Annotated in this window: 49 protein-coding genes, 4 tRNA genes and 1 pseudogene (1 of these 54 running past the window's edge); 34 read left to right on the forward strand and 20 right to left on the reverse strand. The window is 44.2% G+C overall.

Annotation, left to right across the window (positions count from 1 at the left end; translation table 11 throughout):
- Nucleotides 1–270 precede the first annotated feature (270 nt).
- From JZY04_RS16950 to JZY04_RS16965, 4 genes are read right to left on the reverse strand one after another with little or no spacing between them, the layout of a single operon-like run.
- Nucleotides 271–3,318, reverse strand: a complete 3,048-nt coding sequence (locus JZY04_RS16950; protein ID WP_122141475.1) for a glycoside hydrolase family 3 N-terminal domain-containing protein — start codon at nucleotides 3,316–3,318, stop codon at nucleotides 271–273.
- Nucleotides 3,319–3,341: 23 nt separating this feature from the next.
- Nucleotides 3,342–6,329 (reverse strand): glycoside hydrolase family 3 N-terminal domain-containing protein, encoded by a 2,988-nt coding sequence (locus JZY04_RS16955; protein WP_122141474.1) that lies wholly within the window; start codon nucleotides 6,327–6,329, stop codon nucleotides 3,342–3,344.
- A 37-nt stretch (nucleotides 6,330–6,366) separates the two neighbouring features.
- Complete coding sequence (locus JZY04_RS16960; RefSeq protein WP_005810696.1) at nucleotides 6,367–7,239, reverse strand: bifunctional UDP-sugar hydrolase/5'-nucleotidase; 873 nt, start codon at nucleotides 7,237–7,239, stop codon at nucleotides 6,367–6,369.
- Nucleotides 7,240–7,278: 39 nt separating this feature from the next.
- Nucleotides 7,279–8,067, reverse strand: coding sequence for a 5'-nucleotidase C-terminal domain-containing protein (locus tag JZY04_RS16965; protein WP_122141473.1), 789 nt, complete (start codon nucleotides 8,065–8,067; stop codon nucleotides 7,279–7,281).
- A 156-nt stretch (nucleotides 8,068–8,223) separates the two neighbouring features.
- Between JZY04_RS16965 and rplS the strand changes: the two genes are divergently transcribed.
- Nucleotides 8,224–8,577 (forward strand): 50S ribosomal protein L19, encoded by a 354-nt coding sequence (gene rplS / locus JZY04_RS16970; protein ID WP_005778830.1) that lies wholly within the window; start codon nucleotides 8,224–8,226, stop codon nucleotides 8,575–8,577.
- Nucleotides 8,578–9,448: 871 nt separating this feature from the next.
- On the opposite strand, the gene JZY04_RS16975 is transcribed toward rplS, so the two are convergent.
- Nucleotides 9,449–10,429, reverse strand: coding sequence for an ROK family protein (locus JZY04_RS16975; protein WP_005810700.1), 981 nt, complete (start codon nucleotides 10,427–10,429; stop codon nucleotides 9,449–9,451).
- Between the two features lie 178 nt (nucleotides 10,430–10,607).
- Between JZY04_RS16975 and JZY04_RS16980 the strand changes: the two genes are divergently transcribed.
- The 7 genes and pseudogenes from JZY04_RS16980 (at nucleotide 10,608) to JZY04_RS17010 (ending at nucleotide 19,484) form a co-directional block, all read left to right on the forward strand.
- Nucleotides 10,608–11,324 carry an ABC transporter ATP-binding protein gene (locus tag JZY04_RS16980; protein WP_005778836.1) on the forward strand — a complete coding sequence of 239 codons (717 nt, stop codon included), beginning with the start codon at nucleotides 10,608–10,610 and terminating at the stop codon, nucleotides 11,322–11,324.
- A 14-nt stretch (nucleotides 11,325–11,338) separates the two neighbouring features.
- On the forward strand, nucleotides 11,339–12,598 hold the full coding sequence (locus tag JZY04_RS16985) for an ABC transporter permease (protein ID WP_005778838.1): 1,260 nt from the start codon (nucleotides 11,339–11,341) through the stop codon (nucleotides 12,596–12,598).
- Between the two features lie 2 nt (nucleotides 12,599–12,600).
- Entirely contained in the window at nucleotides 12,601–13,845 is a 1,245-nt protein-coding gene (locus JZY04_RS16990; protein ID WP_122141472.1) for an ABC transporter permease, read from the forward strand.
- Between the two features lie 79 nt (nucleotides 13,846–13,924).
- Nucleotides 13,925–15,025, forward strand: coding sequence for an efflux RND transporter periplasmic adaptor subunit (locus JZY04_RS16995; RefSeq protein ID WP_005810704.1), 1,101 nt, complete (start codon nucleotides 13,925–13,927; stop codon nucleotides 15,023–15,025).
- Between the two features lie 55 nt (nucleotides 15,026–15,080).
- Entirely contained in the window at nucleotides 15,081–16,403 is a 1,323-nt protein-coding gene (locus JZY04_RS17000) for a TolC family protein (protein ID WP_122141471.1), read from the forward strand.
- Nucleotides 16,404–16,746: 343 nt separating this feature from the next.
- Nucleotides 16,747–17,132: pseudogene (locus JZY04_RS21565) on the forward strand (sigma factor); the annotation flags it as partial.
- A 114-nt stretch (nucleotides 17,133–17,246) separates the two neighbouring features.
- Nucleotides 17,247–19,484 carry a glycoside hydrolase family 31 protein gene (locus tag JZY04_RS17010; protein WP_122141469.1) on the forward strand — a complete coding sequence of 746 codons (2,238 nt, stop codon included), beginning with the start codon at nucleotides 17,247–17,249 and terminating at the stop codon, nucleotides 19,482–19,484.
- A 66-nt stretch (nucleotides 19,485–19,550) separates the two neighbouring features.
- Here the strand turns inward: JZY04_RS17010 and JZY04_RS17015 are convergent, their stop codons facing one another.
- Complete coding sequence (locus JZY04_RS17015; RefSeq protein WP_220395633.1) at nucleotides 19,551–20,798, reverse strand: MutS family DNA mismatch repair protein; 1,248 nt, start codon at nucleotides 20,796–20,798, stop codon at nucleotides 19,551–19,553.
- Nucleotides 20,799–20,961: 163 nt separating this feature from the next.
- On the opposite strand from JZY04_RS17015, the gene JZY04_RS17020 reads away from it, so the two are divergent.
- The gene (locus JZY04_RS17020; protein WP_122141467.1) at nucleotides 20,962–22,884 is read left to right on the forward strand and encodes a biosynthetic peptidoglycan transglycosylase; all 1,923 of its coding nucleotides are present in this window, start codon (nucleotides 20,962–20,964) and stop codon (nucleotides 22,882–22,884) included.
- A 551-nt stretch (nucleotides 22,885–23,435) separates the two neighbouring features.
- Nucleotides 23,436–23,828: a hypothetical protein gene (locus tag JZY04_RS17025; protein ID WP_220577439.1), complete on the forward strand. Its 393-nt coding sequence runs from the start codon at nucleotides 23,436–23,438 to the stop codon at nucleotides 23,826–23,828.
- Nucleotides 23,829–24,419: 591 nt separating this feature from the next.
- On the opposite strand, the gene JZY04_RS17030 is transcribed toward JZY04_RS17025, so the two are convergent.
- The 4 genes from JZY04_RS17030 to JZY04_RS17045 form a co-directional block, all read right to left on the reverse strand.
- Nucleotides 24,420–25,316, reverse strand: coding sequence for a hypothetical protein (locus JZY04_RS17030; protein WP_122141465.1), 897 nt, complete (start codon nucleotides 25,314–25,316; stop codon nucleotides 24,420–24,422).
- A gap of 9 nt (nucleotides 25,317–25,325) precedes the next feature.
- Nucleotides 25,326–25,994 (reverse strand): DUF4476 domain-containing protein, encoded by a 669-nt coding sequence (locus JZY04_RS17035; protein ID WP_005810718.1) that lies wholly within the window; start codon nucleotides 25,992–25,994, stop codon nucleotides 25,326–25,328.
- Nucleotides 25,995–26,008: 14 nt separating this feature from the next.
- On the reverse strand, nucleotides 26,009–26,686 hold the full coding sequence (locus tag JZY04_RS17040; protein WP_122141464.1) for a DUF4476 domain-containing protein: 678 nt from the start codon (nucleotides 26,684–26,686) through the stop codon (nucleotides 26,009–26,011).
- A gap of 102 nt (nucleotides 26,687–26,788) precedes the next feature.
- Complete coding sequence (locus JZY04_RS17045; protein WP_005810722.1) at nucleotides 26,789–27,628, reverse strand: S1 RNA-binding domain-containing protein; 840 nt, start codon at nucleotides 27,626–27,628, stop codon at nucleotides 26,789–26,791.
- Nucleotides 27,629–27,848: 220 nt separating this feature from the next.
- Between JZY04_RS17045 and JZY04_RS17050 the strand changes: the two genes are divergently transcribed.
- Entirely contained in the window at nucleotides 27,849–28,850 is a 1,002-nt protein-coding gene (locus tag JZY04_RS17050; RefSeq protein ID WP_005778865.1) for a malate dehydrogenase, read from the forward strand.
- Nucleotides 28,851–28,866: 16 nt separating this feature from the next.
- Here the strand turns inward: JZY04_RS17050 and JZY04_RS17055 are convergent, their stop codons facing one another.
- Together JZY04_RS17055 and JZY04_RS17060 are read right to left on the reverse strand one after the other, a co-directional pair.
- Nucleotides 28,867–29,061 carry a hypothetical protein gene (locus JZY04_RS17055; RefSeq protein WP_122141463.1) on the reverse strand — a complete coding sequence of 65 codons (195 nt, stop codon included), beginning with the start codon at nucleotides 29,059–29,061 and terminating at the stop codon, nucleotides 28,867–28,869.
- 169 nt (nucleotides 29,062–29,230) lie between these two features.
- Nucleotides 29,231–29,968 (reverse strand): potassium channel family protein, encoded by a 738-nt coding sequence (locus JZY04_RS17060; RefSeq protein ID WP_122141462.1) that lies wholly within the window; start codon nucleotides 29,966–29,968, stop codon nucleotides 29,231–29,233.
- Between the two features lie 218 nt (nucleotides 29,969–30,186).
- On the opposite strand from JZY04_RS17060, the gene gadC reads away from it, so the two are divergent.
- Nucleotides 30,187–31,773 (forward strand): putative glutamine/gamma-aminobutyrate antiporter GadC, encoded by a 1,587-nt coding sequence (gene gadC, locus JZY04_RS17065; protein WP_122141461.1) that lies wholly within the window; start codon nucleotides 30,187–30,189, stop codon nucleotides 31,771–31,773.
- Nucleotides 31,774–31,875: 102 nt separating this feature from the next.
- Here the strand turns inward: gadC and JZY04_RS17070 are convergent, their stop codons facing one another.
- Nucleotides 31,876–33,105 carry a HAMP domain-containing sensor histidine kinase gene (locus tag JZY04_RS17070; RefSeq protein WP_122141460.1) on the reverse strand — a complete coding sequence of 410 codons (1,230 nt, stop codon included), beginning with the start codon at nucleotides 33,103–33,105 and terminating at the stop codon, nucleotides 31,876–31,878.
- 404 nt (nucleotides 33,106–33,509) lie between these two features.
- Here JZY04_RS17070 and JZY04_RS17075 point away from each other — a divergent pair.
- From JZY04_RS17075 to JZY04_RS17130, 12 genes are all read left to right on the forward strand, one after another.
- A tRNA-Phe gene (locus JZY04_RS17075) sits at nucleotides 33,510–33,582 on the forward strand.
- Between the two features lie 12 nt (nucleotides 33,583–33,594).
- Nucleotides 33,595–33,667: transfer RNA gene (locus JZY04_RS17080), tRNA-Pro, on the forward strand.
- A 363-nt stretch (nucleotides 33,668–34,030) separates the two neighbouring features.
- Nucleotides 34,031–34,504 carry an arginine repressor gene (locus tag JZY04_RS17085; protein ID WP_005778877.1) on the forward strand — a complete coding sequence of 158 codons (474 nt, stop codon included), beginning with the start codon at nucleotides 34,031–34,033 and terminating at the stop codon, nucleotides 34,502–34,504.
- Nucleotides 34,505–34,537: 33 nt separating this feature from the next.
- On the forward strand, nucleotides 34,538–35,116 hold the full coding sequence (locus JZY04_RS17090) for a GNAT family N-acetyltransferase (RefSeq protein ID WP_005778879.1): 579 nt from the start codon (nucleotides 34,538–34,540) through the stop codon (nucleotides 35,114–35,116).
- Nucleotides 35,117–35,129: 13 nt separating this feature from the next.
- A complete protein-coding gene (locus JZY04_RS17095; protein ID WP_005778881.1) occupies nucleotides 35,130–36,335 on the forward strand; it encodes an argininosuccinate synthase in 1,206 nt (401 codons plus the stop codon).
- A complete protein-coding gene (gene argC / locus JZY04_RS17100) occupies nucleotides 36,332–37,300 on the forward strand; it encodes an N-acetyl-gamma-glutamyl-phosphate reductase (RefSeq protein ID WP_005778883.1) in 969 nt (322 codons plus the stop codon). Before JZY04_RS17095 ends, argC begins: the two co-directional genes overlap by 4 nt.
- A gap of 6 nt (nucleotides 37,301–37,306) precedes the next feature.
- Entirely contained in the window at nucleotides 37,307–38,431 is a 1,125-nt protein-coding gene (locus tag JZY04_RS17105; protein ID WP_122142898.1) for an aspartate aminotransferase family protein, read from the forward strand.
- Nucleotides 38,432–38,543: 112 nt separating this feature from the next.
- Complete coding sequence (proC, locus tag JZY04_RS17110) at nucleotides 38,544–39,317, forward strand: pyrroline-5-carboxylate reductase (protein ID WP_005810731.1); 774 nt, start codon at nucleotides 38,544–38,546, stop codon at nucleotides 39,315–39,317.
- 59 nt (nucleotides 39,318–39,376) lie between these two features.
- Nucleotides 39,377–39,931 (forward strand): helix-turn-helix domain-containing protein, encoded by a 555-nt coding sequence (locus JZY04_RS17115; protein WP_005778890.1) that lies wholly within the window; start codon nucleotides 39,377–39,379, stop codon nucleotides 39,929–39,931.
- 17 nt (nucleotides 39,932–39,948) lie between these two features.
- Nucleotides 39,949–41,604 (forward strand): AMP-binding protein, encoded by a 1,656-nt coding sequence (locus JZY04_RS17120; protein ID WP_122142899.1) that lies wholly within the window; start codon nucleotides 39,949–39,951, stop codon nucleotides 41,602–41,604.
- A 155-nt stretch (nucleotides 41,605–41,759) separates the two neighbouring features.
- Nucleotides 41,760–41,960 carry a DUF2007-related protein gene (locus JZY04_RS17125; RefSeq protein WP_005778894.1) on the forward strand — a complete coding sequence of 67 codons (201 nt, stop codon included), beginning with the start codon at nucleotides 41,760–41,762 and terminating at the stop codon, nucleotides 41,958–41,960.
- A gap of 126 nt (nucleotides 41,961–42,086) precedes the next feature.
- Complete coding sequence (locus JZY04_RS17130; RefSeq protein ID WP_122142900.1) at nucleotides 42,087–43,232, forward strand: glycerate kinase; 1,146 nt, start codon at nucleotides 42,087–42,089, stop codon at nucleotides 43,230–43,232.
- Nucleotides 43,233–43,315: 83 nt separating this feature from the next.
- Here the strand turns inward: JZY04_RS17130 and JZY04_RS17135 are convergent.
- The 7 genes from JZY04_RS17135 to prmC form a co-directional block, all read right to left on the reverse strand.
- Nucleotides 43,316–43,399, reverse strand: a tRNA-Leu gene (locus JZY04_RS17135).
- Nucleotides 43,400–43,413: 14 nt separating this feature from the next.
- Nucleotides 43,414–43,486, reverse strand: a tRNA-Gly gene (locus JZY04_RS17140).
- Between the two features lie 144 nt (nucleotides 43,487–43,630).
- On the reverse strand, nucleotides 43,631–44,974 hold the full coding sequence (gene argH, locus JZY04_RS17145) for an argininosuccinate lyase (protein ID WP_005810765.1): 1,344 nt from the start codon (nucleotides 44,972–44,974) through the stop codon (nucleotides 43,631–43,633).
- 5 nt (nucleotides 44,975–44,979) lie between these two features.
- Complete coding sequence (locus tag JZY04_RS17150) at nucleotides 44,980–45,390, reverse strand: SRPBCC family protein (protein WP_005778931.1); 411 nt, start codon at nucleotides 45,388–45,390, stop codon at nucleotides 44,980–44,982.
- A gap of 100 nt (nucleotides 45,391–45,490) precedes the next feature.
- Complete coding sequence (gene pyrE / locus JZY04_RS17155) at nucleotides 45,491–46,129, reverse strand: orotate phosphoribosyltransferase (protein ID WP_005810767.1); 639 nt, start codon at nucleotides 46,127–46,129, stop codon at nucleotides 45,491–45,493.
- Between the two features lie 95 nt (nucleotides 46,130–46,224).
- Complete coding sequence (locus JZY04_RS17160; RefSeq protein ID WP_005778936.1) at nucleotides 46,225–46,689, reverse strand: regulatory protein RecX; 465 nt, start codon at nucleotides 46,687–46,689, stop codon at nucleotides 46,225–46,227.
- Nucleotides 46,686–47,522, reverse strand: a complete 837-nt coding sequence (gene prmC / locus JZY04_RS17165; protein ID WP_122142901.1) for a peptide chain release factor N(5)-glutamine methyltransferase — start codon at nucleotides 47,520–47,522, stop codon at nucleotides 46,686–46,688. Before prmC ends, JZY04_RS17160 begins: the two co-directional genes overlap by 4 nt.
- A 53-nt stretch (nucleotides 47,523–47,575) precedes the next feature.
- Between prmC and ribD the strand changes: the two genes are divergently transcribed.
- The 10 genes from ribD to JZY04_RS17215 form a co-directional block, all read left to right on the forward strand.
- The gene (gene ribD / locus JZY04_RS17170) at nucleotides 47,576–48,616 is read left to right on the forward strand and encodes a bifunctional diaminohydroxyphosphoribosylaminopyrimidine deaminase/5-amino-6-(5-phosphoribosylamino)uracil reductase RibD (RefSeq protein WP_181996442.1); all 1,041 of its coding nucleotides are present in this window, start codon (nucleotides 47,576–47,578) and stop codon (nucleotides 48,614–48,616) included.
- Nucleotides 48,617–48,754: 138 nt separating this feature from the next.
- Nucleotides 48,755–50,107, forward strand: coding sequence for a DUF6242 domain-containing protein (locus JZY04_RS17175; protein ID WP_122142902.1), 1,353 nt, complete (start codon nucleotides 48,755–48,757; stop codon nucleotides 50,105–50,107).
- 8 nt (nucleotides 50,108–50,115) lie between these two features.
- Complete coding sequence (locus JZY04_RS17180) at nucleotides 50,116–50,850, forward strand: isoprenyl transferase (RefSeq protein ID WP_005778944.1); 735 nt, start codon at nucleotides 50,116–50,118, stop codon at nucleotides 50,848–50,850.
- A gap of 23 nt (nucleotides 50,851–50,873) precedes the next feature.
- Complete coding sequence (gene bamA, locus JZY04_RS17185; protein ID WP_032531764.1) at nucleotides 50,874–53,510, forward strand: outer membrane protein assembly factor BamA; 2,637 nt, start codon at nucleotides 50,874–50,876, stop codon at nucleotides 53,508–53,510.
- 24 nt (nucleotides 53,511–53,534) lie between these two features.
- Nucleotides 53,535–54,050: an OmpH family outer membrane protein gene (locus JZY04_RS17190; RefSeq protein ID WP_122142903.1), complete on the forward strand. Its 516-nt coding sequence runs from the start codon at nucleotides 53,535–53,537 to the stop codon at nucleotides 54,048–54,050.
- A gap of 57 nt (nucleotides 54,051–54,107) precedes the next feature.
- On the forward strand, nucleotides 54,108–54,617 hold the full coding sequence (locus JZY04_RS17195; RefSeq protein WP_005810775.1) for an OmpH family outer membrane protein: 510 nt from the start codon (nucleotides 54,108–54,110) through the stop codon (nucleotides 54,615–54,617).
- 104 nt (nucleotides 54,618–54,721) lie between these two features.
- The gene (gene murI / locus JZY04_RS17200) at nucleotides 54,722–55,564 is read left to right on the forward strand and encodes a glutamate racemase (protein ID WP_122142904.1); all 843 of its coding nucleotides are present in this window, start codon (nucleotides 54,722–54,724) and stop codon (nucleotides 55,562–55,564) included.
- Between the two features lie 76 nt (nucleotides 55,565–55,640).
- The gene (locus JZY04_RS17205) at nucleotides 55,641–55,877 is read left to right on the forward strand and encodes a DUF2007-related protein (protein WP_005778954.1); all 237 of its coding nucleotides are present in this window, start codon (nucleotides 55,641–55,643) and stop codon (nucleotides 55,875–55,877) included.
- A gap of 189 nt (nucleotides 55,878–56,066) precedes the next feature.
- Nucleotides 56,067–57,149 (forward strand): glutamate 5-kinase, encoded by a 1,083-nt coding sequence (gene proB, locus JZY04_RS17210; RefSeq protein ID WP_005778957.1) that lies wholly within the window; start codon nucleotides 56,067–56,069, stop codon nucleotides 57,147–57,149.
- Nucleotides 57,150–57,160: 11 nt separating this feature from the next.
- Nucleotides 57,161–57,671, forward strand: the 5' portion of a protein-coding gene (locus JZY04_RS17215) for a glutamate-5-semialdehyde dehydrogenase (RefSeq protein ID WP_032541604.1). The gene runs 737 nt beyond the window's last position; 511 of the gene's 1,248 nt are visible here — the first part of the coding sequence; the start codon lies at nucleotides 57,161–57,163; its stop codon lies off the right edge, out of view.

Below are 57,671 nucleotides of genomic sequence, written 5' to 3' on the forward strand. Positions count from 1 at the left end.
AAGTTCTGATAGAACTTAGAAGAGAATGCTCTTTTTACTATTGATTTTAATACTTTTCTTTATCCCACGCTCATATTAGGCTAAATTATTTACATTAAAAGAATGCCATTCACATTTGTCACGAAGCTATCACAGTGGAGTTATAGTACTAAATAAAAATATCAAAACACAAAACATCATGAATCATAAAGCATTATAAATCAATTCTCAGCGAGGTATCTCCTCCCCAAGAGTTGACTTATAGCACACTGGCATATGTAATGATTAATTCTACTTCATCGCCTCATAAATGGTTTCCTGAATTTTTTCCCGTATTGCCATTTTAGACAATTTGTTAACCCAAGCATCGGGATAGGTACGATTGCTCAGAAACACATAAACTAAACCATTATCCGGATCTACCCAGGCACAGGTTCCTGTAAATCCGGTATGCCCATATACAGAAGCAGGAGCAGAAACAGCACACGGACTTTTACCTTCATTCACCACATCCGGCTTATCAAAGCCCAGACCACGGCGGCTGATTTTAGATTTATCGGTAGTAAACAAAGCACAAGTCTCTTTACTTAAATAACGTCGTCCATCCAGCTCACCACCATTAAGTAACATCTGATAGACCTTGCCAACCTCACGAGCTGTAGAAAAAAGTCCGGCGTTTCCTGAAATACCTCCCTGAAATGCGGCCGACTCATCGTGTACAAAACCTTGCAAAGTGGTCTTACGGAGGAAACGGTCTACAGCAGAAGGTACTATCTCTTTCTTTTCGAAATAACGCAACGGTAGATATGCAGTACGCTCCAGCCCCATCGGTTTGTAGAATTCCTGCCACAGATATTCATCCAATGGTTTACCACTTAACTCTTCTGCAAGCATCTGCAACAAGATAAATCCGATATCACTGTAACGGTAATTCTTATCCTTTAACGGTACTTCTGCAATTTTTCTCTGCATCTCTTCCCTGAACGACTGATTCAACCATAGACTATCGCAAACCTGAAGGATACAGTCTCCGCTTTTCGTCTCGGCTGCCATCCCTTTATTGAACCGGAACCTCGGATTTCCCCAAGTACGAGCACCTAACCGTACCGTATGCAAAGCATCCTTTGACTGCTTGAACAACGAACCTTTATAACTTTTCTTATCAATAGCTTCCTGATAGAAGACTAATCCGGAAGGTAACCCCGATTGGTGCAAGAGTAGTTCACGAATGGTCAGATTCTCCTTATTCGTCTTACGCAAGAAAGGCAGATAATCAGACACTTTATCAGTCAGATTAAAGCACCCTTTATCATAGAGCTTCATTACAGCCAACAATGTACCTGTTGTTTTTGACAGTGAAGCCAGATCATAAAGATCTGTCGGTTTCACTTTTTCACTATGCTTATCTGTATGGTGCCCGAAACATCGGTCATATAAAGCCTTACCATCCTTCATTACCAGTATCTGGCAACCGGGATAAGCTCCTTCTTTAATACCTTCCAAAGCAATTGAATCGATGCGACTTAGCACTTCCGATTTCAGACCATATTCTTCGGGCACAAAATGGAAAGGCGTATGCGGCGTGATCGTCACTCCCGAACCGGCAGAAAACAATCCACCCACACTGGCAGACAGCCTTCCGTCTGCTGTCGCTTTGCCAAAAAGTATATCAGCCACACGTTCCTGAACATCATCATGAGGAGCATGAGCCAGTACCACAGCCTCAGCAGCCGATACAGCCCGCTGGATCTGCAACATGGATTTAGCCGGAGTATAGAATACATAAATTGCAGGAGCTTCCGGAGCAAACCGGGCAAAAAATGATTGGTAAGGAGCAAGGCGTTGCTCGGTAACAGTAACAATAACGCGGCGATAAGCAGCAAGAGAATCACGCAGTTTCTGCTGTTCGACCTCCGGCAAATCTTTACGCAATTGAAAACGCGCAAATGGAATATACTTCTTTATTTCGCGGTCAAAAGGTTCTGTTTTCCCGCCATCACCGACATTCAATATAGCTACCTCTTTCAGGTCGGGATGCAGAGGCAATACGCCTCCTTTATTATTCAACACTGTAATTGCAGCCAGATTTAGCCTGCGAATCAAATCACGTGTTTGAGGCGTATTAATACGAGACCCCAACCCCGATAGTCTCACAAAAGGTTTATCCTTTAGACCTAAAATGTATTTATAAGTGAGTATTTTCCGACATTTTGCATCAATTTCCTCTTCCGGAAGTTCTCCTTTTTCCACCGCTGCCAATACAGCATCTATCTCTTCCTTTAGCCTGCGGGGAGCCAATACCATATCATTTCCGGCTTTCAAGGCTTGCAGACAGACACTCTGATTACCGGAAACCCCTTTCATAGCAAGCGCATCCGTAAAAATAAGTCCCTTAAAAGCCAATTCCTCGGTCAGCAAACCATAAACCACATTGCGCGATAAAGATGAGGGCAATCCACCGATTGGTTCGATTACAGGAACCTGTAAGTGCCCCACCATCATACCACTGACTCCGGCACGGATAGCCTCTTTAAACGGATATAGTTCTACACTGTCCAGACGTTCACGTGTAAAAGGCAATACGGGCAATGCTTTGTGTGAGTCCACGTCCGTATCACCATGCCCCGGGAAATGCTTGCAAACCGAAAGGACTTTTCCACTCTCCAGCCCCGAAGCATAAGCAATCACTTTGTCGGCTACCTGCATCGGATCTTCACCGAACGAACGGGTGTTGATAACCGGATTATCCGGATTGATATTTACGTCAGCCACCGGAGCAAAATTCACCTGTACTCCCAGTTCACGACACTGGCGAGCCATTTCCCGTCCATACTCATAGATCAGCCGATTATCCTGAATACATCCTAATACCATATTTCTCGGGAAAACAGGAGTACCGCGTAAACGCATGGAAAGTCCCCACTCACCATCGAAGGTTATCAGCAACGGACAGCGTGCCATCCGTTGCGCTTCGTTGGTCAGTGTAGCTTGATTCTGTATCTTTCCACCGGAAAAGAGTAATCCACCGACTTTATAGGTATGAACGGCATCACGCAACAACTGCATATTCCGTTTGGTCTGCACAGGTGCAATGGTATAAATGAACAATTGGCCAACCTTTTCTTTCAAACTCATCCGCTTGTAAACAGAATCGACCCAGTGACGGCATTTTTCGTCCTGAGAGGCCTGATAAAGCAATAAAGGTTCTATAGGAGCAGATACACCAGGAGGAGCATGAAAGTTCTCACCAATAGGAGTATCTTTTAAAGTAGGAGTTTTCGCCCCTACCACAAAAAACGCTGATACGACTAAACCAGCAAATAAATATCTTCTTTTCATTCTATATTGTAAAAAGCCATTAGCTATTCTGTTGTATATAATGACTGATAAATCACTTCCTGTATCCCTTGCCTAATCTTCATGCTATTCAACTTTCCATTCCAGGAATCGGGACAGAGACGGTTACTCAGAAAGATATAAACCAAGTCATTTTCCGGATCCACCCAAGCACAAGTACCGGTAAATCCAGTATGTCCGTAAACAGAGGCCGGTGCCGAAGGTGCACAGGCATTTGCTTTCGGATCATTCAAGTTAGGCTTGTCATATCCTAATCCACGATGGCTGACAGCAGATTTTCCCATAGTAAATGCACGGCAGGTTTCCGATCTGAGATAACGCTTCCCGTCCAGTTCGCCTTCATTGAGAATCATCTGATAGATCTTTCCAAGTTCGCAGGCTGTCGAAAATAATCCGGCATTGCCACTCACGCCTCCCATAAAGGCAGCCGCTTCATCATGCACATATCCGCAAAGATTCTGCCGACGCAAATAATCATTGGTAGCAGTCGGCATTACTTCTGTTTTCTTATAACGGTTTAACGGTTGGAACAACGTACGTTCTAACCCCATAGGTCGATAAAACTCAGCAGCCAAATAAGCATCGAGCGTTTGACCGGTTATGGATTCTACCACCTGCTGTAACAGAATAAAGCCGATATCACTATACACAAAACGTTTACGATCCAGTTCCGACTGAACAATACTCTTCATCATTGCGGCTTTAAACTTTCTGTGCAGCCACATTCCATCGGCTATTTTCAACGTATGTTCCGGCGTTTTTGTTGCAGAGACGAGCCCTCTCCTGAACTTGAAATCCGAACAGGCATAAGTATATTCCCCCATACGGGTATGATGCCATTCATCCACAAACCCTTGTGTAAAAGGACCGGTTACTGAATATTCATCGATTGCGTTGCGATAAAAACGGATATAGGGAACCAAGCCGGATTCATGCAACAATAACTCCCGAATGGTAATATTCTTTTTGTTCGTATTCCGTAAAGCAGGCAAATATTTAGAAGCAGGATCAGTCAATTTCAACTGTCCCTGATCATAAAGTTTCATCACAGCCAATAGTGTAGCGCTTGTCTTGGTCAAAGAGGCAAGGTCAAAAAGATCGTTCGGACGTACCGGGGTACTATCCGTATCGGAATGAATGCCGAAGCATTTATCATAAACAGGCTGTCCATGTCGCAATACCAGTACCTGACACCCGGGAAATGCTTTGGCAGCCAATCCGGCAGATACTACAGAGTCTATACGATGAAGTCGGTACGATTTCAATCCATAATCTTCAGGAGCCGTACCGGCAGTCATGCCGGGCACTATATCTACACCTGAACCGGCAGCAAACGTCTCTCCGATACGCATAGACAAACGCCCTGTCGCCGAAGCTTTACCCAATACCACATCCGCTACATAACGTTGCAAATCCGCTTCATCGGAATGTGCCAGTACAACTGCAGCCGAACGGGCAACAGCCTCTTCAAGTGTCACCAGGGTCCGGTACGAAGTAAAGAAAGCATAAACCACAGGAGCCTGGAGATTGAGGTTTGTAAAGAACGGACGATATTCTTCCGCTTCTTTATCTTTTATCGTCATACTCACAATGACCCTCCGATGTTTTCCAAGTTCTTTTGCTATCCGTTTGCGTTCTTCCTCTCCCGTATCTTTATCCATTCGGAATGTTTTCAATGACAGCCTGGTGCGTAACTCTTCAATGAACAAAGCATCACTACCTTCACCACCTACCGTCAATACAGCTATTTCATCTTTAGTAACAAGAGGTAGAATCCGGAAATAGTTCCCCAGTACGGTCACTGCTGACGTGCGGAGTTTTGTCAGTAAAGCCCGTGCCTCAGGAGTGTTGATACGATCACTCAACCCATCTACTGAAATCACAGGACGCTTATTTAATCCCAAACGGTACTTATAAGTTAAGATCCTGCGGCATTTTGCATTTACTTCTTCCATACTGAGCCGTCCTTCCTTAATGGCTTGCAGAACATCCTGCTGTGCTTTCTCTATATTTTGTTGCACCAATACCATATCATTGCCCGCCTTCAGAGCCTTCACCGTCACATCCGGTTCGCTTGCTACTCCTTTCATGGCAAGCGCATCAGTAAAGACCAATCCATTGAATCCCAGCTCTCCTCGCAGCACATCTGTCACAATGCTACGCGACAATGAAGAAGGAGTTATACGATCAGGTTCCAGAGCCGGAACCTGCAAATGCCCTACCATAATACCACCTAAACCAGCCCGAATGGCCTCTTTAAAAGGATATAGTTCCACACTGTCCAGACGTGCCCGATTGTAATAGACCGCAGGCAGCGCCTTGTGAGAGTCTACGTCCGTATCACCATGTCCGGGAAAATGTTTGGAAACAGACAAGATACCACCACTCTCCAATCCACGCCCATAAGCTATCACTTTCTCAGCCACCGCTTCTGGGTTTTCACCAAACGAACGCACATGGATCACCGGATTATCAGGATTGGTATTGACATCCGCATCCGGAGCAAAATTAACATGTACACCCATCTCCCGGAATTCACGTGCCACTTCCTGCCCGTAGGCTTCAATCAGTGCATTATCACTGATGCAACCCAATGCCGCATTACGCGGAAACACAGGCGTATTCTCCAATCGCATAGATAGTCCCCACTCACCATCAAAAGTGATCATTAACGGAATTTTCGACCGGCTTTGTGCCCGGTTGGTCAATTTCGCCTGACCTTCTACCGTTCCTTCGGAATACAGGAAAGCACCCACTTTCAACTTACGGGTCAGTTTATCCACTAATTTTTCAGTATCTTTATCTGTCCGTGGAGCCAGGGTATAAACAAATAATTGCCCGACCTTATCCTTCAGTTTCATGCGGGAGAGCGTTTGCTCTACCCATTCATTGCAATGTACATCTTCCTGTACAGGTAAGAGTCCTGCTGTTTGCTGAGCCCAAAGAGCACCCGCACCCAGCAGCAACGCAGCGGTTAGCAGTTGTTTTAGCATAGTTTGTTTGGGGGTATTTCAAAAGGGAAAATCCCTCTTATTTCTTATTTTCAAGTGTCAAGTCCATCTGTCCTACATAGATCCCGCTCTTACCGGTATGCATCAATGATACATTTTTGCCATCCATATTAAGAAGAGTCTTCGGTCCTTTCATAAAGGTATGCGAGTGTCCTCCGAGAACAACATCTATATTACGGGTTTTAGGAATCAACTGGTTTTCATCATATTGCACACCCAAGTGAGAAAGACAAACAACCACATCACAACCCTCTTTTTCTTTCAGGACAGCAGCCACTTCATTTGCCGTAGCTACAGGATCATTATAAACGACTCCCACGCATTTATTGGCCTGAACCATGCCTTCAAGTTGGCAGCCCAATCCCAAAACACCAATCTTAACTCCGTCTCTCTCGATGATTACATATGGTTTCACCAAGTCTTTAAGCACTGTGGCACTCACATCGTAGTTGGCACATACCACCGGAAAGTCGGCCATCCGGAACAAACGTGCCATATTATCCAGATCGAAATCAAATTCATGGTTGCCAATAGTCATGGCATCATATTTCATTTCGTTCATCATCTTCACTTCTACCTCACCCTGAAACATATTATAATAAGGGGTCCCCTGTGATATGTCTCCGCAGTCGAACAATAACATATCAGGATGTTCCTTACGGAACTCTTTCACAAATGTAGCGCGACGTACAAATCCTCCCTTATCATAATTCCGGTCACCTTCCTGATTGATAGGTTCCAAACGGCTATGCACATCACTGGTCTGCAACAGGATCAGTTTTTTATCCTGTTGGGCAAATGCTGAAAAAGAAAAAAAGAAAATGAAAAAGAAAGCCAGAAAATTCTTTTCCATAAAACTAAGAATATATTTATTATTGGTTGGGGATATCATAATTCACTGAATTTTATCATTTTACATTCTATTATACCTTTACTTCACGGTGATTCTACCATCCAGTGCCGAAGCTATCTTCTTTCCGGCAGCTGTTTGTTGTCTCACATAGTCAAGAAAGAGTCCGCGTAATGTTGCTCCTTCCGGACATACACGTTTCTCCGCTTGCAAGAAAGCTTCCATGCTTCCGTTACCGTCAGCCAGATAATCAATGGTCGCCACCGTATAAAGTTTGTTGTCATCAATCGGCTGGCCGCCCACTGTAGCGTTCAGTAATTTTCCATCCTTAGTGATTTCCATCCGGATACCACTCACTCCTTCTCCCTTCAGCGAAGCAATACTTGTGAGCAATGCTTTCAGGTGTGTTCCCTTCATCGTCATTACGCAAAGTGAATTTTCGAATGGCAATATCTCATATACCATTCCCACCGTAATATCCCCGGCAGGCAAAATATTACGCAATCCGCCCATATTCACCAATCCCATGTCAGCCGGCTTATCCTGTACTTTCACCGCAGCCTGGCGCAATACTTCCGCAACAAGATTGGAAAGCAGACTTTCGGGATGACCTTTGTCCATCTTCTGCTCGCTGGTGCCGATTACCTCATACATCATGTTGTCTATCTTCTCTTTGTAAGGCTTTAATATTGCCACGGCATCTGCATCGGGATGAGCATCCCATTTAGCGTCAATGTCAATCATCCTTCCTTCTACCTTGGCAACCCGATAATCGGCTTTTGCCATTTCGTGCGTCGACTGGCAAGAAGTAAATGTCAGCAACCCCGCCAGAATTACTCCTGAAATAATCTTTGCGTAATTTTGTTTCATATCCTTAAGTACTTAATAATGCTACAAATATACAAAAACATTTGGCTATCCGGCAAATAATTCGTTACTTTGCACCGCTTTCGCGCAATCGCTGTCAGGAGAGAGTTGCCTGGTATGTTGCGTTGTAACGATAAAACAATTTAATAATAAACAACAATGGATTTAATTAAAATTGCAGAAGAAGCATTCGCTACCGGAAAACAGCACCCGAGCTTCAAAGCAGGCGACACTGTAACAGTAGCATATCGTATTATCGAAGGTAACAAAGAACGTGTACAGTTGTACCGTGGTGTTGTTATCAAAATTGCAGGTCACGGAGAAAAGAAACGTTTTACTGTACGTAAAATGTCAGGAACTGTAGGCGTAGAAAGAATTTTCCCAATCGAATCACCAGCTATCGACAGCATCGAAGTGAACAAGGTTGGTAAAGTACGTCGCGCTAAACTGTACTACCTGCGTGCTCTTACTGGTAAGAAAGCAAGAATCAAAGAAAAAAGAGTTAACGGCTAATCAGCCTTACTTTTCGATTCGAAATAAAAAAGAGGGAATCTTCTGGCAAGATTTCCTCTTTTTTATTTCGTAACACAATTATCATTCCTACCTTTTCCGGCACAAGCACTTATACAGTATAATCACCGAAAAGCTTCCGATAGTCTTCATGTGTGGAAATCGAAATCCAAAAGAAACAAATAGCCCCCTTACAGCATTGGAAGATGATAAAAAGGAATCCGGCAAAAAGATGCTAAATCTTATAAAATGGAATCATTATACTCTCTTTTCAATCGATTTGCTAACCACCCCTTTCTTAAACAAAGAGCTTCTGTAGATCTTTCTTGCATAAAAAAGAATAAAAGAAGAGTATTCATGCAGAACTTGATCACTTTGAGAGTATATATACGGAAAAAGACGAAAGAGATTATTAATTTCGTCCAAGTCTTTTGTTAATAACGTCCGAGTCTTTTATTAATAAAGTCGAAACAAATCATTAACTTCTTCCAAAGAGGTTATTAATAGTCTAAAATCAAAGTCATTTTTCACTTATTAGCTCCGGTTGGAGTGAGGTATCCCAAGTACCATTTCGAAGTTAGACTACAAGATTCGCTATCATACAAAACAGAATAAAAGAACTTTTCTTTCTTCCGGCGAGGATTAAGCTCAATAAGATATCTTTTTAACCTTCCGGGAGTCTGCTAAAATTCATTTTTCCCACCGGTTCCCAACAAAGATCGGAATATGCCCGCCCTGAACCGATAGAAAATACAAAATGACATTTTTGACAAAACGATATTGGAGTACATCCCGAAGTTCCTGCCCACACAGACAAAAAAAGCTCCGGAATTGCTTCCGGAGCTTTCAGCTAAATAATCGCTTTCATTCGCTCTTAGTCTCTCAGGTCTTTCAACTCCCAAGCCAATGCACTGGCACCCAGTACGGCAGCATCGGAGTCTTTCAACTCAGAAACGAGCAATTTTGTTTTGCCTTTGTAAATGTTCAGAAGATTATTTTCCATGGCTTTTGTAATCGGCTTCATGATATAGTCACCCGATTTTGCCAAACCACCGAACAAGATAATAGCTTCGGGACTTGAGAAAGCAATAGCGTCAGCCAATGCCTCACCCAGAATATTACCTGTAAATTCGAAAATCTCCTGAGCCAGCTTATCTCCCTGTACGGCAGCATCGTATACATCTTTCGATACAATACTCTCTGCCGGGATATTGCGCAACAAGCTGGCATCGGTACGTGCAGCGAGGAATTCGCGTGCAGTGCGTGCCACACCTGTAGCCGAACAGTATGTTTCCAGACATCCTTTACGTCCGCAACCACAGATACGTCCGTCACGACGAACGATCACGTGACCGAGTTCTCCGGCAAAGCCGTCATGTCCGTAAACCACTTGTCCGTTGATAACAATACCACTACCGACACCTGTTCCCAGAGTAATCATGATAAAATCTTTCATACCGCGAGCAGCCCCGTAAGTCATTTCACCCACAGCGGCAGCATTAGCATCGTTTGTCAAGGCTGTCGGAATGCCCAGACGTTCCTCGAACATAGAAGCCAACGGCAATACACCTTTCCAAGGCAGGTTAGGAGCAAACTCAATGGTTCCGGTATAATAGTTTCCATTAGGAGCGCCAATGCCGATACCCTTTATTTTATCCACCCCGCCATTTGCAATGATCAACGGCAGAAGATTTTTGCATACTTCATCTGCATATTCTTCTACTGTAGGATATACCTGAGTTTTCACTGCACCGCTTGCTATAATAGTTCCGCGCGCGTCAACAATTCCAAAGACAGTGTTTGTTCCGCCAATGTCAATACCCACTACGTAGGGTTTCTCCATGCTTGAATTCATGATACTCTTATTTAAAGGGTTAGTTAATATTAAATGTTTATTGCACACAAATTACGTAAAGAAGATTGAGTCTACAAAATCTTTTTTTAAAAAAGTTCACTTCGTTTGCAACTTTTCGTATCAACCGTGCGTCTAATAGAACAAATCATAAGAAAATTGAAACTAAATAGATGAAACTGTGATACACTTAAAAGACATTAACAAAACCTACAACAACGGAGCCCCCCTCCACGTACTCAAAGGCATCAATCTCGATATCGAGCGGGGTGAATTCGTTTCCATTATGGGAGCATCAGGTTCCGGCAAATCTACTTTACTTAATATATTAGGTATACTGGATAATTACGATGACGGAGAGTATTACCTCAACAATGTGTTGATTAAAAACCTGAGCGAAACTAAATCCGCGGAGTACCGCAACCGGATGATCGGTTTCATCTTCCAGTCGTTTAACCTGATTTCATTCAAAAACGCAGTAGAAAACGTTGCACTACCTCTATTTTACCAAGGAGTAAGCCGGAAAAAACGGAACGCAATGGCTATGGAATACCTCGACAAACTTGGGCTCAAAGACTGGGCACACCACATGCCCAACGAAATGAGCGGCGGTCAGAAACAGCGTGTAGCCATCGCCCGTGCCCTGATTACACAGCCTCAGATTATTCTGGCCGACGAACCTACCGGTGCACTGGACAGCAAAACTTCAGTAGAAGTCATGCAAATCCTGAAAGACCTGCACAAGACCGGAATGACCATTGTCGTAGTAACCCACGAAAGCGGAGTTGCCAACCAGACGGACAAGATTATTCACATCAAAGACGGTATTATCGAACGGATTGAAGAGAACCAGAATCATGATGCCTCACCATTCGGCAAGGATGGATATATGAAATAAAAACAAATACAAATATGATTGACATTTGGCAAGAAATATATGGCACCATCAAACGGAACAAACTTCGTACGTTCCTGACCGGATTTGCCGTAGCATGGGGAATTTTCATGCTGATAGTGCTATTGGGAGCCGGTAACGGGCTAATCCATGCTTTTGAAAAGTCATCCTCCGCACGAGCACTGAACTCCATCAAAATCTATCCGGGATGGACCGGAAAACCCTACGACGGACTGAAAGAGGGACGCCGCATTCAACTGGATAACAAAGACTTGAATGCTACCATGGAACATTTCAGTGACAACATCATCAGCGTAGGTGCCAGTCAATGGCAGAGCAATGTGAATCTGAGTTACGGACAGGAGTACGTTAACCTTTCATTGGAAGGGGTATATCCGAACTTTACAGAAGTGGAATCCGTAAAATCGACAGAGGGACGGTTCATTAATGATATCGACCTCAAAGAACGGCGAAAAGTAATTGTACTACATACCAAGACGGCTGAGATCCTTTTCGGAAAAAGCCGAACAGAGCCTATCGGAAAATTCGTAAATGCCGGTGGAGTTTCTTATCAGGTAGTAGGACTTTACACCGATCCGGGTGACCAGGGAAGCAGTGAAGCATATATTCCCTTCTCAACCCTACAGGTGATTTACAATAAAGGCGATAAACTAAACAACCTGACTTTCACGACCAAAGGGCTCACCACGATGGAATCGAATGAGGCATTTGAAGCAGCCTATCGTAAAGTGATGGGTGCCAAACATCGTTTCGATCCTTCGGACAACAGTGCACTATGGATATGGAACCGCTTTACCAACTATCTGCAATCTCAGAATGCCATGGGTATCCTGCGCACGGCCATCTGGGTGATTGGTGTCTTTACACTGCTGAGTGGCATTGTGGGTGTATCAAATATCATGCTGATCACAGTGAAAGAGAGAACACGCGAATTTGGGATCCGCAAGGCATTGGGTGCCAAGCCATTCTCCATCCTGTGGCTGATTATCGTAGAGAGTGTAACCATTACGACCCTCTTTGGATATATCGGCATGGTAGCGGGAATCGCAGCTACCGAATGGATGAATAAGGTGGCCGGAGAACAAACCGTAGATGTGGGAATGTTCTCGGAGACGGTATTCCTGAATCCGACGGTAGATATCAGTATTGCCATACAGGCCACATTAACCCTGGTAATCGCAGGCACATTGGCAGGATTCTTCCCGGCCAAAAAAGCAGTAAGTATCAGACCTATTGAAGCACTTAGAGCAGATTGATTATGAGAGTAGATATAGACACGTGTGAGGAAATCCTCGTCACGATAACAAGAAACAAAACACGAAGCCTGCTGACGGCTTTCGGAGTATTCTGGGGTATCTTCATGTTGATAGCCCTGATGGGGGGCGGACAAGGGATGCAGGACATGATGCAAGCCGAATTCGAAGGATTTGCCACCAACTCGGGATTTATGGCCTCCCAGAAAACAGGGGAAGCTTACAAAGGATTCCGTAAAGGGCGCTACTGGGATATCGAGAACTCGGATGTAGAACAAATCCGTGAGAAGGTAAAAGATATCGATGTTATTACCCCATCGATAGCCCGCTGGGGCTCGACGGCCATTTTCGGAGAAAAAAAGTATGATTGCAGCGTAAAGGGGCTCTATCCGGACTACGCCAAGATTGAAAATCAGGATATGGCTTACGGAAGATTCATCAATGATGTGGACGTACGCGAAGGACGCAAAGTCTGCGTGATCGGCAAACGCGTTTACGAAAGCCTTTTCAATCCGGGCGAAGATCCTTGTGGAAAGTATGTACGGGTAGACGGAATCTATTACCAGGTGATCGGTATGTGCGTATCCGAAGGAAACATGAATATTCAGGGACGGGCTTCGGAAGCTGTTGTATTACCTTTTAGTACCATGCAACAAGCCTACAATATGGGAAAACGTATCGATGTGATATGCTATACCGTGAAATCCGGGAAAAAAGTAAGCGATCTGGAACCGGAAATAGAAAGCATCCTGAAAGAAGCACACTATATAGCACCGGACGATAAGCAGGCAGTCATGAAACTGAATGCGGAAGCCATGTTCTCGATGATGGATAATTTGTTTACCGGTATCCATGTACTGATCTGGATGGTGGGCCTGGGTACTTTGCTGGCCGGCGCCATCGGTGTATCGAACATCATGATGGTAACGGTAAAGGAACGAACCACGGAAATAGGTATACGACGTGCCATCGGTGCCCGTCCGAAAGATATTCTGCAACAGATCTTATCGGAAAGTATGGTACTGACTACCATAGCAGGCATGGCCGGCATCTCTTTTGGAGTATTGATCCTGCAATTGATGGAAATAGGCGTTAACTCCGGTAAAGACCATTATTCTCACTTCCAGGTCTCCTTTGGCATGGCTATCGGAACCTGCCTGTTACTCGTGACACTGGGATTACTGGCCGGGCTGGCACCGGCTTACAGAGCAATGGCCATCCGTCCGATAGAGGCTATCAGAGATGAATAAAGTACAGCCTCTCCCCCACAAAAAGCAGAAAAGAGACACAGTCAAGTATAGAAAATAACAATTCAAAATATAAAACAAGATGAAAAAGTATCTGAAAATCACATTACTGGTAGTGGTAGCCGCCATCTTCATTGGGACATTCATATTCCTGTACCAGAAGTCGAAACCCCAAACAACTGTATACGAAACTGTCACCCCGGAAGTTGCCGACCTGGAAAAGACTACAGTGGCCACCGGTAAAGTAGAACCACGAGATGAAGTACTTATTAAACCACAAATATCCGGTATCATATCCGAGGTATATAAGGAGGCCGGACAAACCATCAGACAAGGTGAAGTGATCGCAAAAGTGAAAGTTATTCCGGAACTGGGCCAGTTAAACTCAGCCGAAAGCCGTGTGCGTGTAGCAGAAATCAGTGCAGCTCAGGCAGAAACCGACTTCGGACGTATCAAGAAGCTTTATAATGACAAGCTAATCAGCAAAGAGGAGTTCGAGAAAAGTGAAGTGGATATAAAGAAGGCACGCGAAGAATTGCAGACTGCAAAAGATGCATTGGAAATCATCAAAGAGGGTATCACCAAAAACAGTGCATCGTTCAGTAGCACACTGATCCGTTCGACCATCGACGGATTGATTCTGGATGTACCTATCAAAGTAGGTAACTCCGTTATTATGAGTAATACGTTCAATGACGGTACGACTATCGCCACGGTAGCTAACATGAATGACCTGATTTTCAAAGGCAAAATCGACGAAACAGAGGTTGGACGTATCCATGAAGGTATGCCGGTGAAACTGACGATCGGTGCTTTGCAGAATCTTACATTTGATGCCGAACTGGAATACATTTCTCCGAAAGGTGTGGAAGAAAACGGAGCCAATCAGTTTGAGATTAAAGCGGCCGTTCACGCACCGGATTCAGTACAGATCCGTTCCGGATATTCTGCCAACGCAGAAATCGTGCTGCAACGCGCACAGAAAGTTTTGGCAGTTCCCGAGGGTGTAATCGAATTCAGCGGTGACAGCACGTTCGTATGGGTAATGACCGATAGCATTCCCGAACAGAAGTTCGAACGTCGCCAAATAAAAACCGGTATGAGCGATGGTATCAAACTGGAAATCAAAGAAGGTCTGACCGGAAAAGAAAAAGTGAGAGCTTCGGAAAAGAAAAGTAAATAAGCCTTTATATATAAAAGAGGCATAAAGAAAATACGAATCACCAACAACGCATAATATGGGAAACAAAATATTAATTAATTTACTGATACTGACCGGACTGTCCACTTACGCTGCACAGGCACAGGAAGGATGGACTCTACGTCAGTGTATCGATTATGCCATTGAGCATAACATCAGTGTGCAGCAAACAGCAAATTCAGCCGAACAAAACAAGGTGGATGTAAACACAGCCAAATGGGCACGCCTGCCCAACCTCAGCGGTAGCGCTTCGCAAAACTGGAGCTGGGGGCGCACGGCATCACCCGTAGACAATACCTACAACGACATTAACAGCGGTAGCAGCAGCTTTAGCCTGGGTACGAACATTCCCTTATTCACCGGTCTGGAACTACCCAATCAGTACGAGCTTACGAAGCTCAACCTGAAAGCTGCAATAGAAGACTTGAATAAAGCGAAAGAGGATCTGGCCATCAATGTCACTTCTGCTTATCTGCAAGTACTCTTTAATCTGGAACTAAGTAAAGTGGCCCAGAGCCAGGTAGGCCTCAGTAAAGAGCAACTGAACCGTATCACCCGCTTGCATGAAGTAGGAAAAGCCTCTCCTGCCGAGGTTGCTGAAGCCAAAGCACGTGTTGCACAAGACGAAATGAGCGCTGTGCAGGCAGATAACAATTACCGGTTGGCTTTGCTCGACCTAAGCCAATTGCTTGAACTGCCAACTCCGGAGAACTTCGCATTGGCTGCCCCGGATACTGAGTTGGAGTTTTCTCCACTTACTTCACCGGACGATATTTATAATCAGGCCATGTTATACAAGCCCGGTATCAAAGCAGCCCAATACCGCCTTGAAGGTAGTGAAAAAAACATCCGTATAGCTAAAAGCAGCTACTATCCTCAGTTGTCCTTCTCAGCCGGATTAGGTACGAATTTCTATACAGTAAACGGTAGCGCCGGTTCAAGTTTTGGTAATCAAATGAAGAACAACCTGAATAAATATGCCGGATTCAGTTTGAATATACCTATATTCAATCGTCTGGCTACCCGCAACCGCGTACGTACGGCACGCCTGCAACAGACCAATCTGGCACTGCAATTGGACAACAGCAAGAAAGCACTGTACAAAGAAATCCAACAAGCATGGTACAATGCTGTAGCCGCCGAAAGCAAGTTTAAGTCAAGCGAATCAGCCGTAGAGGCCAATCGGGAATCTTTCCGTCTGATGAGTGAGAAATTCGATAATGGAAAAGCGACTTCGGTTGAATACAATGAATCTAAGCTGAATCTCACCAAAGCATTGTCCGACCAGATTCAAGCCAAATATGATTATCTGTTCCGTACAAAGATACTGGACTTCTATAAAGGACAGCCCATTGATTAAGAAAAGAGGTTATTATTATTGTAAGTGATAGGGGGATGTGTCATTATTCACCACAGAGTAACACAGGTTTGCACAGATAAATATCCTTAGCTATCAACAGATTAAGTTCTCTCTATGGAACTCTGTGTTACTCTGTGGTGAATAATGACACACCCCCTATCTTTTTTTACCCTGTTGCCCGCACAAAATAAAGGGCGAAATTCACATTCCACCCTTTATCAATCAAAATTACAATCTAAGAGTAAGTTACACCACGACCGGACAACTCACCCGTTTATCCCTGTACAAGTAATGTGCCAAGTATACAACTATTTAATTATCAGCACATATATAAAACAAAGAGATGTTCAGCAACGGACATATCACTTACATTAGCGGACATTTTATATCAGAAAAAAGGAAAACACACACCTTTTAATCCTCTTTTGCTTTTTTTTTCATACCTTGCAGCGCATTTAGATAATACAGAAAAATACCCAGGTACGGAATATTAGGATGGACGACTTAAATATCAACAGTTTTAATGCTCTCTATACTCTCTACTACAGAAAGTCTTTCTTGTTTGCCAGATCGTATGTACACGACGAACAGGCAGCAGAAGACATCGCTGCCGAAGCCCTGATAAAGCTATGGGAGAAGCTGAAATCTGATATTATAAATTCTCCCCAGGCTATGTTACTCACTATCCTGAAGAACAAATCACTGGATTACCTGCGTCTGGAACAGAATCCATAAAAGGAGAATCTTATTGAGGGTCCTTCGTCCGGGTATGCGAGGGTTCCTCGTATGAAATGAAAATACAGATACAGCCTGAACAGTTCAATTAACGAAAATAAAAACGACATGAGAAACATCCAACGAACCATTCTCCGGATAGCCGGGCTACTCTTCTGCCTGCCGTCCTTCTGTTCAAATCCGGTAGTTATAGGCAACAGCCGGTTCACCTTCATCACCGACCATCTGGTGCGTATGGAGTACGCACAGCAGGGACAGTTCCTGAATGACTCTACACTCTTCGCTGTCGACCGCACTCCCAGATGTACCGACGTAAAAGTGGAGAGAAAAGAGGGCAACCGCTACGTAATGACCACCCCCGTCCTGCGCATCGAGTACTACAACGACGGATTCCCCTTCGGGCAAACCAACCTGTTTGTCTACTTCAGAAACGGAGACGCACCCAAAGAGACGCGTTGGTACATAGCCAGCCGCCAAAGCCGGAACCTGCTGGGACCGGTGACCACGCTCGACGATGTAGACGGCCCCATCGACCGACAGGAAGGATTATTGAGCCGCGATGGATGGTACCTGATTAACGACACCGGCAAAGAAATCCTGAAAAACGGATGGGTCACCGAACGCGACCGCAGCCATGTACAGGATTTGTATCTGTTTGTTTACGGCAATGACTACAAGGCAGCCCTGAAATCGCTTCAGGCAGTCAGCGGTCCGTCACCGATGACCCGCAAATATGTACACGGTTCCTGGTATTGCCGCTGGTGGAATTATACGGACGAAGACTACCGTCAACTGGTACGTGAATATCGCGAACACGACTTCCCACTCGACATCATGGTGTTCGACATGGGATGGCATACGCAAAACGCCAAAGTGGGAACGGGACATGCCGGCACACGCGGCTGGACGGGTTACAGCTGGAACCGGAAACTGATTCCGGAACCGGAGAAGCTGATAAGCGACTTCAAAGACGACCATATTTACGTGGTACTGAACGAACATCCGCACGACGGTATCCGCCCGCACGAGGACAGCTACAAAGCATTCATACGTGCCCTGGGAGCAGATACGCTGAAAACCGGCGTACCCTTGTTTGACGCAGGCGACCGCAATTATATGAATGCCTTCATGAAACATGCCCATCAGGAAAGCGACTCCATGGGTGTAGCATTCTGGTGGCTCGACTGGCAACAAGATTATCTGTATCCGCTGGTACGGGGTACAAACATGAAACACCTTCCCTGGCTGAACCACATTTATTATAACTACTCGGCCGGTAACCGCCTCCGCGGCGCAGGATTCAGCCGTTGGGCAGGTTGGGGAGACCATCGCCATCCGATCCAGTTCTCCGGAGATGCCGTGGGCAACTGGGACTTGCTCCGCTTTGAGGTTGACCTGACGACTACCAGCGGCAATGCAGGCTGTTTCTTCTGGGCACACGATCTCGGTGGATTCTATGACGGAACCGATCCGGAACTCTATACCCGCTGGACACAATTCGGACTGCTGAACTCTTCACTCCGCATCCACTCGGTATATGACAAAAAACTCGACCGCCGCCCCTGGCTTTGGGGGACAGAGGCAGAAAAGGCCATGCACAGGATTTATCACCTGCGCTCGCAGCTGATGCCCTACATTTACTCCTCCGTCCGCCAGTGCCATACGGATATGTTGCCGCTCAACCGGGGCATGTACATCGAATATCCGGAAGAAGAAAAAGCCTATCAATATCCGGGACAATTCCTGTTCGGAGATCTCTTACTGGGTGCCCCCATCACTACAAAGGGCAAAGGAGAGAAGAAAACAGCTACACAAGAGGTCTGGCTGCCTGGCGGAACAAGCTGGTATAACTTCTTCACCGGCGAGAAACAAGAGGGTGGACAAGTCATAAAGACAGAAAGCCCACTGGACGAATTCCCCTTATTTATCAAAGGAGGCCATCCGCTGCCGATGCAACCATATACGGAAAGAATGTGCTCCACCCCGCTCACCGAACTGACCGTGCGTTGCTATCCGGGAGAAGAGGGAGCGGACAACACTTACACCCTGTACGAGGATGACGGACTGACGCAGGATTATCTGGCCGGCAAGTATGCCACCACCCGCCTCAACTATCAGAAGACCGGAGAACAAACAATCATCACCGTGTCGCCGGCAGAAGGAACCTATGAAGGGCAGCCCCGGAAACGTGCTTACCGGATTGAACTGCCGGGAGTCACGACACAAGCCCGCATACAGGTGAACGGTAAAAAGGTAAGAGCCACTCCGGATAAGGAATTAAACGGAATTGTAGTGCAAGTCAAGGTTACGGACATCCGTAAACCGGTTGTAATCAAGATACAGTAATAACACGAGGATGTGCCGGGAACCCGTCAGGCTGTGGCAGGCTCCCGGCACACCCTCTATATCCGATTACTGCATTCCGGCAAGTTCTCTCTTCACAATCCAGTATCCGACCCTGGACTCCGAAACACCCGTCTTCACTTTATGGTTACATACCAGTTCGTCATCTGTTATGGCAGATTCCAGGTAATAAAAGCAACAAGAATCGTCTCCATCCAGCCTCCGGGCCAGTTCTATGATATGCGTGGATATCAGGAAACGGCTGTGAACCTTCTCCCTGAGCACTTCGGTCACGGCTACCGATGCTTCAAAAGCATCCCGTGCATTGGTCCCCCTGAACAATTCGTCGAACAGCACAAAACAATGGTTACCTTCATTAATCTGTTGCAACACCTCTTTCACCCGGAGTACTTCCGCATAAAAATGACTGCGCCCATCCCTTAACGAATCCGGAAGATTGATAGAAGTAAAGATACCATCAAACACCGGACAGACCATAGAAGAAGCAGGCACCGGAAATCCGGCATGAGCCAGCCATACGGCGGACGCTATCGCTTTCAAGGTCGTGGATTTACCGGCCATATTTGATCCTGTAAAGATACAGATATTCCCATTCTCCATATCCCAGTCGTTCTTCACCGCATCTTTCACCTGAGGATGGTAAAAGTCACGAAGCACAAATTTGCCATCGGTCGTAAACGTAGGAAAACACCATCCTTTCGCAACAGCCGTACGGTGCATGGTACGGATGGCATCCAATTGATATACAATAGAAAGAAGATCAGCAATGGTATGGTTGCGCCGATAGCGGAAAATATAATCCAGTCGGTCGGTCCGGTAAAAACCGTCCTCCTGTCCGCAGGATTCTACCATTTTGCCCAACTCCGTAGCCTGATAAGTCTCCAGGACAGTAGCTACCATGCTGCGGATTAACCGGGGAGAAAGTTCGGTCACATGATCCGCAAAAATCTTCAGTTCCAGCAAAACATTTTCAAGCAACTTTGTTCCTCTCTGAATGATATAGCGTTCGGGAGTGCTTCTGAACAACCTGAAAGCACGTGATAAAACAGATTCCAGATAAGTAACCCTTGTCGGACGGTCTCCCTGACTAAGATAAAACTCTATAAAATCCAACTCTTCCCGACAAATACGTATTTCGGGGAAGTCCGGACACCGGATTGCCTCCTGCCTTTCATGCAGCATCTGCCAATCGGATATGGGATGAGTTGCCCAATCTTCCAGACACCTCTTTCCTCCGTCACTTTCCGTCATGTCAAAGAGAGAGAAAAGAGTTTTCTCTCCGTACGTACTCTCCATCACTCCTAAGTCATTGAGAGTCTGTCTATCTGTTCGTAGTTGTTTCACGGTATCTCATATGGTCGATTTCTCAAAGATAGAATATTTTTCCGGAAAGAGAACCATCCATCCTCCCGGAATTGTATAACTTTGCAGCCGATAAATCCGTAGTTTACATATCATAATGGGAAAATATCGTACGAAAGGGAGCATCGCTCTCATCATTACAGGAAGTGTCCTGATCCTTGTTCTGACAGGTTTATATTGGGGACGCAACGGAATTCTCTGCCGAATGGTTGGCAAGCGGATACTGCGCACCGAACAAAAATACGGATTATCCATCCGCTACGATGCCTTGCGAATGAAAGGGCTGAACGAAATCGAGCTGAGCAATCTTTCCGTAGTCCCTGACAAGCGGGACACCCTCCTCACCCTGCATGCCCTGAACATGCGCCTCAGCTTCTGGAAACTGCTACGCGGAAAGATCGAAGTACGCAACGTAACCGCCGACCGGCTGAAAGTTTCATTTATCAAAGCGGACAGCACAGCAAATTATGACTTCCTCTTCCTGAAAAAGGAACAGGAGGTACCGGTCGGTTCGGCACAAGCCGACTATGCCCACAGAGTGAACAGGATACTGAACCTGTTCTATGGTTTCTTACCCGAAAACGGAACACTGCGTCAAGTCGACGTCAGCGAACGGAAAGACCGTAATTTCGTAGCCATCCGCATCCCGCAATTAAGCATACGGCAAAACCATTTCAACTCCGATATCGAAGTACAGGAAGATTCGGTAAGCCAACACTGGACCACCTGTGGAGAGGTAAACCGAAGCCACCACACGCTAAAAGCCGAACTTTATGCACAGCATAAGGAGAAAATCGCCCTCCCCTATCTCAAACGCCGTTTCGGTGCGGACATTCGCTTGGATACCCTTACCTATAGCCTGACTGAATCGGAAGGAAACAGCGGTCAGATTATACTGACAGGACAAGCAGCAGTCAACGGACTTGAAGTGTATCACAAAGCTCTTTCCCCCCAAATAGTCAATCTGGACCGCGGACAAATATCCTACCGGGTTCTTGTGGGTAAAGAGTTCGCCGAACTGGACAGCACAACCTTGGTGCAATTCAACCAGATGCAGCTTCATCCTTATCTGAAAGCTGAGAAGAGAGAACACCAATGGCACTTCACAGCAGCTTTAAACAAGTCTTGGTTCCCGGCAAACGAACTCTTCGGCTCGCTCCCCAAAGGATTATTCAGCAATCTGGAAGGGATAAAGACGGACGGCGAACTGTCCTATCATTTCTTGCTGGATGTGGACTTTGCCCTACCGGACAGCCTGAAGCTGGAATCGGAATTAAAGGAGAGAAACTTCCGCATCGTGAAATACGGAACCACAGACCTTGGTAAAATGTCGGAAGAGTTTATCTATACGGCTTACGAAAACGGACAGCCGGTACGCACTTTCCCCATAGGCCCCTCTTGGGAACATTTCACGCCACTGGACAGCATCTCCCCACTATTGCAAATGTCTGTGATGCAAAGTGAAGACGGAGCCTTCTACTATCACCGGGGCTTTCTTCCCGATGCCATGCGTGAAGCATTGATACAAGACCTGAAAGTGAAACGTTTTGCCCGTGGGGGAAGTACCATCACCATGCAGCTGGTAAAAAACGTATTCCTGAACCGGAACAAAAACATCGCCCGGAAACTGGAAGAAGCCCTGATCGTCTGGCTGATAGAAACGGAACGTCTCACTTCCAAAGACAGGATGTACGAAGTATATCTGAACATAGTGGAATGGGGGCCGCTTGTCTACGGAGCACAGGAGGCTGCTGCCTACTACTTTAAAAAACGCCCGTCTCAACTGACAGCCGAGGAGTCCATCTTCCTAGCATCCATCATTCCGAAGCCCAAGCATTTCCGAAATTCGTTCACCGGTGACATGAAACTGAAAGAAAACCTGGAAGGCTATTATCGATTGATAGCCGAACGACTGGTAAAAAAGGGAGTTATCAGCGAAGCGGCGGCGGACAGTATCCGCCCGGAGATAAATGTGACCGGCGAAGCAAGGAAAGACTTGGAGAGAGACAGTATACAGTAATTTATCAGATACCAAAAGCAGAATAGGGGGGAAACTCACCACAGAGGACACAGAGGACACAGAGTGAATTTTAAGTCATTGATTAGTAAAGTTGTTAATCTGTGATAATCTATGTGGTGAAAAGGCTTTTGACACATCCCCATCCTAACTGATTTATCTGCTAAGAGAGCATTTACCGACACAGAACCGTTATTTCTTTGTTAAGTCCCCCTATACAAAGGGTATTCAGCAAACAATTCCACCGCAAAAAGTGTTTCATTGTACATTTTTTAGCCGTTTGCTATGGTAATTCAAAAATTATCACCATCTTTGTGGTGAACTATTATCAATTTTTTGTTGGCGAAACTAAGAGATACATCTCTTTGTTTTAAACTGGCTACGGGCGTATTACATGTATATGTCCGTAGCTTCAGGATAAAGACGGCTCTGCCCCCGTGTCTAATTCCGTAATGGGTTAGCATATGTTATTTCTTTGTTTCGCATCGAAATTGATATAGTTCAGCGGGTCAGCAGGGCCGTTCATTTTTCCCTGCCCGATATACGTTTGAGCTATGGGCAAACAATCTACTATCAAAATCTTGTCTTTCCACCGGCGCAGAACCAACGCAAACGGTTGGTATCGGTTGGATTTTATTTTTCAGCGAGGTAAAAAGATTCTGCATTATACACTCTCTACGCAGGATTATGAATATTCAGAGTGTTTCTNACTCTCTACGCAGGATTATGAATATTCAGAGTGTTTCTGTTCACCTTCCCATATCGAACGTGCAGACATGATTGTCTTTGTAGCCGAACTTCTTTTAGAAATTCATAAAGTGAAATATTCGTGCCTGAAACGTACACCAAGCCAGGCGTATGCCACTTCCAAATATATATCCCGGATCAATCAAATATGCAAAAAGAACCATTATCACAAAACGCCTGTCATTATAGACGGGCTATAGTACTTTGATCTTTCATAATAAATTCTCTTTTATAATTGACTTTAAATCTAAATCCGACTCACCAAACCAGTTAACTCGTCGAACCGCTGCCACTCTACCCCCCGGAGGACAGCGGTTCTTTTTCTTTCATTTAACCAGTTCACATGAATCGTTTCTCTATTCTATTTCATATTTAATCATCTAATTATCAATATTTAATCATTCATGTCGGTATCTTTATCTCGTCCCGTATACCTGGGCTTATAAGCCCGGGTATACGGACTCATGGGCACGTGTACCCGGGCTCATGGGCACGCCTGCCCGGAACCGGATGCAGATTGCACCATTTCCGGTTAAACAACAAGGGAAAACGAAATGCTTTAAGAGGTGTATTTGCTTAAGCAAGGCGTATCTTTCGGCTGATGACCAGCATTTTACGCCTTATTTTTGCCTTAAAACAGTAGGTGGAAGATGGAAGATACGGGTGGAAGATAAAGGGTTGAAAAATGCGATCTTCCACCCGGATATTTCTTTGATTATTAGAGTGATAAACGCAAAAAGATGGAAGATGGAAGATCGAAATGCAGACAAATAAAATTCGTCGAACTGACGTTATTTATCCCGGCTCCCTCTTTCCGACGAGCGGGAAGAAGAACTACGGCTACTGCCTGAAGCAGAATTTCCACTGCTGCGTCTGCTTGAAGAAGAATGCTCAGAGACTGAACTTCGGGTGCCATTATTACTCTTCACCCTCTCCTGGCTCCGGCTACTACTGCGTCTGCTATCCGTACGTTCAGGAGTCACCCTATTGGGAGTTGCCGAACTCCTCGGAGTCACCCTGTTTTTATCTCGTGAGGCAGAACTTTCCCTCCGCACATCATTCCTCCGCACATCATCTCTCCGTGCCGAATTAGGACGTATAGTTACCGTACCGAAATCGGAACGACGGTGCGTGTTATAATTCCGGTGATCTCTTATGCTGTGGGAACCGGAATAGAAATCATGCCGGTAACGTCCGCGATAATAGCTGTTATGATAGTGCGTACGATAGTGTCCGCCGCAATAACTGCTATAGTGGTAAGGCTTTCCGAAATAGAAGTGGTTATGGTTTGTATACCGGATATAGACCCGGAAGCTCCAGCCTCCGCCATTGGCGTAAATCGGGCGATAGAAATAATCCACCCCTATAAAACGCCGATACTGTGAAGCAGTCAGCACCCATCGTAAGTCATCGTTACGAATATCCAACGTGCGATAGTATTTATCGAGCGCCCACTCTTCTCCCCGCATCACATCGTCCATCAGATAACGGATGGAGTAAACAAAATCATAATTGATTTCGTATACATCATTATATTGTCCCGTACTCAGGTTCAATTCATAGGCCATCTTGTCGGTAAGGAAACGAGTCTCCTTACGAATGCGGCTATTGCTCATGGCAGCCATGCTCACACTACTTACAGCAGTGATTCCGATGGCCAGAAAGAATATCAGTACTCGTTTCTTCATATCTCAAGTCTATTTAGTTCTATTATAATTCTTCACAAAATCCTTCACAGTACTCCGATTCGACAGGAAGTCCAGTTCATCTACTGCTATGGAGAAGTTATCTTTATCCACTACACTCGGGTAAAGTATCTTCAGCACCTTAGTCCGGTCATCATCAAAGCTATAAAGTTTTATCAGTCTACGGCATTGCTCTGAAGTAAACCCGGTAGAACTCGCTGCTTTTTCGATAAAGTCCGTCCTGTCCGAGTCGAATGTTTTACTCTTTGCATCATTCAGGAAGCGGGCAAATTCATCATTTCTCATTGCCCTGTAGCTATAGGAATGCCCCACTTCCGAAGCGGAAACTGTACCGCCAATACCTAAAGAGAAAGATGGAGCGGGAGGAACAGTGGGTGCACCGTCCTTGAACGAATCCAGCCCTACGACACGGTTGTCTATAAAGTTAACGCAAATCACCGAAGGCCCTGCTTTGGAAAGGTACCCGCGATATTCCCACTCTTCCATGCCTCCATCAAAGCGTCTGTAGTTCGGTTCTCCAAGAATGGTTTTCACCTCTTGTTGCGTCATTCCTTTCTGAATACCCATCAGTTGGCTGTTCCTGAAATCTGCCAACAGGCTGGCACAACTACTCATGACAACGAGCAAGAGTAGTATTGCTGAAACATGTATCTTTTTCATAATTTATATAGGTTTTAGTTACGTTGACTATGGTATTTTCTCACAAATTCGTTCATCTTATTCTTATCGGACTGAAAGGTCAGACTCTCAATAACCAGATAAAAATTCGGTTTATCAACAATCCGCGGATACATGGCCTGCATCAGCTTTATTTTTTCACTGTCGAAACTGAACAACTTAACCAACTGGAGGCATTGATCGGAAGTAAAGCCGGTAGAGACAAGCGTAGTCTCGATCAGTTTATTGCGGTCAGAATCGAAAGACTTATCTTTCACTGTTCTCAGAAAGCGGTCGAACTCTGCACGGTTCATCACCACATCATATCCGTATCCGGGACGTGACGGACGGTCGGGGTAATCAGGACGGTCCGGACGGAAATCGGGACGATTGTCTCTACCTACCCGGATATCCCGTATGTTCATACCGGGATTTGACACCCATTCCTGAAACAACAAATCTCCTTTTACACTCTGTCCGGTGCGCGGGATATAGCGCGCGGCATATACCTCTATGCGGTGTCTGCCCGAATAGTTGGCTATGAAGCAAGTCTCTGTCGGCGTGCATATCTGTTCGCCATCCATAAAGACAAGAATCGCCTCACCTGCACTCTGGATATTTATTCCGCTGATTCTTCCGGCTTGTGCCATAAATGCAGCGAACAAGAAACAAAGGGTTATGATTACTTTTCGCATATCGTTTAGTTTTTATTGTTTTTAATATCACAAAAATAGGGTGAGGAAACTCCCCACCCTAATGATTCTGTCTATTCATACGTAGGGTTTTCCCTATTCAGTTTAGGGACGAACCAACTCGATTCCGTCTTCGTGGAGCAGGATCAGACGTTTCTTATATAAGTCGCCAACGGCTTTCTTGAATGTCTTCTTACTGACACCGAAAACATCGTAAATCTCTTCGGCAGGGCTCTTGTCATTCAATCCGATCCGTCCGCCGTGGTCTGCAATATAGTGGTAAAGTGTTTTTGAGAAATCATCAACTTTCTCAAAACCCGGTTTCTGGAGAATCAGGTCTATCTTGCCGTCTTCGCGTACCTGCTTAATATATGCTTTCAGCGTATCGCCCGTATGTAAGGTCTGAAAGATCTCACTATCATACAGCAAACCACTGTACATATTCTCAATGATCGCCTTAAACCCAAGGTCCGTCTTCTGCCAGATAAGTATGTTCACCTCTTCGCCCGGCTGATAAGGAGCTTTCTCTTTGGACAAATAGCGGTCTACCTTGGCTGAAGCTACGATGCGGAAACTTTCATCGTCAATGTAGGCATGAATGACGTATTTATTCCCTACCTGCATCTTCATCTTCTGCTCACTGAAAGGGACAAACAGGTCCTTCATCAGTCCCCAATTGAGGAAAGCTCCGAACTGATTGACCCAGGATACCTCCAGACAAGCAAACTCGCCTACTTGTACCAAAGGTGTCAGCGTAGTGGCTATCAACCGTTCTTCATTATCCAGATAGAGGAAGACGTTCAACCAGTCTCCCACCTTACAATCTTCGGGCACATAACGGGTAGGCAGCAGAATTTCGCCTTCTTCTCCGCCATCCAGATACATACCGAAATCTACCTGCTTGACTACCTCAAGCTGGTTGAATTTTCCTAATTCAATACTCATAATCTTCATTCAGTTTGTGACAAAGATAAATAAAAAACAGACGTAAGAATAATAAGCCGTCGAAAAACATATCGCTGCATCTGTTTGTTATCATCCGCAGACGATAACTTTTCATTATAGCGCAAAACTTTTTTCGATAAACAACCTGCGTTTAAACGAGTTATCTTTGCACCGGAAACAAGAAACAAAGCAATTGTCGAATTAAAAAAAGATATAAATTATGGAATTCTTAACCAACGAAAAACTTACGATCGTAGGAGCTGCCGGAATGATTGGCTCTAACATGGCACAGACTGCCCTGATGATGAAACTGACTCCGAACATTTGTCTGTATGATCCTTATGCACCCGCTTTGGAAGGTGTAGCCGAGGAGCTGTACCACTGTGCGTTCGAAGGCGTAAACCTGACTTACACTTCAGATATCAAAGAAGCTTTATCAGGTGCGAAGTACATTGTGTCATCCGGTGGTGCCGCCCGTAAAGCAGGCATGACCCGTGAAGACTTGTTGAAAGGTAACGCAGAAATCGCAGCCCAGTTTGGTAAAGATATCCGCCAGTATTGCCCGGATGTGAAACATGTGGTCGTAGTGTTCAATCCTGCCGATATCACCGGACTGATTGTATTGCTCTATGCCGGCTTGAAACCGTCACAGGTATCCACACTGGCCGCTCTGGACAGCACCCGCCTGCAAAACGAACTGGTGAAGTACCTCCATATCCCCGCATCCGAAATTGTAAACTGCCGTACATATGGCGGCCACGGAGAACAGATGGCCGTATTTGCTTCTACCACTAAAGTACAAGGTGAAGCGCTGACCAAGATCATCGATACTCCACGCATGCCTATGCAGGATTGGGAAGATCTGAAAGTACGCGTTATTCAAGGTGGAAAACACATCATTGATCTGCGCGGACGCTCTTCATTCCAAAGCCCGGCTTATCTGTCTATCGAAATGATCGCGGCAGCCATGGGCGGACAACCTTTCCGCTGGCCGGCAGGCACTTATGTATCTGACAAGAAGTTCGACCACATCCTGATGGCAATGGAAACTTCCATCACCAAAGAAGGCGTTAGCTATAAAGAAGTACAAGGTACTCCTGAAGAGCAGAAAGAAATGGAAGAGAGCTACGCTCACTTATGCAAACTGCGTGATGAAGTGATAGCTATGGGTATCCTTCCGGAAATCAATAAATGGCACGAGCTGAACAAGCATATAAATTGATGACATCATACAAAGTTTAATTAGTTGGAATACTGCCTGTCTGCCATATGCGGATGGGCAGTATTTTTAGTTTTATCCGGAAAACATCGACTTGGGCAACCGCCTCAGTAACGCTGATAACCAGCAGATTATATTTACCTGAATTTCCACTCTCTATGTAAAACCATTTATCCCGGCATGTAAAAGCATTTACCTCGGTATGTAAAGCCATTTACCCCGGTACGTAAAAGCATTTACCCCGGTATGTAAACGGAACCGGCATTCGACGTGACAGATGCCCTCCCATAGGGTACGCACTCCAATGACGCATTCTTCGGATAGAGCTATTTCCCTTTCTCTATATCAACTCCCGTCCCTGCGGGACAGAGAGCTGAAAAGCCTTACTTTTGTTTACTGTCATCGGCCGTCTCCAACTGCTTGTAATATTCTTCTTTCTCTTTATTCTTCTTCTGAATCAGGCTGGTGACATAAACAGTAAAAATCGGGAACATCATCATACCCAGTGCAGCCAGTAGCACCGAGAGTACACGTCCCGTCACGGTGACGGCAATGATGTTGGAACCAACCGTAGTCACATCCATAAATGCCCACCAGAGCGCATCTCCGTAACCGGTCACCAGCGGGTTGACTTTATGCTCAAGCACAAAGAAAGCCAGACTGGAAAAATAGACAGTGGCAAGCAGCATAGTCAAATAAGAGACAAACAGACCGGAAGCCTTATTATAAGTGAGCCAACCTACCACAATGGCCATCGCATACCCACCCCGTACTAAGGGAACGAAACGAATCATATAAGTCACTTCGGGAGAGAAAGTCCATCCCATATACGATATAATATTCTGGTAGGGTATCGCCACCAGCAGGAAAATGAAGTGTGTACTGAGATAGTGCCATTTGTTTTTCGAAAGAAACAATTCGAGAATAAAGTCGAACAGGAACAAGACACAAATCCACAACTGGACTTTCATATATACCGACTGAGTATAAAAAGGGATACCCTTGAATGTATCAATCGAAATACTGATGACCAGAAAAAGAGAAAGCAGCAGGATGATGACATGCAGAATGCCGTAGATCCCTTTCTTCCGTAAAGAAAAATCAGAAAGAGCCATTTTCATAAGCACTGATATTTTATGGGTTATCTTTAATTATGCAAAAGGAACAAGAGTCATACACGATTTGTTTGATATCGAATCAAGATCAGGAGAAAAACCGGTTTTCTCACTCTTGGCCGATGTTAATTAACCAAGTTTGACGTTAGTAAACTGAAACATCTTACGTTAAACGTTGTTATAGACACTGACTTAAAAATATTTTTCACTTAAAACCTTAACTTATGGCAAATATTAAACAAGCAGTGAAACTGGGGGTATTCACCCTGGCGATCATGAACGTAACGGCAGTAGTATCCCTACGTGGACTTCCTGCCGAGGCCGTATATGGAATGAGTTCGGCCTTCTATTATCTTTTCGCAGCTATCGTATTCCTTATTCCGACATCACTCGTTGCGGCGGAATTGGCTGCCATGTTCCAAGACAAACAAGGTGGTGTGTTCCGTTGGGTAGGCGAAGCATACGGAAAAAAATTAGGATTCCTTGCCATCTGGTTACAATGGATTGAAAGTACCATCTGGTATCCTACAGTGCTCACCTTTGGTGCTGTTTCCATAGCTTTTATCGGAATGAATGACGCACACGATATGACGTTAGCCAGCAATAAGATTTACACCTTAATCGTTGTTTTAATCATCTATTGGTTAGCCACATTCATCTCTCTCAAGGGTATGGGATGGGTTGGTAAAGTAGCGAAAGTTGGCGGACTTGTAGGAACTATTATTCCTGCAGCTCTTTTAATTATTCTCGGCATCGCTTATTTAGCAACAGGAGGACATTCCAATTTGGATTTCCACAGCAGTTTTTTCCCGGATCTCACAAACTTTGATAATGTTGTACTGGCTGCCAGCATCTTCTTGTTTTATGCCGGAATGGAGATGGGCGGCATTCATGTGAAAGACATGCAAAACCCTTCAAAGAACTATCCTAAGGCCGTATTCATCGGTGCTTTGATCACAGTTATTATCTTCGTTTTAGGAACTTTCTCACTGGGTATCATCATCCCGGCAAAAGACATTAACCTGACACAGAGTTTACTTGTAGGTTTCGATAATTACTTCAGATATATCCATGCCTCCTGGTTATCACCAATCATCGCCATCGCCCTTGCATTTGGTGTGTTGGCAGGTGTATTGACATGGGTTGCCGGTCCGTCAAAAGGTATCTTTGCCGTAGGTAAGGCCGGTTATATGCCTCCGTTCTTCCAGAAGACCAACAAACTGGGTGTACAGAAAAACATTCTGTTCGTTCAGGGTGGTGCTGTTACCGTATTGAGCCTTTTGTTTGTGGTTATGCCTTCCGTACAGAGTTTCTATCAGATTTTGTCACAGTTGACAGTTATTCTTTATCTGGTGATGTACTTGCTTATGTTCTCCGGCGCCATCTATCTGCGCTATAACATGAAGAAGGCCAACCGTCCGTTCCGTATCGGTAAGAAGGGTAATAGTTTAATGTGGATTGTAGGCGGTCTGGGCTTCCTTGGCTCATTGCTGGCATTCATCCTCAGCTTCATTCCGCCCAGCCAAATCTCTACCGGCAGCAACACTGTATGGTTCTCAGTATTGATCATCGGCGCACTGATCGTAGTGATTGCTCCGTTCATCATCTACGCAGCAAAGAAACCATCATGGGCCGACCCCAACAGTACTTTTGAACCCTTCCACTGGGAAGCACAAGCCAAACCACAAGCAGCTCCCGTTACTGCAACAGTATCCGGCCCGGCTGTAAGCGGTGCTAACACTTCCACCAATACTACTTCTGCACCGTCAGCAGGTTCTGCTCCTTCTGATAAGGACACTCCGCAAAAGTAAAGTTAAAAGGAAATATCTATCTACCTGAATGAAAGAGGTTGTATCCGGAGATTTAATCTAAATTCTACCGGATACAACCTCTTATTTCTTTGGAGAAACCATTTAGGATGTCAAAGGAAGAGTAAACCAAAAAGTGGAACCTTTTGTGACCTCCGATTCTACCCCTATCTCACCGTCCAGACTCTGTACAATGGTTTGTGAAAGGGTCAACCCCAATCCCGTTCCGGGCACTTCATGATCCAATTTAGTAAACCTATCGAATATTTTATCTTGCTCCCCCACAGGAATACCTATGCCGGTATCGGAAACATAAAAATAAACATCAGTCTCTCCGTGGGGACGACACCCGAAACGGATTTCCCCATTCTGGGTAAACTTTATCGCATTATGCACCAGATTTGTTAATATCTGTACGATACGCTGCTGTTCGGAATAAATCATCCATTCATCTGTTCCTGCTTCACAAACCAATTTTATATCGGGTTTATCTTTCAGACGAATCTCCAGAATACCATGCAAGCCACACAACAAATCGTTCACATCAAATCGGGAATAGTGAAAATCCAGACTGCCCGACTCTATTTTAGAGAGGTCAAGTACATCTGTCACAATCTGCAATAAACGATGGTTGTTTTCTGCCACAATGTCCAGGTACATCTTCTTTTCCGCGTCATCATCCGCAGAAGCCAGCAGACCGGAAAAGCCGATAATCGCATTCAACGGAGTGCGGATCTCATGACTCATATTGGCAATAAAAGCAGATTTCAGCTTTTCGGCGGAGACAGCATTTTCTTTTTCAATGCTTAGTAGCCGTTGAGTGTTTTTCAACTCAGTAATATCATAGATCGTGAGCAACATTTGTTCCTGATCTGCATCAGTCAGATAAGTTCCGGAAACAGATACATCACAAGGAATAATATGCTGATGGTCCGGACTGAACAGCCGCATGGATGCCTCCAATTTACTAAAACCTTTTTTATGGCAAAACGCATTTTCAATGGTATAACGAACCATACAACTTCCACAATTATGATGCGCTCCGCACCCTTCACTCCGAACCGCATTTTTACACTTCAACAAATCACCGACCCTATTGGAAACAGGCTCTCCAGGAATTCCGTTCAAGTCATAATAATTGGTTCTTAACACCACAAAATCACGATCTACCAACATAAAACAAGCATTCATACTATGTAAAATAGTATCTGATTCTTTTATATGAGCCATCCATTCGTTTTTTTGCAGATTCAGCTTGCTCCACAAATACCAATATTTGATACAGATAAGTAGGATAATGGCAAAAAGGATACCAATAACAATATAAGTCATCATATGCTTCTAACTGGAGATCTTATTTATTTTGTTTGTTTTGCTTTGAACATGCCGGCAGCAATCCCACCCCACATGATTTTGCCGTAAAGATAAGGAAATAGCGTTATTCATGTTATAAGAACAAACCTTTATTTTACTGAAAATGACTACATTTAAAAAAAACTTTCCTCCTAATAAATAAGGAGAGTATACAGATGGCAGATTATGTCCCCAATTAACGCCCTGTCCTATGTATAGAAACGTATCAATTAATGTCATTTTCATCAGAAATGTATATTATATCCATCTTAAAATCCGGAAGAAAAAGATGCTCTTCACCTCGTTTGAGCAAATATTTTATATTTTCTTTGCCAAACTATTGCAGTATTAAAAATTATACCTATCTTTGCACCCGCAATCACAAAGGTGCCATAGCTCAGTTGGTAGAGCAAAGGACTGAAAATCCTTGTGTCCCCGGTTCGATTCCTGGTGGCACCACTTTGCAGATAGCGGAATGTAGCGCAGTTGGTAGCGCACTACGTTCGGGACGTAGGGGTCGGGCGTTCGAGTCGCCTCATTCCGACATTCGCATAGACAAGCCGTTCAAATTGAGCGGCTTGTCTGTTTTTTTAGAAGAATAATTGAATTATATTAAAAACAACAGTTTTCCTAATCTTTCTTTCCATACAACTATCCACCTCCCAATCAGTTCTGATTCCATAGAAATATATCTTCACCTTATTTATATATCGCTTCTAATCAGAATTCAGCAATTCATAAAAACTACATAACCATTCAAGCATAGATATATTCATGCTACTATTTCTGCATATTTCCACAACATATGCTATGTTTATGTATAAAAAGAGTAAAAAAACAGCCTTTTATGCATACTATTTCCAAATTATTGCATACTTTTGCGCCATTCTTAGAATAATTATACAAGATGAAGAAGAAAGCAAACCGGTTAGATGCCATAAAAATGATTATCTCCAGTAAAGAAGTAGGTTCACAAGAAGAACTCTTGCAAGAATTAGGACAGGAAGGATTCGAACTGACACAAGCCACTCTTTCACGTGACCTGAAACAACTGAAAGTAGCCAAAGCTGCCAGCATGAATGGCAAATATGTATATGTATTGCCCAATGACATCATGTACAAACGGGTTGGCGACCAAAGTGCCAGTGAAATGTTAATGAATAACGGATTCATCTCCCTTCAGTTCTCCGGAAATATTGCAGTAATCAAAACCCGCCCCGGATACGCGAGCAGCATGGCTTACGACATTGATAACCGTGAGTCGGATACCATTCTGGGAACGATTGCCGGAGACGATACCATCATGCTGGTGCTGCGCGAAGGAGTGACTCCCACTGCCGTACGAAGTTTCTTGTCTCTCATTATTCCGAATATCAACTAACTAACAACAATTATACTCTACACTAAATCAAAAATGGACACTCAACAAATAGATGTTATGGTAGCCGACGCCTCGCATGAGGTTTACGTTGACACTATTTTGGAGACAATCAGAAACGCAGCAAAAGTACGCGGAACCGGAATAGCAGAACGTACACATGAGTACGTAGCCACCAAAATGAAAGAAGGAAAAGCAATCATAGCCCTCAGTGGAGATGTGTTTGCCGGATTTACTTATATTGAATCATGGGGAAACAAACAATACGTTGCTACATCGGGATTGATTGTACATCCCGACTTCCGGGGATTAGGATTGGCCAAACGTATCAAACAGGCCTCTTTTCAGTTGGCTCGTTTACGATGGCCGAGAGCTAAAATATTCAGTTTGACCAGTGGGGCGGCCGTGATGAAAATGAACACGGAACTGGGATATGTACCGGTCACATTTAATGAACTGACCGATGACGAAGCTTTCTGGAAAGGATGTGAAGGTTGCACTAACCATGAAATCCTGGTGGCAAAGAATCGTAAATTCTGTATTTGCACCGCCATGCTATATGATCCGGCAGATCCGCATAACATTAAAAAGGAACAAGAAAGAAATAACATTTAAAAAATACAGCACTATGGAACAGAAAAAGAAAGTAGTGGTTGCATTCAGCGGAGGTCTCGATACCTCGTTCACTGTAATGTACCTGGCTAAGGAAAAAGGATATGAAGTGTACGCTGCATGCGCCAATACAGGCGGTTTCAGCGAAGAACAACTGAAGCAGAACGAAGAGAATGCCTACAAACTGGGTGCTGTGAAATATGTCACCCTCGATGTCACTCAGGAATACTACGAAAAGAGTTTGAAATACATGATATTCGGCAACGTACTGCGTAATGGCACTTACCCGATTTCTGTTAGCTCCGAACGCATCTTCCAGGCACTGGCCATTGCACGTTATGCCAAGGAGATTGGCGCAGAAGCCATTGCACATGGTTCTACCGGAGCAGGAAACGACCAGATTCGCTTTGACATGACTTTCCTTGTCATGACTCCGGGTGTAGAAATCATTACGCTGACTCGTGATATGGCCCTAAGTCGTCAGGAGGAAATCGATTACCTGAACAAAAATGGTTTCGAAGCCGACTTTACGAAGCTGAAATACTCTTATAACGTCGGATTATGGGGTACTTCCATCTGTGGAGGAGAAATTCTGGACAGCGCACAGGGATTGCCCGAAACAGCTTATCTGAAACAAGTCACCAAAGAAGGTAGCGAACTACTGCGCCTTGAATTTAAAAACGGTGAGCTTCATGCTGTAAACGGTGAAGTCTTTGAAGACAAGATTGCAGCCATCCAGAAGGTGGAAGAAATAGGTGCAGCTTACGGTATTGGTCGTGATATGCACGTAGGAGATACCATCATCGGTATTAAGGGACGTGTTGGATTTGAAGCAGCTGCCCCGATGCTTATCATCGGCGCACACCGGTTCCTCGAAAAATATACGCTGAGCAAATGGCAACAATATTGGAAAGACCAAGTAGCCAACTGGTATGGCATGTTCCTTCACGAAAGCCAGTATCTGGAACCGGTAATGCGTGATATTGAAGCAATGCTACAGGAATCTCAGCGCAATGTAAACGGTACTGCAATCCTTGAACTCCGCCCCTTATCATTCTCCACCGTTGGTGTAGAGTCACAAGACGATCTGGTAAAAACCAAATTTGGTGAATATGGAGAAATGCAAAAGGGTTGGACAGCCGAAGACGCTAAAGGCTTCATCAAAGTAACTTCTACCCCGCTACGTGTTTACTATGCTAACCATAAAGACGAAGAAGTATGATAAAAGCAGGAATAATTGGCGGAGCAGGATACACGGCAGGCGAACTTATCCGCCTGCTTATCAACCATCCCGAAACCGAAATCATATTCGTTAACAGTACCAGTAATGCCGGAAACAAAATTACCGATGTGCATGAAGGACTTTACGGAGAGTGCGATCTGGTCTTTACCGACGAACTCCCGTTAGAAGACATCGATGTGCTTTTCTTCTGTACCGCCCATGGAGATACAAAGAAATTTATAGAAAGTCACAACATTCCGGAGGATCTGAAAATCATTGATTTATCAATGGACTACCGCATTGCTTCACCGGATCATGACTTTATTTATGGCCTGCCGGAATTAAATCGCCGTGCAACCTGCACAGCAAAACATGTAGCCAATCCGGGATGCTTTGCTACTTGTATCCAATTAGGATTACTTCCATTGGCAAAACATCTGATGCTAAACGGAGATGTAATGGTAAACGCCATTACAGGAAGCACAGGAGCAGGAGTAAAACCTGGAGCCACCAGTCATTTCAGTTGGCGAAACAATAATATGAGCGTGTACAAAGCTTTTGAACACCAACACGTTCCCGAAATCAGGCAATCACTGAAACAATTACAGAATAGTTTTGATTCAGAAATTGACTTCATCCCTTACCGGGGTGATTTTCCCCGCGGTATTTTTGCTACTTTAGTCGTAAAAACAAAGGTAGCATTAGAGGAAATTGTACGCATGTATGAGGAATATTATTCCAAAGACTCGTTTGTACACATCGTAGACAAAAACATAGACCTGAAACAGGTAGTAAATACCAATAAATGTCTGATTCACCTGGAAAAACACGGTGATAAACTATTGATCATTTCTTGTATTGACAATCTGTTGAAAGGTGCATCCGGGCAGGCAGTCCATAACATGAACCTGATGTTTAATCTGGAGGAGACGGTAGGCCTGCGCCTTAAACCCTCTGCATTCTAAAAAGCAATGAACCTATTTGACGTATATCCCCTTTTTGATATAAACATAGTAAAAGGAAAAGGTTGTCACGTTTGGGATGAAAACGGCACGGAATATCTGGATCTCTACGGAGGACATGCTGTCATCTCGATCGGACATGCTCACCCGCATTATGTTGACATGATTAGCAAGCAAGTGGCAACACTGGGCTTCTATTCAAATTCTGTAATCAACAAGTTACAGCAACAGGTAGCCGAACGTCTTGGAAAACTATCCGGATATGAAGATTACTCCCTATTCCTGATCAACAGTGGTGCCGAAGCAAATGAAAATGCACTGAAATTGGCCTCGTTCCATAACGGACGGACCAAAGTGATATCTTTCGGCAAAGCTTTTCACGGGCGTACTTCGCTGGCGGTAGAAGCTACAGATAATCCTAAGATTATAGCCCCGATCAATGCCAACGGGCATATAACCTACCTTCCGCTAAACGATACGGAGGCGATGAAAGCCGAACTGGCAAAAGGAGATGTTTGTGCTGTCATTATTGAAGGCATACAAGGAGTAGGCGGTATCAAAATACCAACAGCCGAATTCCTGCAGGAACTCCGTAAAGCCTGCACTGACAACGGCACAATCCTGATCTTAGACGAGATACAAAGCGGTTACGGACGTAGTGGCAAATTCTTTGCTCACCAGTATGCCGGAATCAAACCTGACATAATCACTGTTGCCAAAGGTATTGGAAACGGATTTCCAATGGCAGGGGTACTGATCAGCCCGATATTCACACCGGTATATGGCATGCTCGGGACTACTTTTGGTGGCAATCATCTGGCTTGCTCCGCTGCACTGGCGGTGATGGATGTCATTGAACAGGAAAAGTTGGTAGAAAATGCAGCCGACATCGGTACCTATCTGTTAGAAGAATTGAAAAAATTCAGAGAAATCAAAGAAGTTCGCGGATGCGGACTTATGATCGGAATGGAGTTCGACCAACCGGTAAAGGAAATCCGCAACCGCCTGATTCACGAACAAAAAGTATTTACCGGTGCCAGTGGTACGAATGTAATCCGTTTGCTACCTCCTCTCTGCCTCAGCAAGGCAGAAGCCGATGAATTCCTTGTCCGGCTAAGAAAAGTACTCGGTTAATAATCAGCATCCTTATAAGGAAAGTGAAAAAGTGAAAATACCTGCCACGTTTGCTCGTATTTTCACTTTTTACTTATACCTTTGTCAGAAACAGACTAAATAATTATAAAATATGAAAGTAGCTATCATTGGTGCAGGAAATATGGGAGGCTCCATTGCCTGCGGACTGGCAAAAGGCAAGCTGATCTCGGCTTCCGATATTATAGTGTCCAACCCCAGTGCCGGAAAACTGGAAGCGTTGAAAAAAGAATTCCCTTCTATCACTACCACTCGCAATAATGCAGAAGCTGCTATCGGTGCTGATATTGTGATTTTGACTGTGAAACCCTGGCTAATCAGAAGTGTGCTCCGCGAAATGAAACTAAAAAGCAAACAGATTCTCGTTTCCGTTGCAGCCGGAATCAGCTTCGAACAATTGGCGCATGATGTCGTTGAACCAGAGATGCCCATGTTCCGTATTGTCCCCAATACAGCTATCAGCGAACTACAAAGTATGACACTGATAGCTTCACGAAATGCCGGACACGATCTGGAAACACTGATGGTCAACCTCTTCAGTGAGATGGGGATGGCTATGATTTTGCCTGAGGACAAGCTGGAAGCAGCTACTGCTCTAACCTCTTGTGGCATTGCTTATGTACTGAAATATATTCAGGCTGCTATGCAAGCAGGTATTGAAATGGGAATCCGCCCGTCGGATGCCATGGACATGATTGCGCAATCCGTAAAAGGGGCTGCCGAACTGATACTGAACAACGATACCCATCCGAGTGTAGAGATTGACAAAGTGACTACTCCCGGCGGAATTACAATCAAAGGTATCAATGAGTTAGAGCATAATGGATTTACCTCTGCCATTATTAAAGCAATGAAAGCATCAAGATAGTGATTATATAATTTTAATCACAAAAAACAAAAACATTAATCACTAAACACTAAATTTATATGGACGACCAAATTAAACAAATAGCAGAACGTCTGCGTGGACTACGTGACGTACTTGAACTGACAGCTGAAGACATCGCCCGTGATTGTGAGATTTCAGCGGAAGAATATCGTCTTGCAGAAACCGGAGATTACGACATCTCAGTAAGTATGCTGCAAAAAATCGCACGTAAATACGGCATAGCTCTTGATGCTCTGATGTTCGGAGAAGAGCCTAAGATGAGCAGCTATTTCCTGACCCGTGCAGGTAAAGGAACCAGTATAGAACGTACCAAGGCGTATAAATACCAATCATTAGCGGCGGGCTTTATGAACCGAAACGCCGACCCGTTTATCGTAACTGTCGAACCAAAACCGGACAACGAACCGATACACTATAATAGCCATGGCGGCCAGGAGTTCAACTTGGTACTTGAAGGTCGCATGATGATCAGCATAGATGGAAAAGACCTGATACTAAACGAAGGGGACAGCTTGTACTTCAACTCAAAACTGCCCCATGGAATGAAAGCACTGGATGGAAAAACAGTGCGTTTTCTGGCAGTAATCATGTAATTATTTAAATGAAGAAAATGATAGATAGATTTTTATCGCAAACTTCCTTCAGTTCACAGGAAGATTTTGTCAAGAACTTAAAGATAAATGTTCCGGAAAACTTCAACTTCGGATACGATATAGTAGATGCCTGGGCTGCTGAACAGCCAGACAAACCGGCTTTGTTATGGACCAATGATAAAGGTGAACAACGCCAGTTCTCTTTTGCGGATATAAAACAATATACAGATCAGACAGCATCCTACTTTCAAAGTCTGGGCATCGGACATGGTGATATGGTCATGCTGATATTGAAACGACGTTACGAATTTTGGTTCAGCATCATCGCTTTGCATAAGCTGGGAGCCGTTGTTATCCCTGCCACCCACCTGCTAACCAAGAAAGACATTGCATATCGCTGCAATGCAGCCGATATAAAGATGATCGTAGCAGCCGGAGAAGAGGTTATTACTAAACATATCATAGATGCCATGCCGGACTCTCCTACAGTGAAACATTTGGTAAGTGTTGGCCCTGAAATAGCAGAAGGATTCGAAGATTTTCATCAAGGCATTAAAGATGCAGCCCCTTTCGCTAAACCGGAACATCCAAACTCCAACGATGATATCTCTTTGATGTACTTCACCAGCGGAACGACCGGTGAACCCAAAATGGTTGCACATGATTTCACCTATCCGTTGGGACATATTGTCACCGGTAGTTTCTGGCACAATCTGAAAGAAAACAGCCTTCATCTCACCATCGCCGATACAGGTTGGGGAAAAGCTGTATGGGGAAAGCTGTACGGACAATGGATAGCCGGAGCTAATGTTTTCGTCTACGACCACGAGAAGTTTACTCCAGCCGACATATTGGAGAAAATACAAAACTACCATGTTACTTCACTTTGTGCCCCTCCCACAATCTTCCGTTTTCTGATTCACGAAGATCTGACCAAATACGATCTTTCTTCCTTGGAATATTGCACGATTGCCGGTGAAGCATTAAATCCGGCAGTATTCGATACATTTAAGAAACTGACAGGCATCAAACTGATGGAAGGGTTCGGCCAAACGGAAACAACACTAACGGTTGCTACCTTCCCCTGGATGGAACCGAAACCGGGAAGCATGGGAGTCCCTAACCCCCAATATGATGTTGACCTGATAGACTATGAAGGCCGTTCGGTAGAGGCTGGCGAACAAGGACAGATTGTTATTCGGACTACTAACGGTAAACCGTTGGGACTGTTCAAAGAGTATTATCGCGACGCTGCGCGTACACATGAAGCATGGCATGACGGCATCTATTATACAGGTGATGTGGCCTGGAAAGATGAAGACGGCTATCTTTGGTTTGTAGGGCGTGCCGATGACGTAATAAAAAGCTCCGGTTACCGTATCGGACCGTTTGAAGTAGAAAGTGCGCTGATGACTCACCCTGCTGTAGTGGAGTGTGCCATCACTGGTGTACCCGATGAAATTCGAGGGCAAGTGGTAAAAGCAACTATTGTGCTGGCAAAAAATTATAAAGAACGTGCAGGTGAAGAATTGATAAAAGAACTCCAGAACCATGTGAAAAAAGTAACGGCTCCTTATAAGTATCCACGTGTCATTGAATTTGTAGATGAATTACCCAAAACTATCAGTGGCAAAATCCGGCGGGTGGAAATCCGTAAGAATGATGAGAAATAGCCCAATTATACAAAATTCGTACATAAAATATTGATCAAACCAACAAATCAGCAAACGTTTGCAACATAAGTGCTATAATATGAACTAAAATTGCTCTTCTGAAAGAAAACAACCTGCTATATTTGCAACATATTCATTTAATAACTAAAAAGCAAATGGTAGTAAGTAGAAAGATTTCTCAGGTTGAAGTATTCGCTGGTAGCCCATGGGAAGTGGCAAGTGTGAGAACCCTTCTAAAGGCTGCATCTATCGAAGTGGTGATGAAGGACAAAGGAATAGATTGCATACTGCTTTCTGTCCCCTGTGAATATTACACTGCAGCAATGCGGGTTATCAGCAACAGAATAGCTTCATAGGTTTGTTAGATTAGGTTTGATTAGGGACAAAAGCCGGAATGATTCGTGTTACATTCCGGCTTTTTATTTTCAACGCTTCTTATGATTATTATCACATCTTCTAAATAAAAACAATTTTCTCCAAGCATGAAAAAGATAATCATTGCATCCGACTCGTTTAAGGGTTCCCTGTCATCCGCAGAGGTAGCTGTATCTTGTGAAAAAGGTATTCGAAAAGTATTTCCGAAATGCGAAATCATAAAACTCCCTATAGCGGACGGCGGAGAAGGAACAATTGAAGCACTGGTCAGTGCAACAAATGGACGAATACATTCGTGTCACGTGCACGATCCATTAATGCGGTTAATAGAAGCCCGGTATGGCGTTTTGGGAGATGGAGAAACTGCTGTCATCGAAATGGCAGCCGCGAGTGGACTAACATTGATTGAACCCCATCTGAGAAATCCGATGAAAACAACCACTTATGGTACAGGCGAATTAATACAGGATGCCTTGGAACGCGGTTGCAGGAAATTTCTGATAGGAATCGGAGGTAGTGCCACCAATGATGCAGGCACGGGAATGTTGCAGGCATTAGGCATGAAGTTCCGGGATATAGCCGGAAATTTATTAGGGTATGGAGGAGAAATACTTCAAAAGATAGAGATGATTGATAGCAACGATTTCCCGGAAGATAAACTGGCAAAGTGTACATTCACCATCGCATGCGATGTAAACAACCCATTTTCCGGACCACAAGGAGCCGCATTTATTTTTGCTTCCCAAAAAGGAGCCGATGCAAAACAAATACGCATATTAGACACAGGACTGAAGCATTTTGCACAGTTGATTGCCCAAACCCTATATAAGGATATTGATGCTATCCCTGGAGCAGGAGCAGCCGGAGGCATGGGTGGCGGTTTTATGGCCTTCTTCAACGCTCGGTTATCCCGGGGAATTGATACTGTATTGGATGTTCTCCATTTTAATGAAAAACTACAAGGAGCCGATCTTGTGATTACAGGCGAAGGGAAAATGGATGCCCAAACTATAATGGGAAAAGCCCCTATGGGAGTTCTCAAAGCAGCCCAACGAAAAAATATTCCTGTAATTGGTATTGCCGGATGTGTGGATGAAACCGAATTGCTGAATAATGCAGGTTTTCTGGCTGTATATCCTATTGTAGAAGGTCCGGTCTCTCAAGAGCAAGCTATGGAAAAATCAAGGACCTGCAGCAACATAGAGAGAACTGTCCATCAATGCATGCGAATGTTATCCTTATTGCATAACTAACGGCATATAGATAACATCTCCATGAATAAAGTAAAAGCTCCATAAGTAATGAACTTATGGAGCTTTTTAGGATGCAACTATAGTACTCGAAGCGGGACTTGAACCCGCACAGCCGCAATGGCCAAAGGATTTTAAGTCCTTCGTGTCTACCATTCCACCATTCGAGCATCCTTTCAAAGAGAGCGGAAAACGAGACTCGAACTCGCGACCCTAACCTTGGCAAGGTTATGCTCTACCAACTGAGCTATTTCCGCGTTTTTTCAACGGGTGCAAAGATAAGTAGTTTCCTGCTTTCTGCCAAACTTTTTCCAAAGAAAAAATTCTCAAAGAAACGGAAAACTATTTTTATCATAAAAGCTATGTAAAGATAGAAGTTATCTTCACATAGCAATAATCTATCAAACACGCCCTAACAAGGTCTTTTCAGCCTGTTCCATGCTGTAGAAATTAAAGCCTTCCACTACATTTTGCATCAAAGCGGATATCTCATCATTACAAAGATTACCAATACTCCCTTCATGAGTATGATGCACCTTCTTATTATGCGAGAAGTTACCAGCTTCAATATCCAAGCCTACTTTTTTATAAGCATCCCGAAAAGGCATACCTTCACGTGCAAGGCGATTCACTTCTTCTACACTAAAGATAAAAAGATATTTATCATCATCAAGAATATGTTCATTCACCTTAATTTCATTCATGATGTATGTAGTCATCTGCAAGCAATCTTTCAGTTCTTGAAAAGCCGGCAAGAAAACCTCCTTGATAATTTGCAGATCACGAAAATATCCGGAAGGCAGGTTATTGGCAATCATCATAATTTGCTGTGGGAGAGATTGCAACTTATTACATTTAGCTCGTGTTAATTCAAACACATCCGGATTCTTCTTATGCGGCATGATACTGGAACCGGTAGTACATTCATCCGGCAGTTTCACAAAACCAAAATTCTGGCTATTGAACATACAGGCATCGAAAGCTAATTTTGAAATGGTTCCTGCAATTGTTGCCAGTGCAAAAGCGACGTTACGCTCCATCTTGCCACGTCCCATTTGAGCATAAACTACATTATAGTTCAAAGAGTCAAAACCAAGCAACTGGGTAGTCATCGTACGATTCAAAGGAAATGAAGAACCATATCCCGCAGCCGATCCCAAAGGATTACGGTTACACATCCTAAATGCAGCTTGCAAAAAGAGCATATCGTCCACCAAACTTTCGGCATATGCCCCGAACCAAAGGCCAAATGACGAGGGCATCGCAATCTGCAAATGAGTATACCCGGGCATTAATACACCTTTATATTGTTCACTCTGACGAATTAAAACGTGAAAGAGTTGCTCCACCGCCTCTGCCACTTCTTTTATCTGTGTGCGGGTAAAAAGCTTTAAGTCAAGTAATACCTGGTCATTACGTGAACGACCACTATGAATTTTCTTACCCACATCTCCCAACCGACGAGTCAACATCAACTCCACCTGAGAGTGAACGTCCTCAACTCCTTCTTCTATTACAAATTCTCCTTTCTCGGCAGAAACATAAATATCTTTCAATTCGGCTAACAATAAAGATAATTCATCTTTTGTCAATAAACCTATGCTCTCAAGCATAGTGATATGTGCCATTGAACCAAGTACATCATGTTTAGCAAGATAAAGATCCATCTCACGGTCACGACCAACGGTAAAGCGTTCTATATCCTTGTTTACCTCAACAGATTTCTCCCAAAGTTTCTGTGCCATATTCTTTAATATTGTATCATGGATAACATATCAGCCATCTTCTCCAGGCCTTCCTGTAAAGGCTTCTGTACCATTGCTTTCATAAATGGATTAATATCCAACCCAATGGTTATTTTAAGTTTACATTCTTCATCGGCTGAAGATACAATCTGAATCCACATATTAAAAGGCAGAGGAGAATTAATCGTCTCAAATTTAATACACTTACAGGGCTCACGTTCAATAATCTTAAGGGTTAGCTGTCCCACCGGATCTACATTGAAACTAAGTGTATCCGTATCAAAACTCATATCTTTCACTTTGTCTTGTGGTAAACGGTCCTTTATGGATTCCAGGTTACTAAGGTCCGCAAGTTTATCGTACACACGTTCCTGGCTATAAGGTATTACCTTGACACTACTCTCAAATTTAGTCATCTTATTCTATCTTACTTATAAAGAAAAAAGAAGAACAATCCGAACAGACTCTGTCCGAATGGCCCTTCTTTCTATATTTTAATCATCAAAAAAATCAGTCTTATTTTCCGGTTTCCCAATGAGCTGGATCCTTGCGCCATTCGTTTAACGTTGCAATATCTTCTTCTTCAATGTAACCGGTACGCAATGCAACATCCAACACTGCTTCATAATTAGTCAACGTTACCAGAGGTACTTTAGCATCTTTAAAAGCCTGTTCGGCAACCGGGAATCCGTAAGTATAGGCAGCTACCATACCAATTACTTCACAACCATCCCGACGGATAGCCTCTACGGCTTTCAAACTGCTTCCACCGGTAGAGATTAAATCTTCTACTACAACGACTTTCATACCCGGACGAAGTTCGCCTTCGATAAGATTCTCCAAGCCATGGTCTTTAGGGGTAGAACGGACATACACGAACGGAAGATTCAATGCATCAGCTACCAAAGCACCTTGAGGAATAGCACCTGTTGCAACTCCGGCAATGGCATCTACCTGTCCGAAACGTTCCAGAATCAGACGTGTAATTTCGAACTTAACAAAACTACGAAGAGAAGGATAAGAAAGGGTTTTACGGTTATCGCAGTAAAACGGTGATTTCCATCCGGAAGCCCATGTAAACGGATTTGCCGGTTGAAGCTTAATAGCTTTAATCTTCAACAACTTCTCGGCGAATAATCTCTCTAAATTTTTCATAACTAAACTAACTATGATAATTACAGGATGCAAAAATACGGAAATGGAACGAGACTAAAAAGAAGAAGCCGTATTATTTTTTTGTTATTTGTCACTTACTCTTCTTCCACTTGCACACAACGGCGGATATCATCCATTTCAAATCCTCTGCTCATGGCAAAACGGATCAACTTCCCATTCAACTCGAATTCATCTTTGGCGTGTATACTTTTACGTTTAGCAGCCATCAAATCTCCCAAAATAGCAAGATACTCTTCCTGATCAATGTCATTCAGGTATTTATAAGACACTTCACGAGATATCTTTTTCATGTAAAGTGCTTGAGCAATCTTCATTTTACCCCATTTGGCAAAACGAAACTTATCATTGACAAATGCCCTACAGTAACGTTCTTCATCTATAAACTTCTCAACCACAAGCCGATCAATAATCCGATTGACCGCTTCATAAGGCAAGCCCCACTTCTGTAGTTTTTCACTCACTTCAGCTTTACAATGCTCGGCTGCAGAGCAATAGCCAGCCATGCGGTTTAACGCATCTTCTTCTGTTATTATATTCATCGTTTAGCAGTTACAATTCGATCATTACCCGATATGTCTTTTATCAAACGAAGGTCTCTATATCCCTTTCCGCCAAGCATTTGCAAAATTTCTTCACCATACGCCCGATTTATCTCAAAATAGAGTTTACCATGCAGACTTAGCCTCTCTCTCCCCAAAGAGGCAATACGCCGGTAAAATAATAAAGGATCATTATCCGGAACAAACAGAGCCAGACCGGGCTCCCAATCCAAGACGTTAGGTTCCATTTCATTTTTTTCGCTCTCTGTCACATAAGGAGGGTTACTTACAATAATATCATATCGTCTGTCTCCAGAAAACTCCGTAGAAAAGACATCCACTTTCTCAAAATTCACTTTAGTTTTCAGTTCCTGATTGTTTTGCCTGGCGATGGCAAGTGCATTTTCCGACACATCCCACGCCGTAACCTCCACTCCAGGAATATGCTTAGACAAACTTATAGCAATACACCCACTTCCGGTTCCTATATCAAGCAGACGGACACCTGTAGCAGACTCTTTTACTATTAAATCCACCAGTTCTTCAGTTTCGGGACGAGGGATCAAGACTCCCGGAGCTACCCGGAACATGGATCCGTAGAAATTTGCCCTTCCCTGAATATACTGAATTGGCTCGTTTTTCTTCAACCGTTCAACAATGCTTTCTAAATCACGCTGTTCGTTTGCAGATAAAATTATATCTTTGCCCAAATAATAGTCAATAGCATCCTGCCCCAGCAGATCACAACAAATCATTTTTGTGAGGCTCCTGAGTTCTCCCGGTGGATAAATATGGTGTAAAGACTGGCGGATATAAGTGGTGACACAGTTCATTCTCATTATTTTGGGGTGCAAAAATACAAATAATATAGCTATAAGCCTAAAAGATGGAAGAAGAAAAATACATGAGACGTTGCATCCAATTGGCAAGAAACGGTCTTTGCAACGTATCTCCCAACCCAATGGTGGGGGCCGTCATCGTATGTGATGAACAAATCATCGGCGAAGGTTATCATGTCCGTTGTGGAGAAGCCCATGCCGAAGTCAACGCTATCCGTTCTGTTAAAGACCCCTCTTTACTGAAACGCAGTACTATATACGTAAGCCTTGAGCCTTGCTCCCATCATGGAAAGACACCTCCCTGTGCTGACCTAATCATAGAAAAGCAAATTCCCAAAATCGTAATCGGTTGCCAGGACCCATTTTCCAAAGTTGCGGGTAAAGGCATCCAAAAATTACGGAATGCCGGACGTGAGGTCATAGTGGGAGTCCTGGAAAAGGAGTGCCGCGAACTTATACAGAAATTCATCACCTTCCACACCCTTCATCGCCCTTATATTGTTTTAAAATGGGCAGAATCGGCTGATGGCTTCATCGACTTAGAGCGTACAGAAGGACACCCTGTGCTATTATCCACTCCCCTCACTTCCATGTTGGTACATAAAAAAAGAGCAGAATCGGATGCTATTATGATAGGTACCCGAACAGCATTATTAGACGATCCGGCATTAACTGTACGTCACTGGTACGGGCATAACCCGGTACGCATAGCTCTGGACCGTAATCATTCGCTTCCTCAGACTTCACACCTTTTAGATGGCAGCGTGCCTACACTCATTTTTACGGAATGCCACCGCCCCGGTAAAAAGAATCTGGAATATATCCCCTTGGACTATCAAACAGATATTCTGCCACAAATACTGGCAACCCTCTATCAGCGTAATCTACAATCCTTGATGGTCGAAGGAGGCAAGATATTACTGGAATCATTTATCTGCTCCGGAATATGGGATGAAATTATTATAGAAAGAAGCGACAAACGGCTTTATTCCGGTGTTAAAGCACCTGAAATAAGCGATAAAATTAGTTATTCAGAAGAAAAACATTTCGCTACAACCTTCAGGCATTACTTAAAGAGAAATACCTAAATTCGCAGCATTCAGGGAGTTTTATATCGACAAAATCGAGCAGATTATCTATAATTTTATATAAAACTTCCCTTCAATGTTCAATATAGAGAAAAATGTTCCTATTTTTGCAACTTGTAAATAAACACAATCTTTCAAATGAGAATAAAGTTTTTATCAGTAATTGTAAGTTTCTTCCTTGTATCGTTTGCCGTTACTTCGTGCCTTGACACTGAAGAAATTGAATACAGCCCGGATGCTACCATACATGCATTTGCACTTGATACCGTACATGGGGTAAACTATAAATTTACAATAGATCAATTTGGGCCTGACGGAGTTGGACTTATTTATAACCAGGATTCACTGCCTGTGGGCTCCGATACAATTATTGACCGTATTCTTATAAAACTAACCACAGCGTCTGGAATAGTCACGGCTAAAAACGCAGAGGGTCAGGACACCTTGTTTAATTACTCCGACTCTATAGACCTCAGGGGCACTATGGAAAAGCCCATGAGAATAAAGGTATGGGCCGCGGATATGCAATATACCAAAGAGTACACCATTTCAGTGCGCGTACACCGACAGGATCCGGACTCCATGAACTGGACTAAAATGACAGATAACTTCGCTAACTATAGCGGATATCAGAAGTCCGTAATTCTGGGTGAAGGCATTCTTGTGTATACATCAAACACTACTGCCTACAAATCATCAGGAGACGTAATCAACAAAGGAAGAAGTTGGACACAGGTATCTGTTACCGGGCTTCCGGAAAACATAAAACTCTCTTCCCTCATTGCTTTTGGTGAAAAATTGTATGCCACAAACGGTGAGAAAGTATATGTTTCTTCAGATGGGGCATCATGGAGTCTTGCAACCGATTTGAATAAAAACGGTAAAGTAGAGATGCTGATCGCTCCCTTCCCCAAGAATGAGGGCAATCTGCTGGATATCTCCGGAATTGCCGGTATTATTAATAATGGTAGTCAATCTACATTTGCGATAAGCAATCCTGAAGCAACCGCATGGAATATCAGTTCAGAAGAAGTCGGTTCTGACTTCCCGCTGGATAATTTGTCAGCAACTTCTTATCTCAATGCTACAGGAATACAGACGATAGCCGTAATGGGCAATAATCGCAATGCAAGCGATACAACTTCGGTGGCCTGGAGTTCACAGGACGGTTTACTTTGGATTCCTTTAAAAACGTCATCGACCACTGCCTATTGTCCGAAGCTCGACAAACCGTCTTTCTTCTATTATGGCAACGCTTTCTGGGCATTCGGAGGAAAGTTCGAAACGATCTACACATCGGAAGCAGGACTTGCCTGGTATAAAGCCGATAAGAAAATCTTCTTACCGACTGAATTCAAAGACAGAGGGAACAATTACTCTACTGTAGTGGACAAAGATAACTTTATCTGGGTAATATGGAGTAACGGCGATGCCAACGAAGTATGGCGTGGACGACTTAATAAATTTGGTTTTGCCAGACAGAACAAATAATTAAAGAAATGTCCTATAAAGAACAAATAGATTTAAACCGGATACCTAAGCATGTAGCCATTATCATGGACGGTAACGGACGATGGGCCAAACAACGCGGACGCGAACGTAGTTTTGGACATCAGGCCGGAGCCGAAACTGTGCATATCATCACTGAAGAGGCAGCCAGATTAGGAGTCAAATTCCTTACCTTATATACCTTTTCAACCGAAAACTGGAACCGGCCATCGGACGAAGTCGCTGCATTGATGAGCCTCCTATTCGACTCTATCGAAGAGGAAACATTTATGAAAAACAATATAAGTTTCCGTATTATCGGAGACATCAACAAACTACCCGAAAATGTACGGAAGCGCTTGAATGCCTGTGTCGAACGTACTTCCAAAAACACAGGAATGTGTCTGGTACTTGCCCTCAGTTATTCTGCCAGATGGGAAATAACCGAGGCCGCACGGCAGATTGCCACATTGGTTCAGAAAGGAGAAATGACTCCTGAAGAAATTACTTCGGAAAGCATCCAGACGCATCTGACAACCAATTTCATGCCCGATCCGGACCTCTTAATCCGTACAGGCGGAGAGATTCGTTTAAGCAACTATCTACTTTGGCAATGTGCTTATTCGGAGCTTTATTTTTGTGAAACCTTCTGGCCAGACTTTAAGGAAGAAGAATTGCACAAAGCTATCTGTGACTACCAGAGACGCGAACGCAGATTCGGAAAGACCAGCGAACAAATCAGTTAACTCAAAACTTAATTATAACATAAATGCATTATCGTATTTCCTTCATATTCGTAACGTTTATCAGCCTGTTTTGCTTTGCATTGCCGGGCGTAGCACAAGATGCTAACACTGACGAATCAAAACCCGTTATCATGTATTCCGGGACACCGAAAAAATATGAAATAGCCGACATCAAGGTCGAAGGTGTCAAGAACTACGAAGATTATGTTCTTATCGGACTGTCCGGACTTTCTGTAGGACAAACTATTACCGTACCGGGTGATGAGATCACGGGGGCAATCAAACGCTACTGGCGTCACGGTCTGTTCTCCAACGTGTCAATCACAGCCGAAAAGGTAGAAGGCAATAAAATCTGGCTGAAGATCAGTCTGACTCAACGTCCGCGCATTTCAGACATACGTTATCACGGTGTGAAAAAGTCGGAGCGTGAAGACCTACAGACCAAACTGGGTATGATAAAAGGCAGTCAGATTACTCCGAATCTGGTGGACCGTGCAAAGGTTTTAAGTAAACGCTATTTCGACGATAAAGGATTTAAGAATGCAGAAATAACCATCACTCAAAGAGATGATCCTGCAAATGAAAATCAAGTATTGGTCGACATAGATATCGATAAGAAAGAAAAGGTAAAAGTCCATGCCATTACTTTTGCCGGTAACCATGCTATCAAAACATCGAAGCTGAAACGTGTGATGAAGAAAACAAACGAAAAGGGAAAACTGCTGAACTTGTTCCGCACCAAGAAGTTTGTTAATGAGAAGTATGAAGAGGACAAGCAACTGATTATTGATAAGTACAACGAACTGGGTTATCGCGATGCACGTATCGTGAAAGACAGCGTATCCAAATTTGACGATAAAACGGTAGATGTATACATTGAATTGGAGGAAGGCGATAAATACTACCTTCGCAACGTAACATGGGTGGGTAACACTCTTTATCCCTCAGAACAACTGAACTTTATGCTCCGCATGAAGAAAGGAGATGTATACAACCAGAAATTGCTGAATGAACGTTTGTCAACCGATGAAGACGCTATCGGTAACCTCTATTACAACAATGGTTATCTGTTCTACACGTTAGATCCGGTAGAAGTGAATATCGACAACGACTCTATCGACCTGGAGATGAGAATCTACGAAGGCCGGCAAGCCAGCATCAATAAGATCAAGATCAATGGTAATGACCGTTTGTACGAAAACGTTGTTCGCCGTGAACTCCGTACCCGCCCGGGCGAGTTGTTCAGCCGTGAGGACCTGATGCGTTCTATGCGTGAGATCCAACAAATGGGACACTTTGACCCGGAAAACATCAAACCGGATATTCAGCCGGACCAAGTGAATGGAACCGTAGATATTGCCTATGATCTGGTATCCAAAGCAAATGACCAGGTAGAGTTCTCTGCCGGTTGGGGACAGACGGGTGTTATCGGTAAATTAAGTTTGAAATTTACAAACTTCTCTTTGGCAAACCTATTGCACCCGGGAGAAAACTATCGTGGTATCCTGCCTCAGGGTGACGGACAGACACTGACCATCAGTGGACAGACCAATGCACAATACTATCAGCAGTATAGCATTTCGTTCTTTGATCCCTGGTTCGGAGGTAAACGTCCGAATTCATTCTCCCTGTCGGCATTCTTCTCAGTTCAGACTGATATCAGCAGCCGTTACTATAACTCAAGCTACTATAACAATTACTACAACAGTTATTACAGCGGCTTAGGCGGTTACGGTATGTACAATTATGGTAACTATAACAACTACGAAAACTATTATGACCCTGACAAGTCAATCAAAATGTGGGGTCTGTCAGCAGGTTGGGGAAAACGCTTGAACTGGCCGGATGACTACTTCCAGCTTTCAGCCGAGCTTTCTTATCAAAGATATATCTTGAAAGACTGGCAGTACTTCCCGGTAACCAACGGTAAATGTAACGACTTAAGCATCGGCTTGACATTGGCCCGCGCTTCTTACGATAACCCGATTTATCCGCGTAGTGGTTCAGACTTCTCTCTGTCTGTACAGTTCACACCGCCTTACTCACTGTTCGACGGAGTAGACTACAGTAAATATAACGAGTACAACCAGAACGATATGAACAAAATGCACAAATGGGTAGAATACCATAAGTGGAAGTTCAAAGCAAAAACATATATTCCGTTGCTGAACCCGACAACCGTGAAAAAAACTCCGGTGCTGATGACACGTGTGGAATTCGGTATATTGGGCCACTACAACAAATATAAGAAATCTCCGTTCGGTACATTTGACGTCGGTGGTGACGGTATGACCGGATATTCAAGCTATGCAACCGAGAGTGTCGCCCTTCGTGGTTACGAAAACAGTTCGTTAACTCCGTACCGTGGACAAGAAGGATATGCCTACACTCGTATCGGATTTGAATTAAGATATCCGCTGATGCTGGAAACAAGTACCAATATTTATGCGTTAACATTCCTGGAAGCCGGTAATGCATGGCATGATGTGAAGAACTTCAATCCGTTCGACCTGAAACGTTCGGCCGGTGTAGGTGTCCGCATCTTCCTCCCGATGATCGGTATGATGGGTATCGACTGGGCATACGGTTTCGACAAAGTACTTGGCGACAAGAGCGCAGGCGGAAGCAGATTCCACTTCGTATTGGGTCAGGAATTCTAATTGTTTCATTAAAAACTAAGCGTTATGAAAAAGTCTGTTCTATTTATCATCTTGCTGTTTGCCGTAGGTATGACAGCTCAAGCACAAAAGTTTGCTCTGATCGATATGGAGTATATCCTGAAGAACATTCCGGCTTACGAACGTGCCAACGAACAATTGAACCAAGCCACCAAACAATGGCAGGGTGAAGTCGAAGTATTGGCAAAGGAAGCACAAACCATGTTTAAAGACTATCAAGCTGCATCTGCAAAGTTGACGGCTGCGCAGAAAACTCAAAAAGAAGATGCCATCGTAGAAAAAGAAAAGGCTGCCTCAGAGTTGAAACGGAAGTACTTTGGTCCCGAAGGCGAGCTTTTTAAGAAGAGAGAAGAACTGATGAAGCCCATTCAGGATGAAATATACAATGCCGTAAAAATAGTAGCCGAAGAAAACGGCTACGCTGTAGTAGTGGACAGAGCCTCAGCTTCGAGCATTATTTTTGCTACTCCGCGCATTGATGTGAGCAATGAAGTGCTGGCGAAATTAGGATATTCAAATTAATTTCATACATTTGCAGCCGATAACTAAAAAGTAATCATTCAAATAAATAATAGAACTATGCTTAAAAAAATTGCACTTTTAATGATGCTGGTACTCCCGATGGGCGTATTCGCACAAAATCTTAAATTCGGTCACATCAATGCAATGGAAATTGTTTCGGCTATGCCGGAATACACCAAAGCACAATCTGAATTGCAGGCATTGAACAAACAACTCGGACAGGACCTTCAGAGAACTCAAGAAGAATTCAACAAAAAATATCAGGAGTTCATGCAGCAGAAAGACTCTCTTCCTACTGTGATTGCAGAAAGAAGACAAAAAGAGTTGGAAGACATGATGCAGAGACAAGAACAATTCCAGGCTAAGGCGCAACAGGATATGGAGAAAGCCAATAACGACCTGATGGCTCCGGTATACAAGAAGCTGGACGATGCTATCAAAGCAGTAGGCGCAGCAGAAGGTGTTATCTACATTTTCGACATGGCACGTACTCCGATACCTTACGTTAACGAAAATCAGAGCATCAACCTGACTCCGAAAGTAAAGACCCAATTGGGCATTAAATAAGAGTCGGAAGCTATAAAGTTACGAGCTACAAGCTACAAGTACTATGCGGAAAATACGCTACGACTTGTCACTTGTAGCTCGTAACATTTTAACCCATCTCCGTTATGAAACAATCCCTTTCCCAGAAACCCGGTCCTATCGGAGTATTCGACTCCGGATATGGCGGACTGACCATCCTGAGTAAAATCCGGGAGGCTCTTCCGGATTATGACTATATCTACCTGGGCGACAACGCCCGTACCCCTTACGGTACCCGTTCTTTTGAAATCGTATATGAATTTACCCTGCAGGCGGTTAACAAACTGTTTGAGATGGGTTGCCACTTAGTGATACTTGCCTGCAATACAGCTTCGGCCAAGGCATTAAGAACCATACAAATGAACAACCTTCCGGATATCGATCCCAGCCGAAGAGTCCTGGGAGTCATTCGTCCAACGGTAGAGTGCATCGGCAGCATAACCCGAACCCGCCATGTCGGAGTATTGGCCACAGCCGGCACCATCAAATCGGAATCGTATCCGCTCGAAATACATAAACTCTTTCCGGACATAAAAGTAAGTGGAGAAGCTTGCCCAATGTGGGTACCTCTGGTCGAAAACAACGAAGCCAATGGTGAGGGAACCGACTTTTTCATCCGTAAATACATCCACAACCTGCTTGCCAAAGACGGACAGATAGACACTATCATTTTGGGATGTACCCACTACCCGCTGCTGCTGCCCAAGATACAACAGTTCGTGCCCCAAAGTATGAAAGTGGTTGCACAGGGAGAATATGTAGCCGCCAGCCTGAAAGATTACCTCTACAGGCACCCCGAAATGGACCGGAAATGCACTCGGGGAGGCAGTTGCAGCTTTTGTACCACAGAAGCCGAAGATAAATTTATTGAATCGGCCTCAACATTCCTCAACCAAGACATTACGGTACAACGGATATCTTTGGAATAATCTATATGTAAAACAACATTATCCAGGTTCTTTTTGTTATATTTGTAGGAGATAACCACATAATATCCCTACCATTATGAAAGAAGATAAAGACACCCGCTTAGTAGAAGTCTTCACCGGTTCACCTTGGGAAGCAGAGTTTACCAAAGGATTACTTGAAAGCAATGGAATAGAATCCATTCTGAAGGACGGAGGTGGCCTTGCGGCTCTGGCACCTTACTACATCGGACAGGAAATAGCCGTCCTCGTCAATGAAGACGATTACGAGCAGGCTATGGAAATAGTGAGAAACCGGGAAAAGGCGAACGAATAAATCACCAAACATTTTTTCTCCTCCCACGCAGACATGTCCGTCAGGCATACCCACGTGGGAGAGGTATGTACTACCGGCACCTAATCCCTCTCTTTAGGCACCCGGATGATAAGACCTTTCATTTAATGTACCCCTTAGGTTACATTTCGACAAAAATCCATATATTTGTGCTTTCAAATCGTTAGCATAATGAAAAAGGAGTTTACACGAATAGCTGTAAAGGTGGGAAGTAACGTACTTACCCGGCAAGACGGAACGCTGGACGTCACCCGGATGTCTGCCCTAACCGACCAGATAGCTGCCCTGCATAAAGCCGGAATGGAAATCATTCTTATCTCTTCGGGGGCTGTCGCCTCAGGACGAAGTGAAATACGCACCCTCAGGAAACTCGACAGCGTTGACCAACGCCAGTTATTTTCTGCTGTAGGACAAGCCAAACTCATCAACCGATATTACGAATTGTTCCGTGATCACGGCATCGCCGTAGGCCAGGTACTCACCACCAAAGAGAATTTCGGTACCCGCCGGCATTACCTCAACCAGAAAAATTGCATGACGGTAATGCTCGAGAACGGAGTCATCCCCATTGTCAACGAAAACGATACCATCTCCGTCACCGAACTGATGTTCACGGACAACGACGAATTATCGGGACTCATCGCCTCAATGATGGATGCGCAGGCTCTTATCATCCTAAGCAATATTGACGGCATATACAACGGTTCTCCTGCCGATCCGGCTTCATCCGTGATACGGGAAATAGGGCAAGGGAAAGACCTGACAAACTATATCCAGACCAGCAAATCGAGTTTTGGAAGGGGCGGTATGCTGACTAAAACCAACATTGCCCGCAAAGTGGCAGACGAAGGTATTACCGTAATCATTGCCAACGGCAAACGTGACAATATACTCATCAACCTGACGGAACATCCGGAAGAAACCATTTGCACCCGTTTCATCCCCGCCCCACAGCCGGTGTCGAGTATCAAGAAATGGATAGCCCACAGCGAAGGTTTCGCCAAAGGAGAGATACACATCAATGAACAAGCCTCCGAAGTTTTGAACTCGGACAAGGCAGTCAGCATCCTTCCCATCGGAATCACCCGCATCGAAGGGGAGTTTGAGAAAGATGACATCGTGCGGATCATCGATAACCGGGGCGTTCCCATAGGTGTGGGCAAAGCCAACTGTGACTCGACACAAGCACGGGACGCCATCGGAAAACATGGAAAAAAAGCAGTAGTCCATTATGACTACCTTTATATCGAATAAACGAATTTCGTATGAACTTGAATGATACATTTGCTGCCGTACAAGCAGCCAGCCGTCGTTTAGCATTATTGCCCGACGAACAAATAAACCGGATATTGAACGCCGTAGCGGATGCTGCTTTGGCACAAACGCCGTATATCCTTTCCGAAAACCGGAAAGACCTGGATCGGATGTCACCCGACAATCCGAAATACGACCGGCTGAAACTGACCGAAGAACGGTTGAAAGGAATTTCCTCCGACATACGGAACGTAGCGACACTCCCCTCACCGCTGGGCAGGATCCTGAAAGAAAGCATCCGGCCCAACGGAATGAAGCTGACAAAAGTAAGTGTGCCCTTCGGAGTTATCGGTATCATCTACGAAGCACGTCCTAACGTCAGTTTCGATGTCTTTTCGCTTTGCCTGAAAAGTGGTAACGCCTGTATTTTAAAAGGCGGTAGCGATGCCGACTTTTCGAATCGCGCCATCGTAGAAGTGATACATAATGTGCTCCGGCTGTTTGATGCAGACACCCACACCG

The sequence above is a fragment of the Bacteroides sp. 11BF genome (assembly GCF_019633765.1).
Lineage (GTDB): Bacteria > Bacteroidota > Bacteroidia > Bacteroidales > Bacteroidaceae > Bacteroides > Bacteroides hominis.

Coding starts and splice junctions, on each gene's coding strand:
- JZY04_RS16950 (WP_122141475.1), bottom strand. CDS start 3,318: ATGAAAAGAAGATATTTATTTGCTGGTTTAGTCGTATCAGCGTTTTTT.
- JZY04_RS16955 (WP_122141474.1), bottom strand. CDS start 6,329: ATGCTAAAACAACTGCTAACCGCTGCGTTGCTGCTGGGTGCGGGTGCT.
- JZY04_RS16960 (WP_005810696.1), bottom strand. CDS start 7,239: ATGATATCCCCAACCAATAATAAATATATTCTTAGTTTTATGGAAAAG.
- JZY04_RS16965 (WP_122141473.1), bottom strand. CDS start 8,067: ATGAAACAAAATTACGCAAAGATTATTTCAGGAGTAATTCTGGCGGGG.
- rplS (WP_005778830.1), top strand. CDS start 8,224: ATGGATTTAATTAAAATTGCAGAAGAAGCATTCGCTACCGGAAAACAG.
- JZY04_RS16975 (WP_005810700.1), bottom strand. CDS start 10,429: ATGAATTCAAGCATGGAGAAACCCTACGTAGTGGGTATTGACATTGGC.
- JZY04_RS16985 (WP_005778838.1), top strand. CDS start 11,339: ATGATTGACATTTGGCAAGAAATATATGGCACCATCAAACGGAACAAA.
- JZY04_RS16990 (WP_122141472.1), top strand. CDS start 12,601: ATGAGAGTAGATATAGACACGTGTGAGGAAATCCTCGTCACGATAACA.
- JZY04_RS16995 (WP_005810704.1), top strand. CDS start 13,925: ATGAAAAAGTATCTGAAAATCACATTACTGGTAGTGGTAGCCGCCATC.
- JZY04_RS17000 (WP_122141471.1), top strand. CDS start 15,081: ATGGGAAACAAAATATTAATTAATTTACTGATACTGACCGGACTGTCC.
- JZY04_RS17010 (WP_122141469.1), top strand. CDS start 17,247: ATGAGAAACATCCAACGAACCATTCTCCGGATAGCCGGGCTACTCTTC.
- JZY04_RS17015 (WP_220395633.1), bottom strand. CDS start 20,798: ATGGAGAGTACGTACGGAGAGAAAACTCTTTTCTCTCTCTTTGACATG.
- JZY04_RS17020 (WP_122141467.1), top strand. CDS start 20,962: ATGGGAAAATATCGTACGAAAGGGAGCATCGCTCTCATCATTACAGGA.
- JZY04_RS17030 (WP_122141465.1), bottom strand. CDS start 25,316: ATGAAGAAACGAGTACTGATATTCTTTCTGGCCATCGGAATCACTGCT.
- JZY04_RS17035 (WP_005810718.1), bottom strand. CDS start 25,994: ATGAAAAAGATACATGTTTCAGCAATACTACTCTTGCTCGTTGTCATG.
- JZY04_RS17040 (WP_122141464.1), bottom strand. CDS start 26,686: ATGCGAAAAGTAATCATAACCCTTTGTTTCTTGTTCGCTGCATTTATG.
- JZY04_RS17045 (WP_005810722.1), bottom strand. CDS start 27,628: ATGAGTATTGAATTAGGAAAATTCAACCAGCTTGAGGTAGTCAAGCAG.
- JZY04_RS17050 (WP_005778865.1), top strand. CDS start 27,849: ATGGAATTCTTAACCAACGAAAAACTTACGATCGTAGGAGCTGCCGGA.
- JZY04_RS17055 (WP_122141463.1), bottom strand. CDS start 29,061: ATGGCTTTACATACCGAGGTAAATGCTTTTACATGCCGGGATAAATGG.
- JZY04_RS17060 (WP_122141462.1), bottom strand. CDS start 29,968: ATGAAAATGGCTCTTTCTGATTTTTCTTTACGGAAGAAAGGGATCTAC.
- gadC (WP_122141461.1), top strand. CDS start 30,187: ATGGCAAATATTAAACAAGCAGTGAAACTGGGGGTATTCACCCTGGCG.
- JZY04_RS17070 (WP_122141460.1), bottom strand. CDS start 33,105: ATGATGACTTATATTGTTATTGGTATCCTTTTTGCCATTATCCTACTT.
- JZY04_RS17085 (WP_005778877.1), top strand. CDS start 34,031: ATGAAGAAGAAAGCAAACCGGTTAGATGCCATAAAAATGATTATCTCC.
- JZY04_RS17090 (WP_005778879.1), top strand. CDS start 34,538: ATGGACACTCAACAAATAGATGTTATGGTAGCCGACGCCTCGCATGAG.
- JZY04_RS17095 (WP_005778881.1), top strand. CDS start 35,130: ATGGAACAGAAAAAGAAAGTAGTGGTTGCATTCAGCGGAGGTCTCGAT.
- argC (WP_005778883.1), top strand. CDS start 36,332: ATGATAAAAGCAGGAATAATTGGCGGAGCAGGATACACGGCAGGCGAA.
- JZY04_RS17105 (WP_122142898.1), top strand. CDS start 37,307: ATGAACCTATTTGACGTATATCCCCTTTTTGATATAAACATAGTAAAA.
- proC (WP_005810731.1), top strand. CDS start 38,544: ATGAAAGTAGCTATCATTGGTGCAGGAAATATGGGAGGCTCCATTGCC.
- JZY04_RS17115 (WP_005778890.1), top strand. CDS start 39,377: ATGGACGACCAAATTAAACAAATAGCAGAACGTCTGCGTGGACTACGT.
- JZY04_RS17120 (WP_122142899.1), top strand. CDS start 39,949: ATGATAGATAGATTTTTATCGCAAACTTCCTTCAGTTCACAGGAAGAT.
- JZY04_RS17125 (WP_005778894.1), top strand. CDS start 41,760: ATGGTAGTAAGTAGAAAGATTTCTCAGGTTGAAGTATTCGCTGGTAGC.
- JZY04_RS17130 (WP_122142900.1), top strand. CDS start 42,087: ATGAAAAAGATAATCATTGCATCCGACTCGTTTAAGGGTTCCCTGTCA.
- argH (WP_005810765.1), bottom strand. CDS start 44,974: ATGGCACAGAAACTTTGGGAGAAATCTGTTGAGGTAAACAAGGATATA.
- JZY04_RS17150 (WP_005778931.1), bottom strand. CDS start 45,390: ATGACTAAATTTGAGAGTAGTGTCAAGGTAATACCTTATAGCCAGGAA.
- pyrE (WP_005810767.1), bottom strand. CDS start 46,129: ATGAAAAATTTAGAGAGATTATTCGCCGAGAAGTTGTTGAAGATTAAA.
- JZY04_RS17160 (WP_005778936.1), bottom strand. CDS start 46,689: ATGAATATAATAACAGAAGAAGATGCGTTAAACCGCATGGCTGGCTAT.
- prmC (WP_122142901.1), bottom strand. CDS start 47,522: ATGAACTGTGTCACCACTTATATCCGCCAGTCTTTACACCATATTTAT.
- ribD (WP_181996442.1), top strand. CDS start 47,576: ATGGAAGAAGAAAAATACATGAGACGTTGCATCCAATTGGCAAGAAAC.
- JZY04_RS17175 (WP_122142902.1), top strand. CDS start 48,755: ATGAGAATAAAGTTTTTATCAGTAATTGTAAGTTTCTTCCTTGTATCG.
- JZY04_RS17180 (WP_005778944.1), top strand. CDS start 50,116: ATGTCCTATAAAGAACAAATAGATTTAAACCGGATACCTAAGCATGTA.
- bamA (WP_032531764.1), top strand. CDS start 50,874: ATGCATTATCGTATTTCCTTCATATTCGTAACGTTTATCAGCCTGTTT.
- JZY04_RS17190 (WP_122142903.1), top strand. CDS start 53,535: ATGAAAAAGTCTGTTCTATTTATCATCTTGCTGTTTGCCGTAGGTATG.
- JZY04_RS17195 (WP_005810775.1), top strand. CDS start 54,108: ATGCTTAAAAAAATTGCACTTTTAATGATGCTGGTACTCCCGATGGGC.
- murI (WP_122142904.1), top strand. CDS start 54,722: ATGAAACAATCCCTTTCCCAGAAACCCGGTCCTATCGGAGTATTCGAC.
- JZY04_RS17205 (WP_005778954.1), top strand. CDS start 55,641: ATGAAAGAAGATAAAGACACCCGCTTAGTAGAAGTCTTCACCGGTTCA.
- proB (WP_005778957.1), top strand. CDS start 56,067: ATGAAAAAGGAGTTTACACGAATAGCTGTAAAGGTGGGAAGTAACGTA.